Source organism: Sphingobium sp. FG125 (genome assembly GCF_057809795.1).
In genome coordinates, this window is the sequence record NZ_JBMDKQ010000011.1 from 1 (window position 1) to 57,671 (window position 57,671).

General features: G+C 63.0%; 44 protein-coding genes and 1 pseudogene (1 of these 45 running past the window's edge). 19 read left to right on the forward strand and 26 right to left on the reverse strand.

Going from position 1 to position 57,671, the window contains the following annotated elements; translation table 11 throughout:
- Positions 1–25: 25 nt before the first annotated feature.
- The 4 genes from ACODSR_RS12035 to ACODSR_RS12050 all read right to left on the reverse strand — a co-directional run bounded on the left by ACODSR_RS12035 (position 26) and on the right by ACODSR_RS12050 (position 3,773).
- Entirely contained in the window at positions 26–955 is a 930-nt protein-coding gene (locus ACODSR_RS12035; protein WP_489076756.1) for a hypothetical protein, read from the reverse strand.
- 139 nt (positions 956–1,094) lie between these two features.
- Positions 1,095–1,571 (reverse strand): hypothetical protein, encoded by a 477-nt coding sequence (locus ACODSR_RS12040; RefSeq protein WP_489076758.1) that lies wholly within the window; start codon positions 1,569–1,571, stop codon positions 1,095–1,097.
- Between the two features lie 406 nt (positions 1,572–1,977).
- On the reverse strand, positions 1,978–2,403 hold the full coding sequence (locus ACODSR_RS12045; RefSeq protein ID WP_489076760.1) for a cupin domain-containing protein: 426 nt from the start codon (positions 2,401–2,403) through the stop codon (positions 1,978–1,980).
- Positions 2,400–3,773, reverse strand: a complete 1,374-nt coding sequence (locus tag ACODSR_RS12050; RefSeq protein WP_489076992.1) for a pectate lyase family protein — start codon at positions 3,771–3,773, stop codon at positions 2,400–2,402. Before ACODSR_RS12050 ends, ACODSR_RS12045 begins: the two co-directional genes overlap by 4 nt.
- 525 nt (positions 3,774–4,298) lie before the next feature.
- Here ACODSR_RS12050 and ACODSR_RS12055 point away from each other — a divergent pair.
- Both ACODSR_RS12055 and ACODSR_RS12060 read left to right on the forward strand, forming a co-directional pair.
- Positions 4,299–7,124: a TonB-dependent receptor gene (locus ACODSR_RS12055; RefSeq protein WP_489076994.1), complete on the forward strand. Its 2,826-nt coding sequence runs from the start codon at positions 4,299–4,301 to the stop codon at positions 7,122–7,124.
- A 220-nt stretch (positions 7,125–7,344) separates the two neighbouring features.
- Positions 7,345–8,931 carry a family 43 glycosylhydrolase gene (locus ACODSR_RS12060; protein ID WP_489076762.1) on the forward strand — a complete coding sequence of 529 codons (1,587 nt, stop codon included), beginning with the start codon at positions 7,345–7,347 and terminating at the stop codon, positions 8,929–8,931.
- Here ACODSR_RS12060 and ACODSR_RS12065 read toward each other — a convergent pair.
- Positions 8,928–10,535 (reverse strand): AMP-binding protein, encoded by a 1,608-nt coding sequence (locus ACODSR_RS12065; protein ID WP_489076763.1) that lies wholly within the window; start codon positions 10,533–10,535, stop codon positions 8,928–8,930. The two genes, ACODSR_RS12060 and ACODSR_RS12065, sit on opposite strands and share 4 nt — an antisense overlap.
- 136 nt (positions 10,536–10,671) lie before the next feature.
- Between ACODSR_RS12065 and ACODSR_RS12070 the strand changes: the two genes are divergently transcribed.
- Both ACODSR_RS12070 and ACODSR_RS12075 read left to right on the forward strand, forming a co-directional pair.
- Positions 10,672–12,171 (forward strand): CoA-acylating methylmalonate-semialdehyde dehydrogenase, encoded by a 1,500-nt coding sequence (locus ACODSR_RS12070; RefSeq protein WP_489076765.1) that lies wholly within the window; start codon positions 10,672–10,674, stop codon positions 12,169–12,171.
- 303 nt (positions 12,172–12,474) lie between these two features.
- Complete coding sequence (locus ACODSR_RS12075) at positions 12,475–12,858, forward strand: c-type cytochrome (RefSeq protein WP_489076767.1); 384 nt, start codon at positions 12,475–12,477, stop codon at positions 12,856–12,858.
- Positions 12,859–12,957: 99 nt separating this feature from the next.
- Here the strand turns inward: ACODSR_RS12075 and ACODSR_RS12080 are convergent, their stop codons facing one another.
- Positions 12,958–14,325: an ATP-binding protein gene (locus ACODSR_RS12080; RefSeq protein ID WP_489076769.1), complete on the reverse strand. Its 1,368-nt coding sequence runs from the start codon at positions 14,323–14,325 to the stop codon at positions 12,958–12,960.
- Positions 14,322–15,054 (reverse strand): annotated as a pseudogene (locus ACODSR_RS12085) (response regulator transcription factor). Before ACODSR_RS12085 ends, ACODSR_RS12080 begins: the two are co-directional and overlap by 4 nt.
- Positions 15,055–15,396: 342 nt before the next feature.
- Between ACODSR_RS12085 and ACODSR_RS12090 the strand changes: the two are divergent.
- From ACODSR_RS12090 to ACODSR_RS12105, 4 genes are read left to right on the forward strand one after another with little or no spacing between them, the layout of a single operon-like run.
- Positions 15,397–16,524 (forward strand): efflux RND transporter periplasmic adaptor subunit, encoded by a 1,128-nt coding sequence (locus ACODSR_RS12090; protein ID WP_489076771.1) that lies wholly within the window; start codon positions 15,397–15,399, stop codon positions 16,522–16,524.
- 10 nt (positions 16,525–16,534) lie between these two features.
- On the forward strand, positions 16,535–19,684 hold the full coding sequence (locus ACODSR_RS12095; RefSeq protein ID WP_489076773.1) for an efflux RND transporter permease subunit: 3,150 nt from the start codon (positions 16,535–16,537) through the stop codon (positions 19,682–19,684).
- Entirely contained in the window at positions 19,681–21,036 is a 1,356-nt protein-coding gene (locus tag ACODSR_RS12100) for an efflux transporter outer membrane subunit (protein WP_489076775.1), read from the forward strand. The genes ACODSR_RS12095 and ACODSR_RS12100 overlap by 4 nt, the downstream gene beginning before the upstream one ends.
- A 12-nt stretch (positions 21,037–21,048) precedes the next feature.
- Complete coding sequence (locus tag ACODSR_RS12105; RefSeq protein WP_489076777.1) at positions 21,049–21,267, forward strand: hypothetical protein; 219 nt, start codon at positions 21,049–21,051, stop codon at positions 21,265–21,267.
- 68 nt (positions 21,268–21,335) lie between these two features.
- On the opposite strand, the gene ACODSR_RS12110 is transcribed toward ACODSR_RS12105, so the two are convergent.
- Positions 21,336–22,511, reverse strand: a complete 1,176-nt coding sequence (locus ACODSR_RS12110) for an FAS1-like dehydratase domain-containing protein (protein ID WP_489076779.1) — start codon at positions 22,509–22,511, stop codon at positions 21,336–21,338.
- Between the two features lie 411 nt (positions 22,512–22,922).
- On the opposite strand from ACODSR_RS12110, the gene ACODSR_RS12115 reads away from it, so the two are divergent.
- The 6 genes from ACODSR_RS12115 to ACODSR_RS12140 all read left to right on the forward strand — a co-directional run bounded on the left by ACODSR_RS12115 (position 22,923) and on the right by ACODSR_RS12140 (position 27,156).
- The gene (locus ACODSR_RS12115) at positions 22,923–23,576 is read left to right on the forward strand and encodes a TetR/AcrR family transcriptional regulator (RefSeq protein WP_489076781.1); all 654 of its coding nucleotides are present in this window, start codon (positions 22,923–22,925) and stop codon (positions 23,574–23,576) included.
- A 174-nt stretch (positions 23,577–23,750) separates the two neighbouring features.
- Entirely contained in the window at positions 23,751–24,926 is a 1,176-nt protein-coding gene (locus ACODSR_RS12120; protein WP_489076783.1) for an amine dehydrogenase large subunit, read from the forward strand.
- Positions 24,927–24,928: 2 nt separating this feature from the next.
- Positions 24,929–25,459, forward strand: coding sequence for a MauE/DoxX family redox-associated membrane protein (locus ACODSR_RS12125; protein WP_489076785.1), 531 nt, complete (start codon positions 24,929–24,931; stop codon positions 25,457–25,459).
- 6 nt (positions 25,460–25,465) lie between these two features.
- Positions 25,466–26,068 (forward strand): thioredoxin domain-containing protein, encoded by a 603-nt coding sequence (locus tag ACODSR_RS12130; protein WP_489076787.1) that lies wholly within the window; start codon positions 25,466–25,468, stop codon positions 26,066–26,068.
- A gap of 23 nt (positions 26,069–26,091) precedes the next feature.
- Complete coding sequence (locus ACODSR_RS12135; RefSeq protein WP_294135315.1) at positions 26,092–26,637, forward strand: methylamine dehydrogenase light chain; 546 nt, start codon at positions 26,092–26,094, stop codon at positions 26,635–26,637.
- A gap of 12 nt (positions 26,638–26,649) precedes the next feature.
- Positions 26,650–27,156, forward strand: a complete 507-nt coding sequence (locus ACODSR_RS12140) for a cytochrome C (protein ID WP_489076789.1) — start codon at positions 26,650–26,652, stop codon at positions 27,154–27,156.
- 78 nt (positions 27,157–27,234) lie between these two features.
- On the opposite strand, the gene ACODSR_RS12145 is transcribed toward ACODSR_RS12140, so the two are convergent.
- Positions 27,235–29,967, reverse strand: a complete 2,733-nt coding sequence (locus ACODSR_RS12145; protein WP_489076791.1) for a TonB-dependent receptor — start codon at positions 29,965–29,967, stop codon at positions 27,235–27,237.
- A gap of 369 nt (positions 29,968–30,336) precedes the next feature.
- On the opposite strand from ACODSR_RS12145, the gene ACODSR_RS12150 reads away from it, so the two are divergent.
- The gene (locus tag ACODSR_RS12150; protein ID WP_489076793.1) at positions 30,337–32,367 is read left to right on the forward strand and encodes a tetratricopeptide repeat-containing sulfotransferase family protein; all 2,031 of its coding nucleotides are present in this window, start codon (positions 30,337–30,339) and stop codon (positions 32,365–32,367) included.
- On the opposite strand, the gene ACODSR_RS12155 is transcribed toward ACODSR_RS12150, so the two are convergent.
- Positions 32,355–33,782 carry an APC family permease gene (locus ACODSR_RS12155; RefSeq protein ID WP_489076795.1) on the reverse strand — a complete coding sequence of 476 codons (1,428 nt, stop codon included), beginning with the start codon at positions 33,780–33,782 and terminating at the stop codon, positions 32,355–32,357. The genes ACODSR_RS12150 and ACODSR_RS12155 overlap by 13 nt on opposite strands.
- On the reverse strand, positions 33,779–34,822 hold the full coding sequence (gene speB, locus ACODSR_RS12160) for an agmatinase (protein ID WP_489076797.1): 1,044 nt from the start codon (positions 34,820–34,822) through the stop codon (positions 33,779–33,781). The genes ACODSR_RS12155 and speB overlap by 4 nt, the downstream gene beginning before the upstream one ends.
- Before the next feature lie 107 nt (positions 34,823–34,929).
- On the opposite strand from speB, the gene ACODSR_RS12165 reads away from it, so the two are divergent.
- Positions 34,930–35,937 (forward strand): Ldh family oxidoreductase, encoded by a 1,008-nt coding sequence (locus ACODSR_RS12165; RefSeq protein ID WP_489076799.1) that lies wholly within the window; start codon positions 34,930–34,932, stop codon positions 35,935–35,937.
- Here the strand turns inward: ACODSR_RS12165 and urtE are convergent.
- From urtE to urtA, 5 genes are all read right to left on the reverse strand, one after another.
- Complete coding sequence (gene urtE / locus ACODSR_RS12170; protein WP_489076801.1) at positions 35,934–36,662, reverse strand: urea ABC transporter ATP-binding subunit UrtE; 729 nt, start codon at positions 36,660–36,662, stop codon at positions 35,934–35,936. The genes ACODSR_RS12165 and urtE overlap by 4 nt on opposite strands.
- The gene (locus ACODSR_RS12175) at positions 36,659–37,417 is read right to left on the reverse strand and encodes an ABC transporter ATP-binding protein (protein WP_489076803.1); all 759 of its coding nucleotides are present in this window, start codon (positions 37,415–37,417) and stop codon (positions 36,659–36,661) included. Before ACODSR_RS12175 ends, urtE begins: the two co-directional genes overlap by 4 nt.
- Positions 37,414–38,442 (reverse strand): urea ABC transporter permease subunit UrtC, encoded by a 1,029-nt coding sequence (urtC, locus tag ACODSR_RS12180; RefSeq protein ID WP_489076805.1) that lies wholly within the window; start codon positions 38,440–38,442, stop codon positions 37,414–37,416. The genes ACODSR_RS12175 and urtC overlap by 4 nt, the downstream gene beginning before the upstream one ends.
- On the reverse strand, positions 38,435–39,322 hold the full coding sequence (gene urtB / locus ACODSR_RS12185; RefSeq protein WP_489076807.1) for an urea ABC transporter permease subunit UrtB: 888 nt from the start codon (positions 39,320–39,322) through the stop codon (positions 38,435–38,437). The genes urtC and urtB overlap by 8 nt, the downstream gene beginning before the upstream one ends.
- A 149-nt stretch (positions 39,323–39,471) precedes the next feature.
- On the reverse strand, positions 39,472–40,683 hold the full coding sequence (urtA, locus tag ACODSR_RS12190; protein WP_489076809.1) for an urea ABC transporter substrate-binding protein: 1,212 nt from the start codon (positions 40,681–40,683) through the stop codon (positions 39,472–39,474).
- Between the two features lie 139 nt (positions 40,684–40,822).
- Here urtA and ACODSR_RS12195 point away from each other — a divergent pair, with 139 nt between their 5' ends.
- Positions 40,823–41,680: a peptidylprolyl isomerase gene (locus ACODSR_RS12195; protein WP_489076811.1), complete on the forward strand. Its 858-nt coding sequence runs from the start codon at positions 40,823–40,825 to the stop codon at positions 41,678–41,680.
- Positions 41,664–42,665 carry a HupE/UreJ family protein gene (locus ACODSR_RS12200; protein WP_489076813.1) on the forward strand — a complete coding sequence of 334 codons (1,002 nt, stop codon included), beginning with the start codon at positions 41,664–41,666 and terminating at the stop codon, positions 42,663–42,665. Before ACODSR_RS12195 ends, ACODSR_RS12200 begins: the two co-directional genes overlap by 17 nt.
- Here ACODSR_RS12200 and qhpE read toward each other — a convergent pair.
- From qhpE to ACODSR_RS12245, 9 genes are all read right to left on the reverse strand, one after another.
- A complete protein-coding gene (gene qhpE / locus ACODSR_RS12205; protein WP_489076815.1) occupies positions 42,599–43,273 on the reverse strand; it encodes a subtilisin-like serine protease QhpE in 675 nt (224 codons plus the stop codon). The two genes, ACODSR_RS12200 and qhpE, sit on opposite strands and share 67 nt — an antisense overlap.
- A complete protein-coding gene (locus tag ACODSR_RS12210) occupies positions 43,266–44,879 on the reverse strand; it encodes an ABC transporter ATP-binding protein (RefSeq protein WP_489076996.1) in 1,614 nt (537 codons plus the stop codon). The genes qhpE and ACODSR_RS12210 overlap by 8 nt, the downstream gene beginning before the upstream one ends.
- A gap of 86 nt (positions 44,880–44,965) precedes the next feature.
- Complete coding sequence (locus tag ACODSR_RS12215) at positions 44,966–45,973, reverse strand: hypothetical protein (RefSeq protein ID WP_489076817.1); 1,008 nt, start codon at positions 45,971–45,973, stop codon at positions 44,966–44,968.
- Complete coding sequence (locus ACODSR_RS12220) at positions 45,970–47,058, reverse strand: YncE family protein (RefSeq protein ID WP_489076819.1); 1,089 nt, start codon at positions 47,056–47,058, stop codon at positions 45,970–45,972. The genes ACODSR_RS12215 and ACODSR_RS12220 overlap by 4 nt, the downstream gene beginning before the upstream one ends.
- An 8-nt stretch (positions 47,059–47,066) precedes the next feature.
- On the reverse strand, positions 47,067–47,426 hold the full coding sequence (qhpC, locus tag ACODSR_RS12225; protein ID WP_489076821.1) for a quinohemoprotein amine dehydrogenase subunit gamma: 360 nt from the start codon (positions 47,424–47,426) through the stop codon (positions 47,067–47,069).
- A complete protein-coding gene (peaB, locus tag ACODSR_RS12230) occupies positions 47,423–48,877 on the reverse strand; it encodes a quinohemoprotein amine dehydrogenase maturation protein (RefSeq protein WP_489076823.1) in 1,455 nt (484 codons plus the stop codon). Before peaB ends, qhpC begins: the two co-directional genes overlap by 4 nt.
- Positions 48,874–50,604 carry a quinohemoprotein amine dehydrogenase subunit alpha gene (gene peaA / locus ACODSR_RS12235; RefSeq protein ID WP_489076825.1) on the reverse strand — a complete coding sequence of 577 codons (1,731 nt, stop codon included), beginning with the start codon at positions 50,602–50,604 and terminating at the stop codon, positions 48,874–48,876. The genes peaB and peaA overlap by 4 nt, the downstream gene beginning before the upstream one ends.
- Before the next feature lie 123 nt (positions 50,605–50,727).
- Positions 50,728–52,113, reverse strand: a complete 1,386-nt coding sequence (locus ACODSR_RS12240; protein WP_489076827.1) for an agmatinase family protein — start codon at positions 52,111–52,113, stop codon at positions 50,728–50,730.
- Positions 52,113–53,582 carry an agmatinase family protein gene (locus ACODSR_RS12245; RefSeq protein ID WP_489076829.1) on the reverse strand — a complete coding sequence of 490 codons (1,470 nt, stop codon included), beginning with the start codon at positions 53,580–53,582 and terminating at the stop codon, positions 52,113–52,115. The genes ACODSR_RS12240 and ACODSR_RS12245 overlap by 1 nt, the downstream gene beginning before the upstream one ends.
- 323 nt (positions 53,583–53,905) lie before the next feature.
- Here ACODSR_RS12245 and ACODSR_RS12250 point away from each other — a divergent pair, with 323 nt between their 5' ends.
- A complete protein-coding gene (locus ACODSR_RS12250) occupies positions 53,906–56,281 on the forward strand; it encodes a TonB-dependent receptor (RefSeq protein WP_489076831.1) in 2,376 nt (791 codons plus the stop codon).
- A gap of 37 nt (positions 56,282–56,318) precedes the next feature.
- Here ACODSR_RS12250 and ACODSR_RS12255 read toward each other — a convergent pair whose 3' ends face one another.
- Positions 56,319–57,671, reverse strand: the 3' portion of a protein-coding gene (locus ACODSR_RS12255) for a tetratricopeptide repeat-containing sulfotransferase family protein (protein ID WP_489076833.1). It continues 213 nt past the right edge of the window; only the last 1,353 of its 1,566 coding nucleotides appear in the window; its start codon lies off the right edge, out of view; it ends in the stop codon at positions 56,319–56,321.

A 57,671-nucleotide genomic window follows, 5' to 3' on the forward strand; every position in this document is an offset into this window, starting at 1 on the left:
TCCTACCGGCCATCATAGTCGCCGCTCAACCGGCCATCGTAGTTGTCGCCGCGCAGGCACCGGCAAAATATTGCTGCTCGCGCAAAGCGGGATGAAGTCGCCAACTATCAGGCCGCGGCCCAAATCTTTCAGGCCAATGCCGGGAAGATTCCGCACGAATGAGAGCTTGCGCCGGGATAGCACCGTCCCGCAGCTTCATCGGCTTTCCGGCTAGCGTGCCATGCGTTGTGTTGAAGTAAAACGCATAGTCTGGCGTAGCTAAGCCGTATTGCATACTTGGTGAGTATTCTGGCCCGCTATGTGGTACGACGCGATGGAAAAAGAGGGTAGTTCCGTCATCTGCCAGGAAGCGCGGAACTTCCGAAAGCTGTTCCGCTACAGGAACGAGAATATCCGCAACGGCAAATCGCTCATCCTCGCCATTGCAGAAGATGCGACCCTCACGCGCCCCGGCTAGGCCGGGCTCAAAGCGCCATTTCGGTGGGGGCCTGTCCAGAGGGAACGGCGCATAGGGATGAACTTCCTCCGCAAGCCGGTCGCGATGGGTTCCGCCGTCATACCAACTCGACGTGAATCGGCCCTTGGTCCGCCACTCACCGTTGAGCCACCCACCCAAAATGAGAACGGCGTGCTGGTCGCACTTTTCTTCGATCAGCCAAACGAGAATGGCGTCCAGCAGAAACCATGTAATGCGCCGCCAAGCGCCATAGCTTTCTCTAACGCTTCGCGCTGTTCGATCATTCCAATCGACCAACGCCACCTTGCCGTAATAGTTTCCCTTGTCGAGAAGGCGGACTGAGAACCGAAGCCCTATTTCGGAATCCAGATACTCACAGTCGATATTGGCCGAACGTCTTTTGCGGATCAGGAGGCGTTGGCCGGTGGCAAGGCAATATAGCCCCCCGCAGGGTTCGCGGTCATAGGTCGAATACAGAGAAGCGGGGCGCGTCGTCATGGTTCGAGCTTAGCGCACAAATACTAATTCGGCCTTTCCTGTTCTATCCCGCCGACAAACACACGGCAGCGACATGGCGGCTACCGCCTGATTGTCGGTCAGGTGCCAGCTTGTTAAGGGAAATATCGGTTGACGATACTCATGCCGCATCTCCCCGCTGCGACGGATCACCCGCAAGGTCGTCGAGGTAGATCTTTTCTCCCGGATAGGATTGTAGAAGACGGCGGAGCGCTGCTACTTCATCGCCGTCAAAATTGTGGCGTGCCCATTCGCGCAGGGTCGGATTGATACGCGCGAACGCAGAGTTCTCATAATCGTAGAGATCGTTTTTGAGACGGAACCACCTCGTGAACGGACCGATCAGATTCGGGAGAATGCCTTCATGATTTTCATACTGTTCGTCGGTAAAAAGCGCTTCCTTCTGCGCAGCAGCCCAAATTTGCGGCTCCGCCTTAGCAAGCAGCGCACAGCGCAATACATCGCTCAACTTGGGTAACGGCAAGTCATGCGGAATGCTGCGACCCATGATGCTGCCATGGACTGCCTCATAGGCTCGCAGCAATTCTTGACGCTCACGCTCATACCAAAGCGTTTCCAAATTGAGCTTTTCCATCATGCCCCCTCTTGCTTTGCGATGCAGTCACGCTGAACGCCCCAAGTCCATGCATGCCCTGTCGCGTCATCATGCGCCTGTCCATCGCCATTTGTGGCGGGGCTGTGGTCCTTGGTGTTTTGACCGATGCGCCAGTTGAGCGGGCGATGGATGCGAGTTGTCTAGACACATGCCTGACGGCAATCACATAATTGCCGTGCACGATTGCAAGATCTGCTTGTGGCTTCGTTGATCCAGATTTCGATACCCGAAAAACACGGTCGGATTGGATGAATGCGCGACAACGGCTGATGCAGGGTTTCCCGTCACCTCGTTACGCCTCCAGTACAGCAAGGCATGTGGTGCGCGATGGGTCCCCACCTGCGCGGCAACATGCGGGTGTAGAGTGCTGGGACGGGCGATCCCCGCGCTACTTTGCCTTTTCACCAGCGCCTTGCTTCACCGGATAGCTGATGATCAGCGCCAGTGGTTGCTCACCGGTTTGGCGGATGCCGACCATAGCGCCGTCGTAGAGATAGGCGGCCATGCCGGGGGTGAGGCTTTGGGTTTTGCCGTCGGAGGTGACGTCGCCGGTGCCGGAGAGGACATAATAGACTTCGTCATGGGCGATGGGGTGGAGGCCGATGGCGGAACCGACATGGAGGATGCGTTTGCGGAATTCCATGGTGCGGGGCTGGGGGGCGGCGTCGCTGATGCGATAGGCGGTGCTGAGACCGATCTTGCCATGGGGGGTGGGTTCCTCGCGGCGGACGCTCTGTTCGTCGATCACGACCATCGGTGGCGCGGGGGATGCTGCGACCGGGGCGGTGGCGAGGAGGAGGGGGGCGAAGATCATTTCGTTTCTCCCATTTGTGCGCCCTGACGCATCATCTTGTCGCGGTCGGACAGATGTTCGGCGATCTCCGCCGTCTGACCGGGATAGCGGCCCGATTTCGGCTCCATCGTGTCGAGGTTCCAGTCGGCCGCGACGAAGGGCGCGCGGGTCTGCGCCATTTTGGGGTAGCCGCCAACCTGCCGTTCATCGTCGATGATTTCGCCGCGTCCTTCGGCCACGAAGAAGAGGACGCGCAGATCGTCGGCGTCGCGGTCCCATGGGCGCGCACCGGCATGGGCGAGGACATGGGTTTCCACGTCGCGGACGGGCAGGACTTGCGTGCCGGGCCACCAGATCGGCGGGACGGCGACCTGATTGATTTTGGCGCGGGTTTCGCCATAGCGACCGAACATCGGCAGGGCGACGCCGAAGCGATCGACCGCGATATTATCCTTGCCGTGATAGTCGAGATCGCCATCCCCGCCCAGCGTCAGGAAGGGCAGGCCGGGGGCGGTCGATACGCCGCCGCGCAACACGTTGCCGACCGCGGAGAGCTTGCCGGTCTGATAGGGATGATCGCCCCATTCGAGCGCCATGAGATTATAATGGACCGCGCGTTCGCCCGGATCATAGAGGATATTATTGACCATCTGGACCTGCGCCCCGCCCTTCAGCAGCGGGTTGCGTTCCTTGTTATGGGCATAGACGTTGCGATAGATCAGTATCTCGCTCGCATTGTCGTGGATCAGCGTCCCCTTGCTATGTTCGCCCTTGGGATGGCTGGCGTCGGCGAGCCCTTCGGCGGCGATATTGTAGGAGAAGGTGATGGCGTGGCTGGTGCCTTTGCGCCAGTCGTCCGGGGTCTTGCCGGTGAAGCGCGGGCCGGACGCGGACATATTCTCGTCAATCGCCCAGGTGAAGCTGCAATGGTCGATCACGACATTATGGGCCGCGACGGTGGAGAGGGAATCGGCCTCCCAGCCGCTCATCTTTGGCTGGCCATCGACCCCGGTGCGGACGCGGATATGGCGCATCACCACGTCATGGGTGGCGATGTCGATACCGGTCTTGATCAGGGTAATGCCGGGGGAGGGGGCGGTCTGGCCCGCGATGGTGACGAAGGGTTCGGTGATTTTCAGCGTCTGGCGGGCCATGTCGATGATGCCGCCAACCTCGAACACGATGATGCGCGGGCCTTTGGCCTCCAGCGCGGCCTTGAAACTGCCGGGACCATCGGGGGCGAGGGTGGTGACGCGCAGGATGCGACCGCCCCGCCCGCCGGGCGTGGTGGCGGCCCAGCCGACAGCGCCGGGGAAGGCGGATTGGGCAGCGGCGGCGCGTTGCGGCGCGGATTGGGCGGCTGCGGGCTGGACCATCAGGCATTGGGCCATCGCGACGCCAAGCAGCATCCATTGGGGGCAGGACCGGGGGATGGGCATGGTGACGGTGGCTCCTCTCTTTGGCCATGGGTGTGCCATTGTGCGGCATCGGCTGCAAGTGCGTTGTGACACCGGTGTCCAATAATCACGATATGGCGATGCCGGCGCGGGTCGAGCAAGGGGTTTTGTGTCGCAACCGAGCAGGCGAAGCGTTGCCAACTGTGGCATTCAGGCCATCTGCGAACAATAATCGTCACGCTATATTGACAGGCGGAAACGTGGCGCGCATTTATGGCTTCGGTTATGACACCGGTTTCCAGTGACGCCAGCGGACCAGCAACAGCTGGCGGCGGCACGGGCAGGAGAGGGCGCAAGCGAGACGAATCGCCCCTGATCCTGCCGATAGACCATGCCCCGTTCGCCGATTTGGCCGAGCGGGTATCGACAACAGGGAAGGAGCGGAACGTGCAGATTCGGAAGGGCAATCATCAGGGCGGTACGCAGCGCTGGCTGGCCGGGGCAAGCGTCGCGGCGATCATGCTGGCGATGCCGGTGGCGGTGCTGGCGCAGGATGCGCCGCAGGCTCCGGTACAAAGTGCAGAGGAAGGCGAGGCCGCCGACATCGTCGTCACCGGTTTCCGCCAATCGCTGGGCGCGGCGATCAATCTGAAACGCCAGTCGGTCGGGTCGGTCGATGCGATCGTGGCGGAAGATATTGCGAAATTTCCCGATCAGAATCTGGCGGAATCGTTGCAGCGTATTCCGGGCATTTCGATCCAGCGTGACGGCGGCGAAGGCCGGGCGATCACCGTCCGTGGCCTTGGCGCGCAATTTACCCGTGTTCGCGTGAACGGCATGGAAACCGTCGCGACATCGACCGACGGCGCCAGCGCCAACCGCGACCGCGCGTTCGATTTCAACGTGTTTGCGTCCGAACTGTTCAGTTCGCTGGTGGTCCACAAGACCGCTGAAGCCTCGCTCGACGAAGGATCGCTGGGCGCAGTGGTGGATTTGAACACCGGTAATCCGCTTGCGGGCAAGGACGGTTTCACCTTCGTCGGTTCGGCGACCGGTTCCTACAATGACCTCTCCAAGAAATGGGGGCCGCGCGCCGCCGGTTTGCTGTCGTGGAAATCGCCGGACGGGCAATGGGGCGTGGCGCTGTCTGCGGCTTACTCCAAGCTCGATACGCTCCAGATGGGCAATAATACGGTGCGCTGGTCGCAGGCACGGTTCGACAGTGTCGATGGGACGCCCTGTTTCTGGAATACTGCGCCCGCAACACCGCCGGCCACCGGCACGGTGTTCACGACAGCGCAGCCAAATAGCGGCGGCACTTATCGGGCAAGCGCGGGCTGCGACAAGGCGGCGCTGGCCTTTCACCCCCGCATCCCGCGTTATGGCGAAATCGCGCAGGAACGCGAGCGTCTGGGCATAACCGGATCGATCCAGTGGTCGCCTTCGGAAGCCACCAAAGTGTCGATCGACGGGCTATTCTCCCGCTTCCGCGAAACCCGTGAAGAGAAATGGGGCGAAGTGCTGCTGCGGTCGAACGAGCGGTCGATCGACGTCGTCAATCCGGTCTATGACAGCAACAACAACCTGATTTCCGCGACGCTGAACGATGCCTGGGTGCGGACCGAACATTATCTGCGCAAGTCGCAGACGAAATTCTACCAGTTGGGCGGCACCTGGGATCAGGATGTCGGCGACAATTTCCGCTTCACCCTGCTGGGCGGCTTTTCCAAGTCGGATGCGTCGATCCCGGTCGAGACCACTTTGGTGTTCGATGACCGCGATGCGCAGGGTTACAAGTATGACTACACCAACATGAAGCGTCCGGTGCTGACATTTGGCACCAGCGTGACCGATCCGGCCAATTTCCAGCTGGCCGAAATCCGCGATCGGCCATCGTCGACCGTCAACAAGTTCCGCACGATGCAGCTGCGCACCGAATGGGACGTGACGGAGGGCTTCACGGTCAAGGCGGGCGCGGTCTATCGCCGCTTCTCTTTCGATACGGCAGGCTTTAGCCGCGACACCGCGGTGTGCGGCAATGGCGGGGTAGACCGGGTGCTGGGCACGCTGGCCTGCTCGCCGACTTCGGCCTTTGGTCCGGGCGCGGTCTATGGCTTCCCGGTGACGGCAGCGCTGGCAGAGATGTTCACGCTGAAAGGCGCGGACGCACCGGCTGGGACGACGACGCAGTGGCTGATCCCCAATCTGGCGGCGGGGACGGACTTTACCAAATTGTATCAGCGTAACGCGGCTGTGGATGCCAGCAATACGCGCAGTGTGGTCGAAAAAACGAAAGGCGGCTATCTTCAGTTCGATGCCAAGGGCGATATTTTCGGGCTGGAATATGCGGCCAATGCAGGTATCCGCTATGTGAAGACCGACCAAAGTTCAGTCGGATTGCTCTCTGCAGCGGTACGAGAGATCGGGCGCTCTTACGAGGATTGGCTTCCGGCGGTGAATATTGCCCTGTTCCCGCATCGGGACATTGTCGTGCGTGCTTCCGTTGCGGACGTCATGACACGGCCATCGCTGGGTAATCTGACACCGGGAGGATCGGTGAGCGGATTTAACTATACGGTCAACTTCGGCAATCCTGACCTCAATCCATTTCGTGCAACATCCTATGATTTGGCGCTGGAATGGTATTTCGCGCCGCAGTCGATTGCATCAGTAGCGCTCTTCAAAAAGGACGTGCAAAGCTTCCCGATCAGCCAGACGTTTATTAACACTTATGCATCGACAGGATTGCCGCTGTCGATCATCCAACCCGGCTCACCAGCCGCCGGACAGCCCGAAAGGGATGCAGGGTGGGCGATCAGCACGATTATTAACGGCACCGGCGCAAGTTTGAAGGGCGTCGAATTGTCGGTGCAGGCACCCTTCACATTCCTGCCCGGTTTCCTGTCCCATTTTGGCGGGATCGTGAACGCCACTTTTGTCGATTCGAGCGCCGACTATACAGTATCGGGTCCGGCGGTGGTGCCGGGCGGCGGCGGCATCACGGCAGTCCGCAACGCGACCCTGTTTGGCCTGTCCAAGCGCGCTTTCAACGGCACGCTCTATTATGAGGACACAAAGTTCAGCGCCCGTGTGTCGGCCAGCTATCGCAGCGGTTATATCGACCAGAATAGCGCAACCGGCAACGTGTTCGAGGGCTATAACAGCACGATCAACGTCGATGCGTCGATGCGGTACAAGCTGACCGACTGGATCGAATTGTCGCTGGAAGGCATCAACCTGACCGACGAATATCGCGATCGCTACACCGATCAGGATGCCAATCGCAATTATGAGCAGCTGCATTATGGGCGCACGTTCCAGGTGGGCGCGCGGTTCAAGATGTAAGGCTCATGGCCGGGCTGCCTCTGCACGGGCGGCCCGGTTTTTCTGTCGTTCAAGGAACAGAGGTGTCGTTCCGTCGATAGGGTCGATCAGGTCGGTCATGCCCCCGGCATGACCTTCAACTGCCGGGGGCAGTTGAACCTGATCGAACCCCTCCGTCTGGCCTTCGGCCCGACACCTCCCCTGCAAGGGGAGGATCAGTTTGTATGATAAGGAGCGCCCCATGACGATCAGCCGACGCGATGCGATGACGGGCGGGTTGGCCGGGAGTGCGCTGGCGTTGATCGGCACGGACGCGGTTGCAGCCCCTACGGCAGCGACTGACTGGAAGCGTGGTTTCGACAATCAGCGTATCGCTGATCTGGGTGACGGGCGCTTCCTCAATCCGCTGATTGCGGGCGACCGGCCCGATCCGGCCATCCTGAAGGATGGGGCGGATTATTATATGACCTTTTCAACGTTCGACAGCTATCCGGGCGTCACCATCTGGCACAGCCGCGACCTTATCAACTGGCAGCCGCGCGGGGCGGCGCTGCACAAGAATATCGGGTCGGTATGGGCGGTCAGCCTGGAGAAGCATGAAGGCCGCTACTTCATCTATATTCCGGTCAAGGCCAGCCCGAACAGCATCTTCGTGATCCATGCCGACAGCATTGACGGGCCGTGGAGCGAGCCCATTGACCTGCAACTGCACGATCATATCGACCCGTGCCATGTAGTGGGGGAAGATGGCAGCCGCTGGCTGTTCCTGTCGGGCGGGGACCGCATCCGGCTGAGCGCGGACGGGCTGTCCACGGTCGGCGCGGTCGAGCATGTCTATGATCCCTGGCGCTATCCCGACACATGGGATGTCGAGGGCTTTTCGCCGGAAGGGCCGAAGATCCACCGCCATGGCGGCTGGTTCTATATGCTGACCGCCGTGGGCGGGACGGCGGGACCGCCGACCGGGCATATGGTGATCGCGGCACGATCCCGCTCTATCCATGGGCCGTGGGAGCAGCATCCGGGCAATCCGCTGGTGCGGACGGAAAGCCTGGCCGAACGCTGGTGGTCGCGCGGCCATGCCAGTCTGGTGGAGGCACCGGACGGAAGCTGGTGGGCGGTCTATCATGGCTTTGAGAACGGGCTGTGGACGCTGGGACGGCAGACATTGCTCGATCCGGTCGAGTGGACGGCGGATGGCTGGTTCCGCATGACCGGGGGCGATCTGTCGCAGCCGATCGCCAAGCCGCGCGGGGGCAATACGGTCCCCCATGGCATGGCGCTGTCGGATGATTTTGCGACGCTCAATCTGGGTGCGAAATGGAATTTCTTTCGGCCAGACCCGGACGAGGCCAGCCGGGCGCGGGTGGAAAAGGGCGCACTGGTCCTGAAGGGGCGCGGCACCGCGCCGGTCAATTCATCGCCGCTGCTGCTGATCGCGGGCGACCCGTCCTATGAATTTCAATGCGATATAGAGATTGCGCCGGGCGGGACGGCGGGGCTGCTGCTCTTTTACGATGACAAGCTCTATTGCGGGCTGGGCTTTGACGAGACGCGATTTGTCACCCACCAATATGGCATGGAGCGGGGCCGACCTGCCAACCCCTATGGTCGCACGCTGACGATGAAGGTGACCAACCGCCACCATATCATCGCCTATCATCTGAGCGGCGATGGCGGACGGACATGGAGCCGGTTCGACCGGGGGATGGAAGTGTCGGGCTATCACCATAATGTGCGCGGTGGATTTCTGATGCTGCGACCCGGCCTTTATGCGGCGGGTCCGGGCGAGGCGCGGTTCCGCAACTTCCGGTTTCGCGCGCTCTAGCTGGCCGTAAGCGTCGCGCGAATGGCGGCTTTCAGCACCTTGCCCGCATCATTTTTGGGCAGGGCATCCCAGAGCAGTATGTTTTCGGGATATTTGAAACGGGCCACGCCGTGGCGGCCCAGAAAATCGGCGATGGCGGAGACGTCCGGGGCTGCCGCGCCGCGCGGCACGATGATGGCGACGGCGCGCTCGCCGGTGCGCGGGTCGGGGATGCCGACGATGGCGATTTCGGCGATATCGGGGTGGCCGACCAGCAAATCCTCAATCTCCTTGGGTGCGATATTTTCGCCGTTGCGGATGATGAGATCCTTGATCCGGCCAGTGACCACCAGATGGTCGCCATCGACCCAGGCGCCCTGATCGCCGCTACGGTAATAGCCATCGGCGTCGAAGCTGCTCTCCTCATCCTCCGGGTGGAGATAGCCGACCATCATCTGCGGTCCGCGCGCGCGAATTTCTCCGTCCGGGGCGATGCGGATGGTGGCGATGCCGGGGCGGCCATCGGTATCGGCGGCATGATCGCGGTCGGCGGCGTCGATGACGCCGACAGTGGTGACCGGCAATTCGGTCGACCCATAGACGCGGCTGACGATCGCCCTGTCGAAATAGGCGGCAGCATCGCGGATCAGGCTGGGGGGGACCGATGCGCCGCCGCAGATGAACAATTTAAGGTCAGGCAGGCGGGTGCCGGCGGCGCGGGCGGCGGCCAGCAGATGCTGGAGGAATGGGGTAGCACCCGCCATATGAGTGCAGCGCTGATCGACCATGATCGCGACGGCATCATCGGGATTCCAATATTCCATCAGGATTGCGGTTGCGCCCAGCAGCAGCGGGGTTTCAAAGGCGTAGATCGAGCCGCCGATGTGGCTGACCGGCGAGGGGACGAGGAAGCGGTCGCCCGGCTCGACCAGCCAGTGACGGCCAATCTGGCGGATCAGCGCATTGATGCTGTTATGGCTGTGGAGGACGCCCTTGGGCCGTCCGGTGGTGCCGCTGGTGTACATGACCATGCGGACATCGTCGGGATCGACGGTGGGGAGCGGGGCGTCGCCGGTGTCTGCCAGCAGGTCGGCAAAGGCCATGTGCGGTCCTGCCTCACCGCGCAGGACGATGACGGCGGGCGGGGTTGCCAGCACCGGGGTGACGCGGGCGAGCATCGCGGCATAATCATGGCCGCGAAAACTGGCGGGGATGAAGATCATCGCGCTGTTGAGATCGGCGAGGATGAAGCGCAGGTCATGGTCGCGCAATGAGGGCAGGATGGGGTTGGCGACCATGCCCGCCAGCGTCGCGCCCATATAGATGATTGCGGCTTCGTGCCAGTTGGGCAGCATGAAGGAGATGGCGCTGCCCGGTGCGAAGCGGGCCAGCATGGCCTGGGCAAGGCGGGTGGCCTGCGCGCGCAGGGCGGCGGCGGTCAGGCTCGTGTCGCCGTCAATCAGCAGGACGCGGTCGGGTGTGTCGCGCGCGGCGCGGATCAGGGCATCGGCGGCGGTCTCCGCCTGCCACCAGCCGTCCTTATAGGCTTGCGCTGCGAACGCATCATCACGGCGGACGGACCAGCCGGTGGGCGTCGTGCGCCGGGGTGAAGCGATTTCGGACATGGCGCAGAAATGCGGGAGTCGGACAAGCCGGGCAAGCCGGGCGGCAATCCAGCGTCCCGGCGATCAAAACAGCAGCGATATTTCGATGCGTCCGATCCTCCTTTATGGGCAGCCGATCAGTTCATGCGAGGGCATCATGCGCATCATCGACAATTTTATTGGCGGCCAACATCAGGCGTCGACCTCGACCCGACTGGGCGACGTGTTCGATCCGGCGAAGGGCAAGGTGCAGGCGCAGGTTCGCCTGTCCGACCCGACCGAATTGGACGCCGCCGTCGCCAATGCGCAGGCGGCGCAGCCAGCCTGGGCGGCGATGAACCCGCAGCGCCGGGCGCGGGTGATGTTCAATTTGAAGGCGCTCATTGAAAAGCATATGGACGAGCTGGCCGCAATGCTGTCGGCCGAACATGGCAAGGTCCATTCGGATTCCAAGGGCGATATCCAGCGCGGGCTTGACGTGGTGGAATTTGCCTGTGGCATCCCGCATCTGCTGAAGGGTGAATATACCGAAGGTGCGGGGCCGGGGATCGACGTCTATTCGATGCGTCAGCCGATCGGCATCGCGGCAGGGATCACCCCGTTCAACTTCCCGGCGATGATCCCGATGTGGATGTTCGCGCCCGCGATCGCGTGCGGCAATGCGTTCATCCTGAAGCCATCCGAGCGGAACCCTTCGGTGCCGGTGCGGCTGGCGGAGCTGGCAATGGAGGCGGGGCTGCCTGCGGGCATTTTGAACGTCGTCCATGGCGACAAGCAGGTGGTGGACGCGATCCTCGACAATCCCGCGATCCGGGCGGTGAGCTTTGTCGGTTCGTCCGACATCGCCCAATATGTCTATGGCCGCGGCGCGTCGAACGGCAAGCGGATGCAGTGCATGGGCGGGGCGAAAAATCATGGCATCGTCATGCCCGATGCCGACCTGGACCAGGCGGTCGCGGACATTCTTGGCGCGGCCTATGGGTCGGCGGGCGAGCGCTGCATGGCCTTGCCGGTGGTAGTGCCGGTAGGCGAAGCGACCGCGGTGGCGCTGCGGGCCAAGCTGGAAACGGGCATTGCGGGGCTGCGCGTCGGTGTGCCGAGCGATCCCGATGCCCATTATGGTCCGGTGGTCAGTTCGGCCCATAAGGCACGGATTAAAAACTATATTCAGATGGCGGTTGATGAAGGCTCCGAACTGGTCATCGACGGGCGCGGCTTTGCGTTGCAGGGCTATGAGGAGGGTTTCTTCCTGGCACCGACCTTGCTCGACCATGTGAAGCCGGACATGAAGAGCTATAATGAGGAGATTTTCGGGCCGGTCTTGCAGATGGTGCGGGCGGAGACGTTCGAGGAGGCGCTGAGCTATCCGACCAAGCATCAATATGGCAATGGCGTGGCGATCTTCACCCGGAACGGCGATTATGCGCGCAAATTCTGCGCCAATGTCGAGGTCGGCATGGTCGGCATCAACGTGCCGATCCCGGTGCCGGTCAGCTATCACAGCTTTGGCGGCTGGAAGCGGTCGGGCTTTGGCGACATGAACCAATATGGCATGGACGGCGTGCGTTTCTATACGCGGGTCAAGACGATCACCCAGCGCTGGCCCAGCGGCGGCGCGGTGATGGACCAGAGTTTCGTTATCCCGACGATGAGCTGAACATATGTGAGCGATTTGATATGGGGGTATATTTAACATAATCCTTGTTATCGAACTTTCCGATCGTGATTTTCAGCAGGAGGGCTGTGCGGGCGACCGTGTGGCCCTCCTTTTTGGTTGGGCTATCGATGCTCGAATGCAAAGGCCGGTTGCCCTCTCGTGACTGCATGATACATCCATGCCGCTGGCAGTCGGCTTTGCTGCGGTGGCGAAGATGCTTCAATCACCGTTCACATTCGGACTGCCAGAGAGAATTGCACATTGATAGAGAATCAGCGGCAGAGTGAAGGGATGAGTTGAAGCATGACAATCGCGCGGAGCCTGACTGGACTGACAATCGCTGTGGTCGCCATGGCCGCTACGCCTGTGCTGGCGCAGGCTGGCGATGCCGCCAAGGGCAAGATTGTCTTTGCGCGCTGCGCGCTGTGCCATGATGTCAAGGCTGGACCCAAGAAGATGGGGCCCAACCTGGCGGGCCTGTTCGGCCGCACGTCGGGTACGGTGGCGGGTTTTACTTATTCGCCCGCGATGCAGAAGGCGAAGATCCGCTGGGATGCCAAGACGCTCGACGCGTTTTTGACGAAGCCAAGCGGCGTTGTTCCGGGTAACCGCATGGCCTTTGCCGGTGTGCCGCAGGCGGCGGATCGTGCCAATTTGATCGCCTATCTCAAGGCCGAAGCGAAATAGGCTAGCTGGTTAAACCTGCGTGCCGACAATGCGTTTCCCCCCGGCCCCGTTCGTTGAAGGTAGAGCCATCGCCCGCGAGGGGGATCGGGTGCCGTACAGCTAGCCCTTCATATCGATGGTGGCGATCAGGCCGCCATCATCGGCATTGCGCAACCGGACAGATGCCTCGAAGCTCATGGCAAGCGACCGGGCTATGGTCAGGCCGATGCCGGTGCCGGTGCGTCCGCCCGGCTGACCGGTCGCACCGCGCGTGAAGGGTTCGAACATCTGGTCGAGCCGGTCGGCGGGGATGCCCGGTCCACGGTCGCGGATATGGATCAGCACCCGCCCCCCTGCCCGCGCGCAGCTGATGTCGGCGCTGCCGCCATAACGTACCGCATTGTCCACCAGATTGGCGATGCAGCGGGTCAGCGCATTGGGCTTGACCCGAACGGTGCCGCCGCAGCCGGTCAGGAAGCGGACTGGCGCACCCAATTCCTCTGCATCCTCGGCCATGCTGGCGAGCAGCGAGTCGATGTCGAGGACCGACCACTCCTCCCGCGCTTCGGTGCTGCTGGCCAGGTCCAGCCCTTCACGCACCAGCCGCTGCATGGCTTCATGATCGGCCAGCAGGCGCGCGCGCAGTTCCTCATTTTCCACCAGTTCCAGCCGCAGCCGCAACCGGGTGAGCGGTGTCTGTATGTCATGGCTGATCGCGGCGAGCAGCTGGGTCCGTTCGGCAAAGCCCGCGCGGGCGCGCCGCTGCATCAGGTTGAAGGTGGAGAGCGCGGCGCGCACTTCCTCCGGCCCGCGTTCGGGAATTTCCTCCGGGTCGAGCGAGACCGAAAAGGCCTCCGCCGCCTGCTCCAGCCGCCGCAATGGCTTGGACACGAAGCGGGCGACAAATATCGCAAGCCCAGCCGAGGCGGCGACGATCACCAGCAAATAAAGCGGATTGAAGATGGTGCTGGGCGGTTTGGCGAGACGCGGGAAAGTGAGCGCCATTTCGCGTCGCTGCCCCTCATGATCGGTAAAGCGCACGATCCAGCAGTCGGGGCGCGGCGCGTCGATCAGGCCTGCTGCCCGTTCCCATCGACCCGTGTAGGTGGCAAAGCACAGGCCCGTCGGCACCTGGCCGGCTTCGGGCTGGGACCGGGGACCAAAGCGTTCCGCCAGTGTCGATTCGACGTCCCGGTTCGTTTCGGCCAGTGCAATGCCGGGCGGCACGGGCGCTGCCCCCATGAAGCTGTGGTCGGCCATCATCGCCTCGATCCGTGCCGGATCGCGCCGCAGACGGTCGGCTATATCGACGGCGCTGGCCACGACACGCTGCCGCCGCACCCGTTCAAAATCATGACGGCGGGTCTGTTCGGCGACCAATAGCGCGATGATCGCGGCGATCGTCATGCCCAGAGTCAGGATGACGAAAATCTGCCCCGCCATGGAGCGGAAGAAAGTGCGGACCCGGCCGCCCAGCCGCCTGATCATGAATAGTCCACCGCGCTGGCCAGCACATAGCCTTCGCCCCGCACGGTCAGGATCAGTTCGCTGCCGCCCGGCACGTCGGCCAGCTTCTGGCGCAAGCGGCTGATCTGAAGGTCGATCGAGCGGTCGAACGCGGCGGTGGCGCGCCGTTCGGGCAGCAAGGCCGCGCCCCAGCACAATATTGGGTTGCTCGATAAAGTGGCATAGCAGCCGATATTCGGCCGAGGACAGCATGACCAGCCGCTCGTCTGGCGCGATCAGCCGGCGCTGCACCAGGTCGAGCCGCCACGGGCCGAAATGGGCGTAGCGCATCGCGTTCGCCCTGCCCTGCGTTCCGGTGTCGCCCCGGCCCCGGCGCAGCAGGTTGCGGATGCGCACCAGCAATTCGCGCGGCTCGAACGGCTTGGTCAGATAATCGTCGGCACCCAGTTCCAGCCCCAGCACCCGATCGATCGCGCTGCCCCGCGCGGTCACCATGATGATCTGCACGTCCGATCCTTCGCCCCGCAATTCGCGGCACAGCGACAGGCCGTCGCCATCGGGCAGGTTGAGATCGAGGACGATGAGGTCGACCGGATGATCGCGCAGCCTTTGCCGCAATTCGCCAAGGTTCGCCGCCGCCAGCAGCCGGTAATTTTCCTGGGCCAGCTGGCCGACGATCAGTTCCCGGATGTCCGCATCGTCATCGACGACCAGCACGGTAGCAGCACGGGCGGGAGCGGTATCAGGCATCCCCCTTCCCTAGCGCGTCGCGTGGCGAAAGTCTGCCCGGCGGCCAGCGATGATACAGGCTGATACAAAGCGATACGCTATGCCGCACAGTGCCACAGATGGAAGCCAAATTCCGCTATGCGGTCGTTGCCAAAATAGCCAAGAGGCTGAGGTCGGCTGCCCCCCTCGCCGACACCATGCGGAGTCCTTGCGATGCCTGTCCGTCCACCGGGACGGACAATCGCCGCGATCGATCCGGCCGTCAGCGTGCGTCCCCCTCCCCCTCGTGCGCCCCGGCAGGTCGAACCCCGCGCGAAAGCGCATCGCAAGGCTCCGCCTGGTCAACAAGGAACCTGCCCGACGATGTTAGCGCCTTTCTCTGCCCGTTCCCTGCCCCTGCTGGCACTTTGCCTGGCCGTCGCGGCGTGTGGCGACAAGCCCCCTCCGCAGAAGGGTCCGGTCGAGGTGGGCGTGGTGACGCTGACCGCGCGCAATGTCACGGTGGCGAGCGAATTGCCGGGCCGCACCGTATCCACCATGATGTCGCAGGTCCGGCCGCAAGTGGCGGGCGTCATCCAGAAGCGGCTGTTCACCGAAGGATCGCTGGTGAGCGCGGGCCAGCCGCTTTATGAGATCGACCAGCGGCTCTATCGGGCGTCGCGCGACGAGGCGATGGCGGCGCTGGCCAGCGCGCAGGCGACCGCCGCGGCGGCGCAGGCGAAAGCGCGGCGCTATGCCACCTTGTCGGACAATGAAGCGGTCAGCGCCCAGGATCGCGATGATGTGACCGCGACCGCGCGGCAGGCCGCCGCTGCTGTCCAGCAGGCGCGCGCATCCCTTGCGACGAGCAACGTCAATCTGCAATTCACGCTGGTTCGTGCGCCGATCAGTGGCCGGATAGGCCGGACGCTGTTCACGCAGGGCGCGCTGGTCACCGCCAGTCAGGCCGATCCGCTGACCACCATCCAGCAGCTTGACCCCATTTATGTCGATATCACCCAGTCGAGCGCGCAGCTGTTGCAGCTGCGCCGGTCGCTGGCGGCGGGCAAGACGCTGCCGGCCAGCGCGACGATCCGGCTGAAGCTGGACGATGGCAGCGATTATCCGCAGGCGGGGCAAATCGAATTTGCCGAGCCGATCGTGGACGTCAACAGCGGCACGGTGACGCTGCGCGCCCGCTTCCCCAATCCCGACGGATTGCTGCTGCCCGGCATGTTCGTGCGCGTCGTCGCGCCGCAAGCGGTGGTGCCGGGCGCGATCCTGGCCCCGCAGCAGGGCATCAGCCGCGATCCCAAGGGCAATGCGACCGCGCTGGTGGTGACGAAGGATAATAAGGTTGAGCGGCGGATCGTGACAGCCGGTCAGGCGATCGGCGACGCATGGCTGATCACCGACGGGCTGAAGGCGGGCGACCGCCTGATCGTGGAGGGCACCGACAAGGTGAAGCCCGCCGACAAGGTGAAGCCCGTGACCATCGCGACGAAGAAGTAGGGACCGGATCTTGCTCAGTCGCTTTTTCATCGAACGGCCGATTTTCGCCTGGGTCATCGCCATTGGCGTGATGATTGCGGGCATGGGGTCCATGCTGTCGCTGCCGATCGCCCAATATCCCGACATTGCGCCGCCTGCGGTGGGTATCAACGCAACCTATCCGGGCGCGTCGGCGGAGACGGTTGAAACCAGCGTCACCCAGGTCATCGAACAGCAGCTGACCGGCGTAGATGGCCTCATGTATTTCTCGTCCTCTTCCTCGGCGACGGGGCGATCGTCGATCACCGTGACGTTCGAGAAGGGAACCGATCCCGACACCGCGCAGGTGCAGGTACAGAATAAGGTGCAGCAGGCTTTGAGCCGCCTGCCCAATGCAGTGCAGCAGCAGGGGCTGACCGTCACCAAGTCGCAAACCGACTTTTTGATGCTGGTCGGTATTTATGACGAGAGCAACCGCGCGTCGCAGTCCGACATTTCCGACTATCTGGTCAATAATTACCAGGATTCGATTGCGCGGATCAGCGGCATCGGCGCGGCGCAGATTTTCGGGTCGCAATATGCGATGCGCATCTGGCTGGACCCCTACAAGCTGGCCGCCGTCAAGCTGATGCCGTCCGACGTGCAGAGCGCGATCGCGGCGCAGAATGTCGAAGTATCTGCGGGACAGATCGGGGCCGACCCGGCGCCTGCCGGGCAGCAACTCAATGCGACGGTCACGGCGCGTGCGCGGCTTCAGACGCCGGAGCAATTCCGCGCTATCATCGTCAAGACCCAGAGAGACGGGTCGATCGTCCATCTGTCCGATGTGGCGCGGGTGGAGCTGGGCAATGAAAGCTATACCACTGCCGCCCGGCTGAACGGCCATCCCGCGTCCGGCATGGCGTTGCAGCTGGCACCGGGGGCCGATGCGCTCAAGACCGCCGAACTGGTCAAGGCGCGGGTGGCGGAGCTGTCCACCAACCTGCCCGACGGTTACAGAATCGTGTTTCCGCGCGACACCACGCCGTTCATCAAATTGTCGGTCGAGGAGGTCATCAAGACGCTGATCGAGGCGGTGCTGCTGGTCGTCGTCGTGATGTTCCTGTTCCTGCAAAGCTGGCGCGCGACGCTGATCCCGGCGATCGCGGTGCCGGTGGTGCTGCTCGGCACATTCGGTGTGCTGGCGCTGTTTGGCTATTCGATCAATACGCTGACCCTGTTCGGGATGGTGCTGTCGATCGGCCTGTTGGTGGACGATGCCATCGTTGTGGTCGAGAATGTCGAGCGCATCATGGAGGAGGAAGGGCTTTCGGCGCGCGAGGCGACGATCAAGTCGATGGAGGAAATTGGCAGCGCGCTGGTCGGCATCGCGCTGGTCCTGTCCGCCGTGCTGCTGCCCATGGCCTTTTTTGGCGGGTCGACCGGGGTGATCTACCGCCAATTTTCGATCACGATCGTGTCGTCGATGCTGCTGTCGGTGCTGGTAGCGCTGATCCTGTCGCCTGCTTTGTGCGCCACGATCCTGAAACCCATTGCGGAGGAACGGCGGACCCAGGGCTGGTCGGGGAAATTCAACCGCTGGTTTGAACGGCTGACCAATGGCTATGTCCGCCGCACGACGCAGATGCTGGGCAAGCGGACTTTGTTCTGGGGTGGCTATGGCGTCATCATCGCCCTTCTGCTGCTGCTGTTCGTGCGGCTGCCGTCCAGTTTCCTGCCTGTCGAGGATCAGGGGCAGGTGATGGTGCAGCTGACCCTGCCCGCCGGTGCGAAATCAAGCCGGACCGCCGATGCGGTCGAGCAGATGCAAAATTATTTCCTGAGTGACGAGAAGGACAATATCGCCTTCGCGTTCGTGATGACGGGTTTCAGCTTTGCGGGGCAAGGCGAAAATACCGCGCAGGGCTTCATCAATCTGGCACCCTGGGGTGATCGACCGGGGGCGGTGAACAGCGCCAACGCGATCGTCGGGCGCGCCAACAAGCAGCTGGCCGCCATCCGCGACGCGCGGGTGCTGGCGATGACGCCGCCCGCCATTCGTGGCCTCGGCCAGTCGAACGGCTTTACCTTTGAACTGCTCAACACTGGCGGGCTGTCGCGGGCGCGCTTTCTGGAGCTGCGCAACCAGTTGCTTGCTGCCGCGCAGAAGGACCCGATGCTAACCGGGGTGCGCGCCGCGACGCTGGAGGATACGCCCCAGCTAAAGGTCGATGTCGATTCCGAAAAGCTGGCCGTGTTGGGGCTGACCCAGGGCGATGTCGACAATGTGCTGACCTCTGCCTGGGGCAGCCGCTACGTCAATGATTTCGTTGATCGCGGGCGGGTGAAGCGCGTCTATATGCAGGCCGACGCGCCCTATCGCGCGCTGCCCACCGATCTCGACAAATGGATGGTGCGGTCCAGCGCGACCGGCGAGATGGTTCCCTTCTCCGCCTTTGCCACGACGCATTGGACGATGGGACCGACGACGGTTGCGCGCTTCAATGGCCAGTCGGCCTATGAGATACAGGGGCAGGCTGGCCCCGGCGCGAGTTCGGGTGAGGCTATGGACCGGATCGTGGCGTTGCAAAAGCAGCTGCCGACCGGGACCAGCTATGCCTGGAGCGGCCTGTCCTATCAGGAGCAATTGTCGGGCGGGCAGGCGCCGTTGCTTTATGCCCTCTCGGTGCTGGTCGTGTTCCTGTGCCTGGCGGCGCTCTATGAAAGCTGGTCGATCCCGTTCGCGGTGCTGCTGGTGATCCCGCTGGGGCTGGTCGGCGCGGTGATTGCTGTGTGGGCGCGGGGGCTGGAAAATAATATCTATTTTCAGGTTGGGCTGCTCACCACCATGGGGCTGGCGGCGAAGAATGCGATCCTGATCGTAGAATTTGCCGAACTGGCGCACCGGCAGGGCAAGGATGCACTGTCGTCGGCGCTGGAGGCGGCGCGGCTGCGGTTCCGGCCGATTTTGATGACCAGCCTGGCCTTCATCGCGGGCGTCATTCCGCTTGCCATCGCTACGGGCGCGGGCGCGCAAAGCCGCATCGCGATCGGCACGGCGGTGGTGGGCGGCATGGTGACGGCGACGGTGCTGGCGATCTTCTACGTGCCGCTCTTCTTCGTCACCATCGCCCGGCTGTTTGGCAATGACCGGCCTGTGCGCCCGGAACCGACACCGCCGGGCGCAGGAGTGCCCGCATGAGCCGCGCCGTCCTTCCGCTGATCCCCGCGCTGATGCTGGCGGGGTGCAATATGGCCCCGGCCTATGTCCGCCCCGCCCCGCCAGTGCCCGCGGCGTTGCCGACGGGCGAGGCCTATGCGCCGACGCAACCCGGCGTGCAGCCGGGGCTGGCCTGGACGCAGTTGGTGAGCGATCCCGCGCTGCGCACAGTCATTGAGCGGGCGCTGGCCAATAATCGTGACCTGCGCGCGGCGCTGGCCAATATCCTGTCGGCGCGCGCGCAATATCGGGTGCAGCGCGCGGCGCAACTGCCGACGCTGAGCGGGGACGCAGGCGCGAATGTGACGCGGCAGAATGACAGCTATAGCGCGGATATCGGCATCAGCGCGTTCGAGATCGACCTGTTCGGCCGGGTCCGCAACCTCAGTGAGGCCGCGCTGGAGAGCTATCTGGCGACGCAGGAGGGCGCGCGGGCGACGCGCATCACCCTGATCGCCGAAACCGCCACCGCCTACGCCACGCTGGCGGCGGATCAGGAATTGCTCGCCGTGTCGCGGCAGACGCTGGCGAGTGCGCAGCGCAGCCTGACGCTGACCCAATCGCTCAAGGGCGCGGGGCTGAGCGGCGGACTGGACGTCTATCAGGCGCAAACCATAGTGGAACAGGCCGCGTCCGACGTCGCCGCCAATGTGACGCAGGTGGCGCAGGATCGCAATGCGCTGAACCTGCTGGTCGGCGCGCCGATCGAGGATGCACTACTCCCCGCCTCGCTCGACAGCCTGATCGCCGGGGTTGTCAGAGTGCCTGCCGGTCTGTCATCCGACATGCTGCTCCAGCGTCCCGACGTGTTGCAGGCCGAACATCAGCTCAAGGCCGCCAATGCCGATATCGGCGCGGCGCGCGCGGCGATGTTCCCGAAGATCAGCCTGACATCGGCGATCGGCGTCGCGAGTTCCGCCCTGTCATCGCTCTTTACCGGTGACGCCTTCACCTGGTCGGCCAGCCCGTCCGCCAGCCTGCCGATCTTCGGCGGCCCGGCGCGCGGCAATCTGGACTATAGCAAGGCGCAACGCGACCTGGCGCTGGCGCAATATGAAAAGGCGATCCAGACCGCCTTTCGCGAAGTCGCCGACGCGCTGGCGCGGGACGGCACGATCGACGCGCAGCAGGCGGCGCAACGGCGGCTCGTCACCGCCAGCCAGCGCGCCTATGACCTGTCGGAACAGCGCTACCGGTCGGGGATCGACACGTTCCTGAACACGCTGGTCAACCAAAGATCGCTTTATTCTGCGCGCCGGTCGGCCATCGCGACCGACCTTGCCCTCGTCAGTAACAGGCTGCTGCTCTACAGGGTGATCGCCGCCGACCAGTAGAGTCGCATGGTGATGCCCCGGTCATCCCCGCAATGCACGCAGATAATCAGCCGACCGCCCGATCGCTTCCAGGCGCGGTATCGTGAAGGGCGGTTCCTGCACGGCATATCGGGCTGGTACAATCATCAAAGTGCAGTCGGCCAGGTCAGCGAACAGGAAAGGGAGGCCTATTGCCGCAAGGTGATCAGCGCGATCGTGACGATCATCGACGCGCAACGGGCGACAGGATAGGCCGGATTCGGACAGTCCGATACGATCGGCGGGGCGGGCAAGCCTGTCGCCAGCCCCGCCGTCGCAGGTCATTTGCGCGGCAGCAGAACCTCCGCCTTGGCCGTTGCCAGCACGGTGCCGGACTGATTGGCCATCCGCACGTCCACCTGCACGACTTCGCGGCCTTCATCATCGACGAATTTGTCGACGATCGTGCCGGTCATGATCGTGATGTCGCCAGTGAAGGCGGGACCGCGATAGGAGGCGACCGAATGGGTCACCATGCCCCATTCGCCAGCCCAGCCCGACAGATAATCGACCACCCACGCGCCCATCGACGCGCCATAGCCATAGGCGCGCGGCATCCCGATGAAGCGTGCCCAGCGGGGGAAGAGATGCCCGCGCGACGGGCCAAAATAGGCGCCGTCGGTCAGCTCTGGATTGATCCGCTCCATCACCGGATCATTTTCATGGCCCGCCATTTCATCGACAAAGCCCAACGCCGCCAGATCCAGATCGGTGCGGCGATGCGTGCCGCCCCAGATGGTGAACAGATAGGCGCGCCATTCGGTGGTGAAGCTGGCAATGCTGTGCGGGCCGAACACGCGGTCGGGCAGGACGTCGCCCACCGCGACATCCTCCAGATAGCGTTTGCCATGGCCCAGATCGTGCAACATCTGGACCCAGCGGAACTTGCGTTCCTGGATCTCGACCAGTTCCTGGTCGGTCCAGACCGGATCGTCGGTATTTTCGACAACTTCGGCTGAAGTTTTTTCCCGGCCCGCTTCCGCCGAATAGCGGATCGCGGTGGACCGCTGCTTGGCGATCAGTTCGCCATTCTGGTTGTAATAATTATTGTCGCCGCGCTGGAAGCAGGTGGGACCAGCAAATTTCGTATCCTTGACGACATAGTCGAACGGCACCCGCTCATTATGAACCATATCCCCGCCCTGGATGCGCGGGCCATAAAACCACCATTCGTCACCGCCGAACAACAGATGCGAATTGGGGATGCTGCCGACGCAGGCCGGACCCGCGCCATGACCATCGTCCATCGTCACGGCAAAGCTCTGCGGCGCGACCAACTTGCCCCAGCGGCTTTCCTCTGCATAGTCGGCATCATAATGAAGCAGATTGGGATAATGCATCGCCTGCGCCCAGCGGCGAATGTCATTATTGTGGATCGGTTCGCGCATCCGGGCAGGCTGCATCGGCTTGCCGAGATATTGGTCGATGTCCGAACAGTCGAAAATGGTCTCGCTCACAGGTCAGATGCCTCTCTTACGCAATCATGGCGGTCGCCTGCGCCCTCCGTCATCGGGCGCATGGCATGGATGCGCATAACAGTCGGGCGCGGCGCATCTGCCAAGAGCGGCGCATCGGGCAGCACTTGCGCCTGGCGTCGGGCAAGGCGATTTTTCGGCGGATTTGCGCGGCTTTTCGGGCTTTATCGTCGTGCCGATCTTTGCATCTGGATGGTATCGCGATGGCAAATGCAGCAATCCAACGCCGAGCTTGCCCACCAGCACGATCTTCTTGGCTGATGGGACGAATCGCAAAGACGCTGTGCTGTCATTCGGGCATTTCCGCCACCACGCCTCTTTGCCCCGAAATGGCGGCAAAGGGTGGCGGCACGTCCAATTGGATGGTAGGAGCAGGGCAAGGCAGATAGTGACATGATATTCTCACCCTCCCGTCCCGGCATCTATGCACGCGGGACCGAAACGGTCGATCAGATTCTCAAGGCCGCGCTGGCGGTGTTGATCGACGAGGGGTCCGATGCCTTCACCCTGCGTCGCATCGCCGCGCGCTGCGACATGAAGGTCGGCAATGTCAGCTATCATTTCCCGCGCAAGGAAATGCTGATCCAGGTGATGCTGGACGAACTGGTCGATTCCTATGGCGCGATGATGGACCAGACGGTGCGCAAGCCCGGCCTGACTGCCGAAGAGCGGTTGAGGCGCGTCATCATCCTGTGCCTGGACGACATACAGACCAAGCGCACCACCCATTTGTTCACCGAATTATGGGCGCTGGCCAATCATAGCGATTTCGTCGCCGATCGGGTCCGCGTCTTTTACGAGCGGGTGCATGGTGCCATCGGCGAATATGTCGCTGAGCTAAATCCGGCGCTGACCGCCGACGAAGTGCATAGCGTCGCCCTGTTCATCAGCGCGTCGATGGAAGGATCGACCCCATTTCTGGGCCATGGCAAGCCTTGGGCGCACAAGATGCCGGCTTTCACCGCGATTGCCGCTACGTCATTGGTTCAGCTTGCCAAAACGGTGACATCGCGCGACCTTGCAGGATTGATGGTGCAGGCCGCCTGAGGCCTGTCGGTAATCCGGTTTTGTGCCGCATTGCTGCAATGCAAAATATATTTACGTCCTGCCCGCCAAAGCGCTTGACCAATATCGGACAGCTGTCCAATCTTTGCGCAGACGCTGATATGTGGCCCGTTGAGTCCATCTGTCCGTCCGCACGATCAAGGGGGATCACGCCAGATGCCGAGGACCGCCGCCAGGGGATTGTTCGCCGCCGCCGCATGGGGCTGGGCGCTGCTTGCCAGCCCGGCCCAGGCCGCGCCCGCCGATACCGGCGCGGTGCTGGAAATGGAGACGTCCGACGTCCTGACCATCACCCCGCCCAAACCGACCTGGTTCTTTGTCGATGGCGGCTGGGACATGCCCGGCACCAGCATCTTCGACGGTGAAACCGGCAAGATGAAGGGCATGGTCGAAACCCGCCGACTGGCTGACTTTGCGATCGATCCTGCGGGCAAATATTATTATGTCGCCGAAACCATCTGGTCGAAGGGCGATCGCGGCACGCGACAGGACATGGTGTCGGTCTATGACAGCCAGACATTGAACCTGATCACCGAAGTCCCCCTGCCCGGCCGCATCTTGATCGGGTCGCGCAAAAATAACTTCATCGTCAGCGACGATGGCAAGACCGCCTATGTCTATGATTTCAGTCCCGTATCCGGGGTGAATATCGTCGATCTGGTCAAGCGCAAGTTCGTGACCGCAGTGGAACTGCCCGGCTGCGCCAGCCTGATGCCCAATCCGGGTGTGGGCTTTTCCGCGCTCTGCTCGGACGGCTCGCTCGCTACGGTAGCGATCAAGGGGACCAAGGCGGACATCAGCCATAGCGCGCCCTTCTTTTCAGCGACCGATGATCCGATCTTCGACAATTTCACCTATGACAAGCGCAAGAAGGAAACGACCTTCCTGACCTATACCGGCCAGATTTATCAGGCCAAGCTGGGTGCGACGCCGACCATTTCCGCGCCTTTCTCGATCCAGGCGGCGGCGGGCATTCGTCCGGGCGAAACCAAGCCGCTGGAGCTGAACTGGTATCCGGGTGGTCGCCAGCCGATGGCGCTTCACCGTCCGTCCGGCCATCTGTTCGTCTTGATGCATATGGGCGAATATTGGTCGCACAAGGCGTCCGGCACCGAAGTGTGGGAAGTCGACCTGGCCACGCAAAAAGTCGTCAAGCGCCGCGCGCTCAAGGAACCGATGAACAATATCGAAGTGTCGCAAACCGACAAGCCGCTATTGTTCATGAACGGCGAAGAGGGCAGCGCCATCGTCATCGACGTCGCGACTGGCGAGGAAAAGCACAAGATCGAGAAAGCCGGGGGCAGCACCATCACGGTTGCGGACCCGTCCTGACCATGGCGCTGGGGCTGGCGATCATGGGATTGGCCGCATCGGTGGGCGTTGGCCTGATCCTGCTGATCGCGGGTTTGGAAAAGCTGCGGCATCGCATATTACTGCCCGGCGTGATTGCCAATTATCGGCTGCTCCCCGCAGGGTTGGTCGGGCCTGCCGCGAAAATCCTGCCGATCGCTGAAATAGGGATCGGCGGCGCGCTGATCGCGGGTATCGCGCCCCTGCCGGTGATGATGGCCATCCTGCTCCTGACGCTGTTCGGGGTGGCGATGGCGATCAATATCCGGCGCGGTCGCACCCAGATTGATTGCGGTTGTGGCCGGTCGCAACTGCGCCATCCGATCGGCTGGCCGCTGGTTGCCCGCAACATTGTGCTGGCGCTGCTGCTGGTGCCGCGCCTGTGGCCCGGACCGTCGCTTGGCGCGTTGGATATAGGCACGGCCATGGTCGGCGGTGTTGCGCTCTATCTGGCCCATCTGCTCAGCAATTCCATCGGCGCGCTGATCGCGTCGCCCGCCGCCTACCGGAGATAAGCATTCATGATGACATCGCTCATTCTCTCGCAAATCCTGTCATGGATCGTGATCCTGGGCCTTGGCGTGGCGCTGCTGGCGGTCGCGCGGCAGGTCGGTGTGCTGCACATTCGCGTTGCGCCTGCCGGTGCGCTGACCACCAGCGGTGGCCCGGCGGTCGGCGACGCCACGGTCAAGGTCGATGCGCGCCTGCTGGACGGCGCACCGGTGACGATTGGCGGCCATGCGCATGACGTGCCGCTGCGCCTGCTGATGTTCGTGTCGGCGCAATGCCCGCTGTGCAAGTCGATCATCCCGATGGCCAAATCCTTCGCCCGCGACGAGCGGGTTGCGCTCAGCTTCGTCGGTGATGATGACGCCGCCGCCCAGCGCGCGATGATCGCGCAGCACGGGCTGGAGGCCTATGCCTTCGTCAATGGTCCCGAAGTCGGCCAGGCCTTTGGCGTTGCCAAGCTGCCCTATGCCGTGTTGCTGGACGCGGAAGGGACGATCCTGTCCAAGGGGCTGGTGAACAGCCGCGAACATCTCGAAAGCCTGGTCGTGGCCCATGAAATGGGGATCAAAACCGTGCAGGATTATATCGGATCGTTAAAGGCGCAGGCAGCCTGAACGGCATATAGGGGGTCAGTGACATGAAGAAATTTGACGCCGACGCCATGGGGGAACGCCTGTTGCGCAAGCTGGCGGGCGGCACATCGCGCCGTTCCATGCTCTCGCGGTTGGGGGCGGCGCTGGTGGCGGCGCCCGCCTTCCCGCTCTTGCCGGTCAGCCGCGCGGAAGCGGCCAAGCCCGACCGGTCGCCGGAGGGCAAGACGGGTTTCGCGCGCAACGCCCAGACCAAGGATGACACCAAATGCGATTATTGGCGCTACTGCGCCATTGACGGCGCGCTTTGCACCTGCTGCGGCGGCGGCATCCATAGTTGCCCGCCGGGCGCGGAGCCATCGCCTGTTTCCTGGGTCGGCACCTGCATCAACCCGGACGACGGCAAGGCCTATCTGATCGCCTATCGCGACTGTTGCGGCAAACCCGCCTGCGGCCAGTGCGGTTGCGACAATACCGACCGGGAAACCCAGCTTTACATGCCCCAACTCAATAATGACGTGATCTGGTGTTTCGGCACGACCAGCATGGAATATCATTGTTCGACCGCGGTGCTGGTGGGGTCCGCCAGCTAGGACTTTATCGCGATGCGCAGGCTCGTTCTCGGCTCCCTGCTCCTGATCGGCGCGGTCGGCATTGGCCGCGCCGCGCTGCCGCCATTGGGCGTGTTGCCCGCTGCGATCACCGACCCGGATTTGGCGCGATCCGACTATGCCGAACATTGCGGCGGCTGCCATGGCATACAGGGCAGCGCTGCGCCTGCGCAATTGCCAGAACTGCGCGGGCGGGTCGGCTGGTTTATGTGTACGCCGCAATCGCGCGCCTATCTCATCCGGCTGCCCAATATCGCGCATAGCCGGATCACCGACAATCAACAGCTCGCCGATCTGGTCAATTATATGGTCTTTGGCCTGGGCGGGGCGAGTGTTCCCAAGGGTTCAAAGCCCTTCACGGCCGATGAGGTCGCGCATGAGCGGAAATTCGCCCTGACATCGACTTCGCTCAAAGCCGAACGCGCCCGCTATGTCGATGTCGCGATCCGTCAATGCGGCGCGCCGGTGACCATGCGACTGCTCTATCCGGGGCAGAAATAGCCCGTTTTTGAACCAGATTGGCAAATAAAACGGCCGCCGGATCAGTGATCCGGCGGCCGTTTTGCGTAGCCCCCGCCTTTAGAATTTCTGGCCGAAGCGGATGCCGAAAAATTGCGGCTTGATAATGAAGGTGCGCGACGAGCCGGAACAAAAGTCGATCGAACAGAAGGTATTTTTGGTCAGTTGCCCGCGCTTGTCAAAAGCGTTCTGGATGAACAGCGTGAGGCTCCAACTGTCCTTCTTGACGCCCCCGGAAAAGTCGAAGCTGACAAAGCCCTTCGTGTTGCCGAGCAGCGCATTATTATCGACGTTCAGATCCTGGGTCGCCCCGGTCTGGTAGAGTGCTGCGCCCTGCACATAGGCGCTATAGTCGCCCAGATAGGTGTCGTAGCGGATTGAGGTCGTGCCCTTGAATTTGGGCTGGCGCGGCAGGCGGGTGCCGTTTGCGGCAGCGACCTGCGGTGTTGGCGGACTGGATTCCGGCACATCCTCACCCAGCGTACAGCTGGACAGTTGGGAAATGGACGAGGTGTCGCGGTCCAACGCGAAGTTGCAGAAATTGCCCTTCAACTTGCCGTCATTATACGCACCGGAGGTGGAGATCGTCACCTTGCCCAGCTTCAGGTCGGCATCATATTCGATACCCTTGACCACCGCCTTGCCCGCATTGCCGGTCATGCCCGCACCCTGCGCGCCCGACACGACGACACCATATTGGATATTATTCCATTTCTCATAATAGACCGCCGCATTGAAGCGGAAAATGTTGTTCCACGTCGTCTTGACACCCAACTCGAAATTGGTGAGCGTTTCGGACTTGAACGGGGCGACATCGACCGGGCCGAAGTTACGGATGCGCAGCGGACGGTTGAACCCGCCGGGACGAAAGCCGGTGGAATAGTTGAAATAGACCATTTTGTCCGGCTGGAATTGCCAGTCGAGCGCCACCTTATGCGTCTCGCCCTTTTCCTTGTATCGCCCGGTCTGGTCGGGCGCGCGGAAATTGGTGTTGAGGCATTGCAGGCGCTCGGCCGGAAGTGGCGTGGGGCAGCCCATTTCCCCGGTCGGGACAAAAACCGACGTGATAGTATTGGCCGCAGATCCCGCGACACCGGCAAAGCCCTTGACCGCAAAATCCGTCCAGAAATAGCGGATACCACCAGTCAGCTTCAATGTCGGCGTGATGTTATAATGGCCTTCGGCGAAGATCGCCTTGTCATGATAAAGCTGGTTCTGTTCGTTAATGTAGAAGCCGTCGCTCTTTACCGCCTGCGTGCCCAGCAGCATCGTGCCGAGAGGATTGCCGTTGGGGTTGATGACATTGCTGGTGTCGAAGAAGGGGTTGCCATCTTCATCATAGTCGATCCCGTACATACCCGGCACACCGATCAGTCCGCCCGGCACATCGCCGCCGCCCGTCTGGGTATAGCCGGTAATCGTGTCCAGCCCGCGAATGGCATAATAGGTGTTCGTCTTGTTTTTCTGCCGCTGGTAAAAGCCGCCGATCGTGACGTCGAACGGCCAGTCCTTGGGCGTCGACAGGCGCAATTCCTGCGTAAATTTGTTCCGGTGCGTATCGGCATGATAATATTGCGTCGGGTCGATCAGCGAACATTGCTGCGCAGCGCCTGACCCGGTGCAATTGTCGAAAAATTGCAGATAGCTTTCATAGCCCGGCCCAAAGCCGTCATATGTGACCGTGTAATAAGTATAATCGTTGAGCGTGCGGGTCCGCCGTTTGAAGAAACCGGTGGCGGAAACCAGATCCCAGTCGCCGATATGGCCATGGATGCTGAGCGCCGCCTGATACCAGCGATCGTCATTTTTGGTCTGGTCATAATCATGCACTTCCAGATCGCCGACGCGGTGATCGAAACCGAAATAGCCGTTGGCGACCTGTTTTTGCGCGGTGATTTCCGGCGCGACCGACCAGCCATCGACCGGTTCCCACAGCAATTGCACGCGACCGCCAAATTCCTTGATGCTGTTATAATCATCCTTGGCAATATCGGAATTGTCGAGGTTGAAGAAGGTCGCCGGATTATTGTCGCCCAGCGTATAGACGGCCGGCGCGCCATTGTTGAGCAGACCATTATTGGGCTTGTTATCGATATAGCCGCCATCGCGCCGGTAATAGCCCATGGCACGCACCGCCAATGTGTCGCTCAGCGGGACGTTGATGTAGGATTCCAGCTGACCACCAAAGTCGCCCTTGCCATATTTATTGGCCTCGACATCGTAACCGAACTCAAACTTGTCCATATTGGGCTTGTTGGTAATGATGCGGATGGTGCCTGCCAGCGATCCCGCGCCATAGAGCGTCCCCTGCGGCCCGGCCAGCGCCTCGACCCGCTCCAGATCATAAGCATGGATATCAGGCACTGCGGTGCCGGTGATGGGAATGTCGTTGAGATAATAGCCGACCGAGGCATAGGCACCGCCCGCTGGCACGATGCCGCGGAAAAAGGCGGTGTTGCGGCCTGGTCCGATCCCCTCGAACGATACAGACGGCAGCAGGGCGGCGAAATCGCTCAAACCCTTGACCTGTCGCTCCGCCAGCGTTTCGGCACCCAGCGCCTGCATGGAAATCGGCACTTTCTGGATGCTTTGCGCGCTGCGCGTTGCGGTGACGACGATTTCGGTGAGGCCGCCACCGGCTTCATCGGCGGGCAGCGCCATTGCCGGATCGGCGGCGGGGTCCGCAATGGCATCGGCGGCGCGCGCCATGCCTGCGGCACCCAGCCCGGCCAATATGGTTGTCACCCCCAATATCTTCACAAATTGTGTGCGGCGGCGAGACTGAATCTTCATGGTGTTGGACTCCCCCTTGAAAAGATGCCCTCCACTCTCCCAAATCGCGGTTCGCCCGCGTGATTATGACGCATTGCAGCACATTGTCAGACGACGCGCGGCATCCCGCATTTCGCAAGGGCAAAATCGCCCCACGACCGGAAACAGCTTACGCCTCCAGACCAGCCGCACCCAGGCGCGGCATCAATATTTACCAATATTCCCCTTGGACTTTCGCCATTTCGTACGTTTGTCCAGATTTGATAATGCTGTAACGATTACAGGAGTCAACAGCCTAATTTTGCTGCTCAGACACATTGGCTGATCGGGTTGTTGCGCAACTGCAATATCCTGTTCATTGTGCAGACGAGAAAGGAAGCAAAACCCGCCATGGAAGCTGCCTCGCGCCCTGCCGTCCCCCCTTCCCTTGCGCTCAGGGAGGCGCTTGGCCATGCTGCCACCCTGCTGGATGCGCAGCCGGCGGAGGCGCTGGCGCGGGCGGAAGCGATACTGGAAAAGGCCCCCGGACTGCCACCCGCAGAACTGCTGGCGGCACAGGCGCTGCGTCGGCTGGGTCAGGCCGAAACCGCCCTGTCACGCCTTGCCGCGCTTGCCCGTCGCCAGCCGAACGTGCCTGCCTTGCTCTGGGAATTAGCGCAGGCTGCAAGCGAAACGGGCGACAGCGTGCGGGCCATCGCGGCGTTGGAAAGTCTGACCCGCCAGCAACCCGGCGTGGCAAGCGGCTGGTTTTTGCTGGCTAGCGAATTGCGGAAGGTCGGTCGCACCGACCATGCGTGGCGCGCCGATCTGTCGGGCATCCATGCCTCCTCGCGCGACCGCGACCTGCTTGAAGCGGCGATGGCGATGAATGAGGGTCGTCTGGAGGATGCAGCGACGATCCTTGATACGCGACTCGCCCGGCTGCCCGACGATCCGGCCGCCACCCGGTTGCTGGGCGAAACATATTGGCGGCGCGGGGATATGAGTGCGGCGCTGACGCTGGTCGAACGCGCGGTCGCCACAGCACCCGGATTCGATCTGGCGCGCGATTTTCTGATCCGCCTGCTGCTCCAGAATAACCGCCTGACAGACGCACTCGCCCATGCCGAGATATTGACGCAGTCCCCGCTCGATAATCCGGGCTATGCGTTGCTGCGGGCGTCGGTGCTGGTGCGGCTGGGCGATCAGGCGCAGGCAGCGGCCATTTACGAAGGATTGCTGGCGCAAAAGCCGGAGCAGCCGCAGCTGTGGCAGAATCTGGGCCATGCACTCAAGACGCTGGGGCGGCAGGCCGACGCTATCCACGCCTATCGTCAGGCCGTACATTATCAACCGACCATGGGCGAAGCCTGGTGGAGCCTCGCCAACCTCAAGACGGTCAAGCTCGACGCGCAGGATATTGCCGCGATGGAGCAGGCGCTCACGACGCTTGCACCGGATGCTGCGACGAAAGGCGAGGATATTTTCCACCTCCATTTCTCGCTGGGCAAGGCGCTGGAGGATGCGCGCGATTATGCCGCATCCTTTGGCCATTATGACCGCGGCAACCGCCTGCGCCGCACTTTGCTATCCTATGACGCCGATGAATTTGCCACAGAAGTGCAGGCAGCCGCAGACTGCTTCACCAGCGCCTTTATCGCACATAGCGGCGAGGGTGGCTGCCCTGCGCCCGACCCGATCTTCATCGTCGGGCTGCCCCGGTCAGGCTCCACATTGGTCGAACAGATCCTCTCCAGCCATAGCCAGGTGGAAGGGACGATGGAATTGCCGGAGATGATGATCATCGCCAGCCGCCTGCAATCGCGCGTCGACGAAGGTGAATTTCCCGATTTCGCCACGATGATCGCGTCACTCACCCCCGCCGACCGGCAACGACTGGGCGAGGAATATGTCGATCGCACCCGCGTCCACAGGCAGAGCGACCGGCCCCGTTTCATCGACAAGATGCCCAATAATTGGCAGCATGTCGGCCTGATCCGGCTGATCCTGCCCAACGCGAAGATCATCGACGCGCGCCGTCATCCGATAGGCTGCTGCTTTTCAGGCTGGAAACAGCATTTTGCGCGTGGTCAGGCCTTCACTTACGACCTGAACGAAATCGGCCGCTATTATAGCGATTATGTTGCGTTGATGGCGGCGTTCGACGCGGCAGCGCCCGGTCATATCCACTGCGTCCATTATGAACATATGGTCGCCGACACGCCGGGCGAAGTCGCGCGGCTGCTGGATTATCTCGGCCTGCCATTTGAGGAAGCCTGCCTTGCCTTCTGGCGGACGGAGCGGGCGGTGCGCACCGCCAGTTCAGAACAGGTGCGCCAGCCGATCTTCACCGATGGCGTCGATCATTGGCGGCATTTTGCGCCCTGGCTCGGCCCGCTGGAACAGGCATTGGGACCGGTGATCGCGGCCTATCCGACCTGAAATTGTGCCGGTGGCTGGCTCCAGAGCCGTTGCCCCACCACCAAAGCGATGCCCAGCGCCAGCCAGCCCAGCATCAGCCAGAGTTCCAGCGGTACGCCAGCGGCCAAGCCAAAGGGCGCGACGACAGCCGCACTCGCTACAATCGTTGCGCCGATCGTGACCGGCGCGAGCAGCGCCTGCCCGCCTGGCAGAATGAAGGCGGGAGGCACCTCTCCCCTATCGACAGCGCGCAACCGCATCAGCGCAAACAGCGCGACCGCCGCGATCGCCGTCGTGCAGATCGTCCCCATCGCAATGATCGGGCTGATCGCGCCGCGCCCGGCCAGCACGCCAAGGCAGGTCCATCCGCCCACCAGCAACGCCGCGCGCCGGGGGGCGCCGCTCTTTGCATCGACATGGGCAAGGCCCGCAGGCAGGAAACCGGCCCGTGCCTGCGCCAAGATGACCCGCGTCGCCGACAAATGCATCGCGTTCCAGGTTTTGAGCAGCGACGCCATCGCGACCAGCAAAATGCCCTTGGTCGCGATGCCACCGGCCAGCGCATGGTCGAACGCCGCCGCGACCGGCAGCGCGCCCGACGTCAGCTCACGCCAGGGGATGAGCGAGGCGGACGCGATGATGATGAGGCTGTAGAAGATCGCAGCGACCACCACCGCCAGCATCATCGCCTTGGCCACCGTGTGGAAACTGGTGCCAGGCGCGCGTTCCTCGACGGCGGACGCTGCCGTCTGGAATCCCGACAGCCACATGCCCGCAACGCCCAGCATCACGAACATGCCGCCTGCAAAACTGCCGCCATGGGCAGGCTCGAACAGGGGTTGCCAGTTGGCGGGATCGCCCTGAACGAAGCCGATCACGACCAGCAGCGCCGATGCGCCCAGAAAGGCGAAGGTCACCAGCTTCTGAAAGCCCACCGCGACCTTGGCCCCCGCCGCATTGAGCAGTGTCATCACCACCGCGCCCATCAGCCCGATACCCAGGTCCAGCGCCGTGATCGACTTGCCCAGAAAGCTGTAGAGCGGCGGCCACCCGGCCATCGCCGACACCAGATTTTCAAGGAACCAGGACAATGCCAGCCCTTCAAAGGCGCAGATGCCCACGAAATAGAGGGTCAGGAACCAGCCGGTGACAAAGCCCGGCCACGGACCGAATGCCTTTTCGACAAAAACGAATTCCGCCCCGGCGCGCGGCACCCGCGCGACCAGCTCGGCATAGGCGGCGGCGACCGGCACCATCAGCAGCGTCATGCCCAGAAAGGCCAGCACCGCACCGCCCGGCCCGGCAGGCGTCACCCACTCGCCCATCAGCACCATCCACGCCGACCCGACAATGGTGCCGAAGGCAAGCGCGAAAAAGCCCGGACCGGTAACGCCGCGCCGCAGCGCCGGTTCGGGTGGCACGCCGGTGTCGCTCATCGGCGCAGATGCACCAAACAGAGCAATTGGAACAGCATTTGCGCGGCGGCCTGCGCCGTCACCGTGCCGGGATCATATTCGGGCGCGACTTCCACCACGTCGCCGCCGATAATGTCGATACCGGCCAGCCCGCGCAGCAGTTGCAATGCCTCCCGCGTGGACAGCCCGCCTACTTCGGGGGTGCCGGTGCCGGGCGCATAGACAGGATCCAGTCCATCGACATCGAAGGTGACATAGGTGGGGCCATCGCCCACCACCTCCAGCGCCTTGGCGACGACTGCGTCCATTCCCATGGTTGCGACATCTTCGGCATGGATGACCGTCATGCCGCTGGCATAGGAAAATTCCCACAGATATTCCGCGCCGCCCCTGATGCCGATCTGGATGGATCGTTTGGGGTCCAATACGCCGGCCAGCACCGCTTCGCGGAAGGGCGCGCCATGATGGAATTTGGAGCCTTCATAGATGCCGCCCGTGTCGCAATGGGCGTCGAAATGGACCATGCCCATCGGCCCGCGCGTCGCCGCCAGCCCCTTCATGATCGACCCGGTGATGCTGTGGTCGCCGCCGACCGACAGCGGGATCGCTTTGGTCGCGCCGATCATCGCATAGCAGGCCTCGATATCGGCATGGCACAGCGCCAGATCATAGCGGCTCTGCATCGCCACATCGCCGACATCGGCGACCGTCAGATGGTTCATCGGCGCGACCCGCAGCGCATGTTCATAGGGACCGATCCGGTCGATCGCGCGGACGGCCCGCGGGCCATAGCGGGCACCGGGTCGATTGGTGACGCCCAGGTCCATCGGCACGCCGATCAGCGCCACGTCCAATGTATCAAGCGTCTCCGCTGTCAGCCCGCCCGCGATATAGGGCGCATCCAGCAGCGTCGAAGGCTCGGCAAAGGGCCAGCGCCTTTTGTCCCCGCTCTTGAACTGAAGCCCCGCCACCTCACGAAAATGCGGGTCGTGAATGTCGGCCCCGCCGCCACCGGCATAAAGGCGGCGCAACGCGTCAAGGTCGATCGGTTCGTCGGGCATGGCATCCAGTCTGGACGGCGGCGAATGGGCGGCAATGGGGCAAAGAACGTATGGCTTCGCACGCACGAAGCGTTGCGCCCCGATGCAAAGCAGGAAAGGGTAGTGCCATGACCCATATAGATTTCGACGCGCTGGTCGCGCTGCTCCGCCGCATTTTTCTGGCCAACGGCACGTCCGAAACGGTTGCCGACATATTGGCCCGTAACTGTGCCAGCGCCGAACGTGACGGCGCGATGAGCCATGGCCTGTTCCGCATGGCGGGCTATGTCTCCACACTGCGCAGCGGCTGGGTCGATGGGCGGGCGCAACCCCTGTTGGAGGATGGTGGCGCGTCTTTCCTGCGGGTCGATGCCGCCAACGGTTTTGCTCAGCCTGCCCTGGCCATCGCCGCGCCAATGGCGATCGCCAAGGCGCGCGCGACCGGTGCCTGCGTCGTCGCCATCAGGCGATCGCATCATTTCGCCGCGCTCTGGCCCGATGTCGAGCCATTCGCGCTACAGGGGCTGGTCGCCATCGCCATGGTCAACAGCATGGCGGTAGTCGCGCCGCCGGGCGCACGGCACCCGGTCTATGGCACCAACCCGCTGGCCTTCGCCGCGCCGCGTGCCGATGGGCGCATTGTCGTGTTCGACCAGGCAGTCAGCGTGCTGGCTCATGGCGACGTGCAGATCGCCGCGCGCGACGGCCATGTCTTGCCTCCCGATGCTGGCGTCGATGCGATGGGGCAGCCCACGCGCGATCCGCAAGCTGTGCTGGATGGCGGCGCACTGCTCCCCTTTGGCGGGCATAAAGGCGCGGCCCTTGCGCTGATGATCGAAATCATGGCCGCGGCGCTGACCGGCGGGTTGTTTTCGTCGGAGGTGGATTGGTCCGCCCATCCCGGCGCGCAGACGCCTTGCACCGGCGAATGCCTGATCCTGATCGATCCCAGCCGGGGCGGATCGGCTGCGGGTTTTGGGGATCGGGTGGAGCAAATGGTCACGGCACTCCACGATGCCGGGCAGGCGCGTATGCCCGGCGACCGCCGCTTCGCCGCGCGCGAAAAGGCTCTGCGCGATGGCATCCCGGTCAGCGCAGATAGGCGGCGCCAATTGGAGGCGCTGATAGCACCCTAAATCTGCACGAGATGCGCGACGTCCTTCGCGCTTTCATCGGCAATAGCGCCCTGCCGGATGATCCGCCCATTCTGCATCGCGCAATAGCGGTCGGCGAAGCGCCAGACGAAATCGAGATATTGTTCGACCACCAGCACCGTCATGCCCAGCTGGTCGCGGACATGGACCAGGGCCGCCTCGATCTGCTGCACGACATTGGGCTGGATGCCCTCGGTCGGCTCGTCCAGCAGCAGCAGGCTGGGTTCGCCCGCCAGCGCCCGGCCGATCGCCAGTTGCTGCTGCTCGCCACCCGAAAGGAACCCCGCCGCACGGGCGCGAATGTCATAGAGTTTGGGGAACAGGTCGAAAATATGCGGCGGCACTTTTGCGTTACCCCTGCCCCGCCCGGCCTTACTCCGACCAGCCAGCGCCGACAGGCCGGTTTCCAGATTTTCCATGACGGTCAGTTGCGGAAAAACATGCCGCCCCTGCGGCACGAAGCCGATCCCTGCGCGCGACCTTTTGTGGGCTGGCAGCCCGGTAATATCCTGCCCGTCGAAACGGATCGTCCCGCCCGTCACTGGCCGCGTCCCCATGATGGTGTGCAGCAACGTCGTTTTGCCCACGCCGTTACGACCGATCAGCGCCATTACCTGGCCCCGCGCCAGCGTCAGCTCCACGTCCCACAAGACCTGGCTCTGGCCATAGGCGCACGACAGGCCGTCCATTTCCAGCAGCGCGCTCATGCGGTGTGGCCCAGATAGACGGCGGCGACTTCCGGGTCGGCGCGCACTTCGGCGACGCTGCCCTGTTTCAGGAATTTGCCCTGATGCATCACCGTGACCGGCGCGGCCAATTGTTCGACAAAACTCATATCATGGTCGATCACCAGCACGGTGCGTGTGTCGCCCAGCCCCAATATCAGCTGCGCCGTGCGGCTGGTTTCCGCTGGTCCCATCCCTGCGGTCGGCTCGTCCAGCAGCAGCAGTTCCGCACCTGTCGCCATCACCATCGCGATTTCCAGCCATTGCTTTTCGCCATGCGCCAGCGTCCCTGCCTCCACCATGGCGCGCTGGGTCAGGCCGACGCTTTCCAGCGCTTCGTCCACAGCCAGTCGCTCGTCCGCCGGGATGCCGGTGCCAAGGCTTTTCCACCAGCGCCGGTCGCGGCGGGCGGCCAGCGCCAGATTGTCGCGCACGCTCAAAGTCGGCAGCACGCCGGGTGCCTGAAATTTGCGGCATATGCCCCGCGCCACGATGGCCTGTTCGGGCAGGCGGTGGATTTCCTCGCCTCTGAAAATCACCCGGCCAGTGCTGGGCCGCACCCGGCCGATGATCGTGTCGCACAGGGTCGATTTGCCCGCGCCGTTGGGACCGATGACGACGCGGGTTTCACCACGGTTGAGTGTCATCGAAAAGCCGTCCAGCGCCTTGAACCCGCTATAGTCGATGGTCACGCCATCGACGCTCAGGATCAGGTCGGATATGGCCGACCCGCTCATGCCGCCTTGCCCCTGACGATGCCAGCCAGCCCGCGCGGCAGTAGCGTGACGACGAAGATGAACAGCGCGCCCATCAGATAAAGCCACAATTCGGGGAAAGCGCTCGACACCGCATCGCGTGCCAGATTGACGAGCAAGGCACCGACGATCGCGCCCGCCAGACTGTAGCGCCCGCCAATCGCGACCCACACGACCATTTCGATCGAGGGGACGACGCCGATCAGCGCGGGTGAGACCACCCCTGCGTGCAGCGTGAACAGCGCGCCGCCGATTCCGGCCAGCATGGCAGCGATGGCGAAGGCCGCGACCTTGAACGGCGTGGGGTTATAGCCCAGAAACCGCACGCGATTTTCGCCATCGCGCGCCGCGCGCAGCAATATGCCAAAACGCGAGGCTAGCAACCAACGCAGCCCAATATACCCCCCGCACAATATGGCCAGCGTGATCCAGTAGAGCGTCGACCCGGTGCCAGGGCTGGCCAGCCCCACGCCAAAGATGGAGTAGAAATCGGTGAGGCCGTTAAAGCCCCCGGTCACGTCCTGCCGCGAGATGATCAGCGTCGCGAAGGCAAGGCTCAATGCCTGCGTGATCAGCGCGAAATAGGTGCCGCCAACGCGCCGGTGGAACACGGCCCAAGCGAACAGAGCGCCCGCCAGTGTGGGCAAAAGGATGATCGCCGCCAGCGTGAAAGCCGGACTCGCAAAGGGTGTCCACCAGAAGGGCAGGCTCTCGCGCCCGCTCCACACCATGAAATCTGGCAGGTCTCCCGCAGGTAGATCGGCCAGCTTCATATGCAGCGCGATGGCATAGCCGCCGAGGCCAAAAAACACCCCCTGCCCCAGGCTTAAAATGCCGCCATGGCCCCAGATAAGGACAAGGCCGAGGGCAAGGATGCTCATCGCCATGAAGCGGGCGAGCAGGTTGAGGTCATAGCTGGACAGCGCGAAGGGCGCGGCGACGCCTAGCGCCAGCAACAGCCACGGCAATACCGGTTTGAGCAGCGAAAGGCGGGAGAGATCAGGCATCAAGCTGGCGGGTCTTTACGGCGACGACGCCTTGCGGGCGCACCTGGATGAAGAGAATGACGAACACCAGCAGCAGCATCTGGGCCACGCTGACATCGACGAAAATTTGCGCCAGTGCGGCGAACAGCCCCAATATGATCGCCGATGCGGTTGTGCCGACGATACTGCCAAGCCCGCCCATCACCACGACCAGGAAGGCAGGGATGATATAGCTTTGCCCGACATTGGGCGTCACCGGACCCAGCAGCGCCAGCATGACGCCCGCCAGCCCCGCGACCCCGGAGCCAAGGCAGAAGATGGTGAAATCGACCCGCTTGACGTCGATGCCGCTGGCCGACGCCATCATCCGGTCCTGATTGACGGCCCGCACCAGCAGGCCGATCCGCGTCTTGAGCAGCAGCAATGCCAGCCCACCCAGCACCAGTGCCGCGATCGCGATGATGAACAGCCGCGCCGACGGCAGCGTGACGCCGAACGCCATAAAGCTGCCCGTCAGCCATTCGGGCGCACGCACCTCCACCCCGATCGCGCCAAACAGGTCGCGCGCGCCCTGTTGGAGGATCAGGCTCACCCCCCATGTCGCCAGCAGCGTGTCGAGCGGGCGCGCGGACAGATGGCGGATCAGGGTCGACTGGATGAACCCGCCCATCGCCGCTGCGCCGATGAACGCGACCGGGATGGCGAGCAAAATCCCCAGCGCGCCCGGCACCACCAGCAGCGTCATCCAGGCGAGATAGCCGCCCAGCATCAACATTTCGCCATGCGCCATGTTGATGACGCGCATCAGCCCGAAGGAGAGGGCTAGGCCAAGCGCGGCCAACAGATAGAGCGAGGCGAGCGAGGCGCCGTTGAACAGCTGGTTGAGGAAAAGGGCGTCCATAAACTACCTGTTCCCCTCCCTTTCAAGGGAGGGGCTAGGGGTGGGTGGCGAGCGGAGTGAGCCTGTAGCCGTCGAAACAGCACAGCCGACTTCGTCGGCACCCACCCCCGGCCCCTCCCTGTCAGGGAGGGGAGAAGAATAGCGCCCGCTCAAAGCTTGCAAGTCTTGCCGGGGAAGGCCAGCGCGTCATAGGGTTCCGGCACGATGTCCTTGCCGCTGTCGGCGATGATCTCGAACTGGCCGTCGGCCTTGAGCTTGCCGATATAGGCTTTCTGCACCAGGCTTTGGTTGGCCGCAAAGCTGACCGTCCCCATCGGCGTTACAAATCCGCCGAGCGAAGCCGCCGCCTTGCGGACTGCGTCGGGATCAAAGCTCTCGGCCTTCTCGACCGCCGCCTTCCACGCATAGACGTCGAGATAGCCATGGACCATCGGGTCGGTGATCGCCGCGTCCTTGCCGAACTTGGCCTTGTAGGCGGCTATGAATTTGGCGTTGGCGTCGCCGGTCAGGCTCTGAAAATAATTCCAGGCGGCATAGCTGCCCTCGACCAGACCCGCGCCCATGGCCTGCGCTTCCTGTTCGCCGATGGAAAAGGACATGACCGGCATCGTCTTGGGGCTGATTCCGGCGGCCTGCATCTGCTTGAAGAAAGCGACATTGCTGTCGCCATTCAGCGTGTTGATGATAATCGCAGGCTTGGCCTGCGCAATCTTGGCAATGACGCCCGAAAAATCGGTGCCGCCCAACGGCACATAGGCTTCGCCCAGCACCTGCATCCCGCCCTTTTCGATATGCTTTTTCAGGATCAGGTTGGCGGTGCGGGGATAGACATAGTCGGACCCGACCAGAAAGAAGCTCTTATAGCCCTGTTTCACCGCCCATTCGAGCGCGGGCAGCGCCTGCTGATTGGGCTGCGCGCCTGAATACATGATGTTGGGCGAACATTCATTGCCCTCAAACTGCACCGGATACCAGAGCAGGTTCTTCGTCCGCTCGAACACCGGCAGCATCGCCTTGCGACTGGCGGATGTCCAGCCGCCGAATACGGTGGCGACCTTGTCGCTCTCGATCAGCTTGGACGCTTTTTGCGCGAAGGTGGACGGATCGGACGCGCCATCCTCGACCAGCGCGTTGATCTGCTTGCCCAGCACGCCGCCGGTCGCGTTAATCTCCTCGATCGCCAGCATCTCGGCGTTTTTCACCGTGATCTCGCTGATCGCCATCGTGCCGGTCAGCGATTGCAGCACGCCCACCGCCACACTGTCGCCCGCAGGCGCGCTCGCCTTGTCCCCGCCGGAACAGGAAGCCAGCGCCAGCGCGCAGGCAGAGGTGGCAAGCATGAGCAGCCTGGATCGGATCATGATGTGTAGGTCTCCCCCTGGCAGGCCGGTTGTGGCGCTGCAGCAATCTGGACCGCTCAAGGCTATGGAAAGCCGCCTATCCCCCGTATGCGTCATTTGACGTAGGCACCCGCGCGCAGGCTCACCCTAATATTGCGCCATGGCAGACGGGGCGGGACAGATGGCGAGGGACGCGATGGTGGCGAAATCTTCAGCCTCGCCACCCCATATCCTTGCCATGGCGCGCAAGGCCATCCGCGATCCGCTGGTGGCTTTCATGGCTGCCGGGGTGGCGCTGTTCGGCGGCTATTCCATCATCGAACGGGCGCAAAAGCCGCCGGTCGTTTTCACCCCGCAAGTCGAACAGGCGATGGTCGGGGAATATGAAACACTTGTAGGACGCCCTGCCACTGCCGCAGACAAGGCGCGGATCAAGCGCGATTATCTGGCCGAGGAGCTGCTGTTTCGCGAGGCAATCGACCGCAACATGCATTTGACCGACGGGGAAACCCGCAAGCGGCTGGTGGACAAGGTCCGCTACCTGATCGCAGGCGCACCGCCCGAACCGACGCAGGAGCAGCTGGTCAATCATTATGCCGACAATCTGGCGCAATATCGCGCAGAACCGCGCACCAGCTTTACCCAGATCTACTTGGCACAGAAACCCGCCGACGCCGCGTTGTTACTGGCGCAGCTCAACGTCGGTGAAACCATCCCCGGCGACGATTTCTGGCTGGGGCGCAGCTTCCCGCGCTATGGCGATTCGATGGTGCGCGGCATTTTCGGCCAGCCCTTCGTCGCCACGCTGAAAGCCGCGCCGGAAGGCCGCTGGTTCGGCCCGGTCCGATCTCCCCGCGGCTGGCATTTCGTGCGCAAGAGCGAGAGCATCGCCAGCGCCATGATCCCCTTCCCCGCCATCCGCGATCAGGTGCGGCAGGATTATATGATCGCCCACAGCAATGCCGCCATCGACAAGGCGCTGTCGGGTCTGAAGGAGAAATATGATGTGGAAGAATAGTCTGGCCGCGCTCCTGCTCATGTTCGCCGCGCTGCTGCCGGGCACGGCGGCGATGGCCGACATCTTCCTGTCCGCCGATTTCGCCCTGACGCGGGGTGAGGACGCCAATACATATGAATTCACTGCCGCCGTGCCGGAAACGGTCGGTCAGCCGGCCCCTGTCGTCTGGCCGGACGGGTGTAGCCAAACCGCGATGACGCGCCAATCCAGCGGCGGGCGGGCGCAATATGCCTTTGAATTTGCGTGTGAACGTCCCTTTGCTGCCGGGGACATGATCCAAACGCCGTGGCGCGCCGATGGCGGTCGCTTCGTCACCAATGTCATGGGCAGCCAGGTTGACCGCAGCCTGACCGGGGATGTAAACGGTATTGCAATACCCGTCGGTGAAACCGTAACGGTCCAGCGGCCCCTGACCCAGATCGCGCCCGAATTCCTGGCGCAGGGGGTCTGGCATATCTGGCTGGGCTGGGACCATCTCGCCTTCGTCCTGTGCCTCGCCCTGCTGGCGCGGGGTCGGGAATTGTTGTGGCTTGTCAGTGCTTTCACCGCCGGTCACTCTGTCTCGCTCGCTGTCGCTTTTTTTGAACTGGTCCGCGTTCCCGTCCCCCCGGTCGAGGCTGCCATCGCCCTGTCCATCGCCTTCATGGCCCGCGAGGCGCTGCTGGTCGGCAAGGGTGAACAGGGGTTTGCCTTCCGCCGTCAACTCAGCGTCGTCTCGCTGTTCGGCCTGCTCCATGGTCTGGGTTTTGCCACCGCGCTGGGCGAATTGGGGGTTCAGACGGGCGAGAAGCTGCCTGCGCTGATCTTCTTCAACATCGGCGTCGAAGCGGGGCAATTGCTGTTCGTCGGCGCGATCATCGCGGCACTGGCGGGCCTGCGCGCTATCTCGCTGGCCAAGCCGGTGCGGGTCGCTGCGCTCTATGCGGTCGGCGCGATCGGCTGCTTCTGGATGGTCGAGCGGGTAGCGGGGTTCGGCATCGCCTGACGCTCCCGCGCGATGATCCCGCTGACATTGGCGACCGCGAAGCTGACCCCGTAAAGATTGCGTCGCTGTTCGACACCGGGGATTGGGCGGGGATGGCCAGAGGCATGGATGATCCCGCCCCGCACCACATAGGTTTCACGGGGACAGTCCCAATCGAGGCTGACGCCCACTACGCCATCCAGACTGCCCGGAAAGCAAAGCTGCCCGTCGACATCGCGCGCCGCGACGATCAGCACGCCCGCCGCCTCGGCCCGTGCCACTGCCGCCGTAAAGGCTTCGCCATGCGCCGGATTGACGGTGCCAAGGCTGAGGTTGATCATATCGACCCGCGCCGCCACCGCCCGGTCGATCGCGCTGACCAAGGCCCGCGCGCTGGCCCGCAGTGCTTCATGAAAGACCCGGATCGGCAGGCACCGCGCATCGGGTGCCTGCTCCATGATTGCGGCGGTCACCGCCGTGCCATGGCCCAAACTGTCCAGCGTATCGCCCTTACTCAGCCCGCCATCGCGCGCCACGGCAAAGCCCGGCAACAGTCGCGCTGCGTCGATATGCGGATGGTCGGGATGCACCCCGCTGTCGATGATGGCGATGCGCACTGGATCAGGCATGAGCCATTTCGCCGCGCCGTGCCACTTGCGCGCGTCCATCGGCCAGCGTCACGATCATGTCGGCCATCTGCGCCATGGCGGGCTTGTGGGTGATGATGATGATCGTCGCGTCGGGCAGCGCGCCACGCAGCCGCCCGGCGATAAGCTGCTCTGTCTCTCCGTCGAGCGCCGATGTCGGCTCGTCCAATATCAATATGCTGGGCGACCGCAGCAGCGCCCGCGCCAGCACGATCCGCTGCCGTTCGCCTGCTGACAGCGCCATGCCGCGCTCCCCGGCCCGCGTCTCATAGCCCAAAGGCAGACGCGCGATAAAGTCGTCCAGCCCCGCCGCATGGGCGGCCGCCGCAATCTGCGCCTGCTCCACATCAGGCAGGGCAAAGCCGATATTGGCCGCGATCGTATCGTTGAACAGATAGGGCGACTGGTCGACCAGGATGATCTCCCGCCGCACATCGTCAAGGCGGTAGTCGCGCAGGTCCCGGCCATTGACCAGCACCCGCCCCGCATCAGGATCGAGATAGCGGACCATCAGGTCGGCCATGGTCGATTTGCCGACGCCGCTCGGCCCCAAAATCGCGCACAGGCTGCCCGCCGGGATCGTCAGGTCAATATCGCGCAGCACGGCGTCGCGATCATAGCGCATCGCCACCTGATCGAACCGCATCACCCCCGCCCGTTCCAGCGGCACGGCATCGGCGCGTTCGATCACTTCGGCCCTAGTATCGAACAGTTCGAATATCCGGCCCAACGATACCCGCGCCGACGCCAAGCCCGACGTCAGCCCCATCAGCGTCTGGATCGGCGAGAGCAGCCGCATATGATAGGTCATGAACGCGACCAGCGTGCCTATGCTCATGCCATCATCGATGATGCGCCAGCCGCCATAGAGGATCACCGCCGACGTCGCCGCCGTCATCAGCGTGCCGGGCAGCGCCCCGGTCATATAGGAGGCGACCTGCATCCGCAGCATCGCGCCGACAAAGGCATCATTCTTGTGCCGGAAGCGCCCGACCTCATGCTCGCCCGCGCGGAGCGAGGCGACGACCCGCATCCCCATCACCGTATCGACCAGCAGGCTGCCCAGATCCGCGCCCTTTTCCCGCATGTCGCGGGTCAGCGCCGTCAGCCGCCGCTGATAATAGGCAAAGGTCGCAAGGCTCGCGGGAACCAGCACAATACTGACCAGAAACAATTTCCAGTCGAGCCACAGCATCATCGCCACACAGCCGACGAAGAACAGCAGATTGCTGACCACCGACAGCAGAGTGTCGGACGCGATCCGTTGCACGTCGCTGACGTCGCTGTTCATCCGCGACACGAGATCGCCCAGCCGGAAGCTGCCATAGAAACGCGGCGAGAGCGTCTGGAGATGGCGCAGCAGGGCCGCGCGAATATCGTAGAGCATCGCCGCCGAGAGGGCGACATAGCGATAGCTGGCCAGGATGTTGACCGCGAAGCCGGCGATGGTCACGCCGATCATGATCGCCGCGATCCGCACCAGCGCGCCCATGTCCCGCCGCAACAGCGCCTCGTCGATCATCAGTTTCGACAGATAGGGTTGAGCGAGGCCTAGCGCAGTCGAGATCAGGCTGATCGCCAGCACCATGATGAGCGCGCCGCGATAGGGCTTAAGGAAGGGTGTAAGCCGCTTATAGGCGCTCCAGTCGGCGACTGGCGCAGGCGTGGCACCATTCACGCCGCCTGCCGCCGGGGCAACAACCGCACCCCGTCCAGCACGAAAGCTGGCTCCGGCATCTTCGCCAGTAGGCCGGTACACCAAAGATGCCCGTCCATCAGTGCGTCATGCTGCGCCCGCCACCAGTCCCCGTTCCCGCCGCTGGCGTAAAATTGTGCGCAGAGCAGCAGATGCCGCCGCATCGCGGCGATCAGCATCGACTGATAGTGGTTCAGCAGCGCCGCCGCATCACCGCCCTCCGCAATCCCGATCAGCACGGCGGAGGCCAGTATCGCCTCCCGCACCGACTGCGCCGTGCCGTCACCGCAGATTGGATCGAAGCCCAGCGCCGCCGTGCCGCAGGCCAGCCAGTCCTCGCCGCACAGGGGCAGATGCAGGCGCGGCGCGGCGAGGAAAGGCATCGATACCGCCCCCACGGCATCGACCACCGGCGCAATCAACCCGCTCTGCGCCAACAGATCGTCCAGCGATCCCCCCACGCCCAGCAACCAGCCTTCCCCCGCCCCGGCAGGCACCAGAAACAGCCAGCCGTTCGGCACCGCCTCGACCCGGCCCTCTTGGCTGCACGCCGGATCGCGAAGCCGCACCTTGGTCGCCACGGCATGGCGATCACCAAAAATGCGCATCTCGCCCAGCGGCATTGGCGGCGCGGCGTGGATGGTGAAATCGACCGGATCGTCCCCTGCGACAGGCCCGTCCCCCGCCAACGCCGCCTGTACCGCATCCTCTGAGACCAGCGCCGCGCCATGCGGCACCACCACCGGCGCGCCACCCCAGGCGACCACACGGCGCTTGATCCGGGAACTGTCGGCAAACAGGCCGGGGCGTGCGAACACGTCCCGCAGAAGCGCCAGGGCCGGATCGCTAAGCAATATCGTCGGCACCGGCGCGCGATGCGCGGCTTCGCTTGCGATCCGAAGGCCCGCCTCCTGCAACAAATGTGCGCATGTCGTCGCGGCAATCCCGCTGCCCCTTATGCCGACGATCATGCGCGCTTCTGTCATTCCACCGCAACCATGCCCGCGCCGGTGGTGTCATAGCCCAGGTCCAGCGTCACCTCATGCTTCAAGGTCTTGGCGTCATAGACTTCCAGATCATAGCTTGCGCCATAGATGTAGAGCTTTGCGCCATCGGTCGACATGCCCAGACGGAAGCGCGACCGGCAGGGGAATTCCGCTTTGTCGACCACGGCGTTGCTCGCCATGTCCATATGCCAGAATTCGCAGCGTTTATTGCCATATTTGCCGTTGGTAACGACGGTATAGGCCTGCTTGCCGTCGGGCGTGACCTGCAACCCGGCCATGGCGTCGGGCGCGGGGCCGATCGGTGTGAAATCAAACTGCCGGGTGGACAGGTCGAAACGCGCCATGCCGAACATCTTGTTATGGACATAGGCGTCGGCGGCATTGAACAGCGACACATATTGGCCCGGCGTGCGGATCGCGTCCAACGTCCCGCCAAAGCCGACATTTTCCATGCCGGTGCCTTCGGGCTTGGCCAGGTCGATCCGGTCGGTGACCTTCAATGTCGCGACGTCGATGATCGCGACCTTCTCGCCAAAGGCGTAGAGCGTTTTTCCGTCGGGCGACACTTTATAGCCCGCGCGCCAGCCGCCGGAACGCTCATCCTCCTTCTCGATCTCGGCGGTGCGGACGACCTTATGCAGCTTCAGGTCGATGACGCCATACATCGGCTTGCTGACGGTATAGCGGTCGATCCCCTTCTCGAACTTCGAGATGACGGTGTAGAAATAGCGCCCGGTCGGATCAGGCACCCCGCCCCAGAAACGATAGCGGGTCGTGCCATCGTTCAGGCTGAACTTGTTGATCACCTTGCGCGTCGCGGTGTCGATCACCTCGATCCCGCTGGTGGTGATCGTCGTCACATAGATGCGCTTGCCATCATCGGACAATTGCATCGATGTCGGCAGGCCGGTGTCCAGCTTGATCGTGCCGGTAACCGCGCCCTTGCTCTCCTCGAACACCAGCAGGCGGTCGGGATAGGAGCCCATGAACAGCGTCGCGGCGCTTGCCGGGAGTGCGCTCAGCATCGCCAGGCCAGTGCCCAGCATCAGACGATATTTCGGCATGGCGGCCCTCATGGGAAAACGAGATCGAGACTGCGCCAGTCCTTGGTCGCGGTGGCGCAGTTGCTGGCCCAGTCGGGCGAGTAGTTGACATGATCAGGCACCTGCACCGGCCAGAAGCAGGTGACGTAGCAGTCGTAAATGTCGCGCTCGACCGGCTGGCACAGCCCCGCCGTCCCGCCGCTGGCATCGACTTCCCAGCCGGGGGAGAAGGACAGCGAGCAGCCCATCGGCACATGCGGGCGCGGCGCCTGCTGAAGGGCGACGACATCCTCCTCCATGTCCGCATCGGGCGAGGCGGCAGCCTCCATCTGGGTCACGGCCTCGTCGATCCGCTGCGCCTTTTTATTGATGGCACGAAGATGCTTCATGACAGCCCCTTTCTTTGCGCGAAGCGTTCGAGAAAACCGGGATTACGCACCGACAGCACCCCGTAGATTCGCAGGCAGGTGTCGGTCCACTGGCGTATCCAGTCGCAATAATGGAGGTTTGCGTGGCCGGTGTCGCCATAGCGGACGAACGCCTCATGATGGCACCCGCCCGCACAGAGCGGCCGCGCCCAGCAGCTCTGGCAATCATATTTCGCCTCGACATGCCCCTTGGCCAGGAACTCGCCCTGCTTGGCACGGTCGATGCCGCTGGAAACATGCCCCATCGTATGCGTGTCCGCGTCGGTGAAGCGATGACAGGGCGACAGGTCGCCCGACGGGCTGACCCCCATCAGGCCAAGGCCGGCGCCACAGGGATGCGATTTATTGACGCCCGAAATCAGCTCGCTGATCGTTTCGCTGACATTGGTGAAACCGTGCGATTCCCCCCGCAGCGCATAGTCCAGCCACTCGTCCGCAAGGCTGTTGAACTGCGCCAGTACGCTGTCCATGCCATTGCCATCGAGCGAATAGGCGCGCTCCTCGCCCGTCGTCACCGGCGCAAAGCCGACTTCGTGAAAGCCCAGATCATCCTTCAAATGGCGGAAGATGCGCACCACATCGGTCACGCCTTCGGTCAGCGTCACCCGCGCGGTGATCGCCCGCGTCTTGTGATGGGCGATCAGGGTGCGCAGGCGCGGCTCGATCACCGCATAGCTGCCCTTGCCATTTTTATAGACGCGATGCTTGTCCTGCAATTCCGGCGGGCCGTCCATGCTGACGGTCACGCCAACCCGGTTGTCCGACAGAAAGGTGACGATCTCCGGCGTCAGCAGCGTGGCGTTGGTGGTCAGGCTGTAGGTAATCGCCTTACCCGCCGCAGCCGTTGCATGATTGGCGTAGGCGACCACATCGCGCAGCAGCTTGAAATTCATCAGCGTTTCGCCGCCAAAGAAGGTGATATGCACCGACTTGCGGCCAACCGCCTCGGCGATCAGCAGATCGACCGACGCCATCGCGGTGTCGAGCGTCATATATTTGGGTTTGCCCGCCGGCGTCGCGATCTTGTCCGCGCCAAATTCGTAGCAATAGGTGCAGGCCAGATTGCACTGGTTGGTGACGTTCAGCACCAGCGCCTGCAACGGAAAGTCGGCGGGCGGCGCCTGCGGCACCTGCGCCACCGGCATGGCATGGCCCAGGTGGATGAGCCGTGCCTGCCGCAATTCGCGCACCAGTCCATCGGCTTCTTCCGCCGCGCGTCCTTCGGCGACCAGTTCGCGCACCAGCGCCGCATGGGTCAGTTCCTGCCCGTCGAGCCGGTCCAGAACCGCGCGGACATCGGTGTCGATCTCGAAGATCGCGCCTGCGCTCACAAGATAGACAAAGTCGCTGCCTCCGGCGTCAAAGCCGTGATATTCCGCCCGGCGATAGGTGGGTGCCTGCATCACGGTCATTGCGACACCTCCGGTTGATCCCATTTCTGATAGGCAGGCACAGTGACGACCATGTAGGAACGGGCGGTCAGCGGCTTGCCATACTTGTCCTTTTCGGCCTTGGCCGTGGCGACGACCCAGACATCACCATAATTGTTGCGGCCAAAGCGGCGGGCAGGGTTCGGCCCTTCACTGTTTGGCGTGAAGAGCGCAGCCGGGCTGAGCGCGCCGACATATTTGGCGTCATCATCATAATAGACCGCCAGATATTCCTGCGTTGACCAGGTGACATCGACCGGCCCGACCGCAATGTCATCCGCCGTACCCTGCTTGCCGTCGATGCCATTTTCGAACCCGGTCGCATCAAACTGCGCATAGCCTTTGGGAAATTTGATCCCGCCCAGCCGCGACACGGCGGTTTCAGGCGTCACCTTGATATAGTCGATCTTGCTGTAAACCGGGAAGGCCTGCTCCAGCACCGCGCCGCCGATCGCCACGTTGCGCTGTCCCGATGCGGCCCCGGCGGCGACATCGGCGGTCACCAACAGTTCCTGCGGGCTGGCCGATACGATCTTCGTCGCGGTCACGCCGACGCCCAGATCAATGTCGGCGGGGGTGAGCGATGCGGGCAGATTATGCCCCATGATACGGAATTGCGCGCCCTTGGTCCCGGCCTTGACCGGACCGGGGATGACGGCCAGCACGGCGGGCGCTGCCGTCGCGCGGATCAGCTTTACGTCCAGCCCAAATTCCTGATAATCCCCCCAATACCAGCGCCCTACGGCGCTCTGCTGGTCGGGCGCGAACCACATCGTCTCCCGCGCCGCACTCGCCAGATCGTCGGGCTTGCCAGCCGCCACGGCCCCCTTGGACGATCCGCGCCAGCTATAGCCGGCATAGACGATGCCCGCGCCGCTGCGGCTGACCGTGCCGCCATTGGTCAACGACCGCAGCGTGCTGCTGGTCACAAATTCGTCCGCCGATTTGCCCGTCTTGACGCTGAAATTGCCCACGAACCGTCCCTGCCCCGGCGCGGAAGCCACGACCAGCCATTCGCCTGCCAGACGCGGCACGCTCTGGCGCGATCGCCAGGCGGCCCATTCGGGCGTGTGCAGCGGCGCGGCCTTGGCCATGTAGGTCAGCGCATATTCGCCGCGCAGCATCTTGTCCTTGGGGTCGCGGCCCGCTGGCTGTTCGCTATCTTCGGCAGGACGGCGATATTGCGCGTCCGCCTGCGAATACATGGCCACATGCAGATCCTGTAACGCCTTCCATTCCAGCTTCGACCGGCGCCAGGACATTGGCTGGGCGAAACTGTGGCAGGCGGCGCACGCGCCGCGCATGGTTTCGTTGGGGATATTGGTTTCGTCGATTATGCGCTTTTCCGCCAGATACATGACCGGCAGCGCCTCTTGCGGGGCCAGGCCATGCGATGAGGACAGTGATTTGACGATCGCCCGCGATTCATCGGGGGTGATCGCCAGGCCGTTCAGGCGCACCATCCGCTTGATCGCCTGCGACCAGCCTTCAGGCGTGGTGCGGACCCAGCTGATCCGCGACAGATTCCCCTTGGCATCGGGCGTATGGCAGGTGCCGCATTTTTCCTTGACCAGCGCGTCGGCGACCGGGATGCCCGGATCGCTTTCCTTCATCGTCGCGCCGTCCGGCCCGCCATCGGCCTGCGCGAACAGGATCGAAGTGGAAAACAGCGCCAGCAACCCGAATTTCGAGAGTGTTACCCGCTTCACCCTGTTTCCCCCTCAAGCACCGTCCGGTGCGCGAAACCCAAGCCTAGGCAGGCGCTCCATCTGCGCCATTGCCCAAATGACGTATGGCCCCGCGACAATCCGCCATGAGAAACTGGACAGACATCAAGATTTTTTGCGGGCGGACTTGCCAGCCCCGCTTTGCTGGACCGAAATAGGCGTCGCAGCGCCCTTCTTGCGCAGCGCAATACCGCTGAGGCAGGCGTGCAATATATAGTTGGCGCTCATCCGGCTGACATAGGTGGGGTCCAGGATCGGTGCGGCATCGAGCAGGTCGAAGCCGACCACCTTGGTCTGCGCGCAGAGTTGCCGCACCATCGGGATCGCCTCCCGCATGGTGATGCCGCCGGGCACCGGACGGCCCGACGCAGGCGCATCGCCCGGATCGAGGACGCTCATGTCGAACGAGATAAAGACATTGTCCGGTCCCTGTTTCAGGCCCGCCAATATGTCTTTGGCCACCGCCTGCCAGCCGCGTTCCTGTATCGCGGCGGTGGACAGGATGCGTGCGCCGCTGGCGGTCAGCCGCTTCTGCGTCGCGGGATCAGCGTCGCGTCCATGCAGACCCACCAGCGTGACATCGCTGCCACGCAGCAGATTTTGCTGCATCAGCCGGGTCAGCGTTTGCGTGTCGGAGATCAGATGGTCGCCGTTCAGTTCCGCCCCGGCATGGGCATCGAACTGGACCAGCGCGACCTTACCTGCGCCATAAGTGTCGACCATCGCCGCGACATCGGCAAACATAACCGCATGATCGCCCCCGACGATGAACGGCACCACGCCGACGCTCGCCATCTCGGCGATCATCATACGGACATGGGGCAGCCCGCGTTCGGGGGCCATCGGGTCGATCGCCAGATCGCCATAGTCGGCAATCGACAGCAGCAGGCCCGGATCGACCCCGCCATCGGCATCCGCCCCGACCAGCCCGTCCATCCCGCGCAACGCCATCGGCGCGTGCTTGGAGTCGCGCCAGCCCGACGAGAAATCGAGGGGCACGCCGACAAAGGCGACCTCCACTTTACCCGCGACCAGATCCTCCTTGCGCAGCGCAACCGGCGCGTCGGCGAAGGTCGGCACCGCGCCGCGCTGAAACAGATAGCGTTTCAGGCTGAACGGGCCGTCGTCGCGCTGGCGCTTGTCGAACAGCTTGGGACGCAACGTCGTGCTGGCGTTCCAGCCGCGTGCCTGCGGGTTGAGCGCAATCTCCGACGGATCGCGCCCGGCCTTATATTTGCTGTCCTCCACCACCGCCATCAACGCGCTGGCATAGGCGTCGACATCGGCTGCGGAACGCCCCGCCAGCGCCACCTGCAATTTCTCGTCCGTCAGGCCGAAACGCGCCAGCACCGCCGGATCGGACAGAAACGCCTTCTTCTCCGGCGACAGGCTGGCCAGCGGATCGCCGCCCTGCGCCATGGCGGGAACGGACAGGGTTGCAAGGGCCAAGGCAAGAGCGGCGCCACGCGCCAGCAAAGCGATGCGCGCCATCAGTTCTTCTTCCCATAATAGGCGTCCAGCCCATGATCGACCGACACCGGGTTGAGATAGCCGGGTTTCAGCCCTTTCTTGCGCATGGCGATACCAGCAAGACAGGCGTTGAGCAGGAAATTGCTGTTGAGCGCGGTCTTGTAACTGGTGTCGAGATAGGGCGCGACTTCGACGATATCGATGCCAGCAATGTCATTTTCCGCGCACAGGTTGCGCATGATCGGCTGCGCCTCCCGCATGGTCAGGCCGCCGGGGACCGGGGTGCCGGTGCCGGGCATGAAGGCGGGGTCCAGCACATCGACATCGAAGCTGATCCAGAGCTTCTTGGTGCTGGCGCGCGCTTCTTTCAGCGCACGGGCCATCACCTTGTCCCAGCCCCATTTCTCCACCTCGACCATCGTGTGATATTTCATGCCCTTGTTGCGCATCCAGCCAAAGGTTTCGAGATCGGGGCCACGCGCGCGCAGGCCCACCTGAATATAGTCGCTGCCCCGGACATGGCCTTCGTTGATGACGCGATAGACTGGCTGGCCATGGTCGAGCAGATGCACACGCCCCCGGCCAATGTCATAATGGCTGTCGAAATGGATGACCCCGACATTGCCCTTGCCATGGACATCGGCGGCGGCGGCGACATTGGGATATTCCAGACTGTGGTCGCCGCCGATAACGATCGGAATCGCACCGGTGCGGGCGATTTCCGCCACCATCGCGCGGACATGATCGACGCTGCGTTCGGTCGAATTCTGGTCGATGGCGATGTCGCCATAATCGACGACTTTCAGCGCCGCATTGGGGTTGATCATCGAATACATATCATTGCCGCCAGCCCCGCCGGTCATCCGCATCGCGCGCGGCCCGTCGATCGCGTTGCGCCAGCCTGACCCCATGTCGAGCGGCGCGCCGACGATGGCGACATCGACCTTGCCCGCTTTCAGATCCTCCGGCGTCATCGCCAGCGGCGCACCCGCGAAGGTCGCAAAGCCCCTGCCATAGCCGCCGATATAGCGGGTCAATTCCATCGGCCCGGCCTCGCGCCGCGGGTCCATCGTCGCGGGGCGCTTCGCCTTCCAGGCGTTGAACCAGGGCGATGATGTGTCGAGCGGGATCGCCGCGACATCGCGCCCAGCCTTGAATTCCACCTGCGCGTGCAGTGCCTGCATGGCGTCGATATAGGCGCTGATCTCTTCTGATTTGCTGGTGCGGATACGATCGAACAGCGCGTCCTTCTCAACATAGCGCCCGGTGACGCCGCTCTTGAGAAAGTCGATCTTCGCCTTGTCGATGCTGGCCAGCTTCGCCTCGACATCCTTGGGCAATTCCAGCGGCTTGGGCTTGCCCATATCATCTTCGGCCGGCATTTGCGGCGCTGGCGTGGCCGCATTGGGCAAGTCGCCTGCCAGCACGGCCCCGATCGCCGCGATCCCGGCCATGCTCCATCCTGTAACGGCGGTCAAAGAAGGCATCATCGTCTCCGGCCCGCGTGGCGCGGGCAAAGGCTGTGGGCAGGAAAAGGGCACAGCTGCCCCAACCCCGACAAGCTATGCGGCCAGCCCGCCGCTCCCCATGGGGCATTTGACGTAGGATGACGCGCCACAGGAACAGACGAACAGGCTACGTCAAATGCCCCATGTCTGACTGCCTGCGCAGTCCATAGCCTTCCCACCATTGCAGAAAAGCACGAGGCGGCATCGCGGTCGCCCGCAGCGTCATGGCCTCGCAAAAGGGGCGGCCAGACGCACACCGGGAGGCGTTGATGTCAGGGAGCTATTGGACAAAAAAGGGGAATAGCATGTCATATCGCAAGACGCTGAGGCTGGGACTGCTGTCCGCCACGATGATGACCAGTGCGGCCCTTGCCGCACCCGCGCTGGCGCAGGACACGCCTGCCGCCGCCGAGGCCGACAGCGACGTCATCGTCGTCACCGGCACACGCCGCAGCACGACGCTGATGGAAACGCCGATCAATATTGCCGCCGTCGGGGCCGAGCAGCTGGCAAATGAGCGGATCGACGATATCCGTGATATCGCCGCCTTCACGCCGGGCATTACCATCACCGATACCGGTCCCTATGGCGCGGGCAACATCGTGATGCGCGGTCTGTCGGCCAGCGATACCAGCTCAACCGGTGGCAACAGCGACACGGCGATCGGCATCTATCTGGGTGATGTTCCGCTCTACACCGATTACAAGCTGATCGACCTGGAGCGCGTGGAAACCCTGTTGGGGCCACAAGGCACGCTTTACGGTCTCGGCACGCTGGCGGGCGCGATCCGTTACATGCCCAACCGGCCCGATCCGACCAAGTTCAGTGGCGAAGCCTATGGCCGTCTTTACGATGTCGCGCACAGCAAGGGGCTGGGCTATGTGGCCTATGGCGTTCTGAACGTGCCGATTGTCGCGGACTCGATCGCCTTCCGTACCGTTACCGGCTATTATTATGATCCCGGCTTCATCGATTATCCCTTCTTGCTGAAACAGCCTGGCGTATCGCTGCCGCAGCCGGGTCCGGTGTCCAATCCGATGGGCAGCGACGCCGACAAGAGCGCCAATTTCGCGGGCAAGAAGGATCTGAACTTCGAAAAGACCTTCACCAGCCGCAACCAGCTGGGCTATGTCGGCACGGATTTCGAGGCCTATTTCACCTACGCCTTTCAGCAGACCAAGACCAACGGGCGTCAGGCGACGGGCGGCAATGTCGTGGGCGAAGGCAAATATGAAGGCCCATGGCGTTCGGAGGAGCCGTCCAAGCGCACATCGCACCTGATCTCCATCGAAATGCAGGGCAATGTTGCCGACGTTGCGCAGGTCGTGTTCGTCTCTGCCTATACCAACAAGAAGCGGCGCAGCTCGATCGACGTCACCGATCTGCTGATCGACCTTGATTATGATTATGAACTGTTCCCGTCCTTCTCCGGCTACACCAGGTCGCGCGGAACCGACGAGCAATATAATCAGGAAGTCCGCTTGGTTTCCACCCATGGCGGTCCATTCAGTTGGGTAGTGGGCGGCTTCTGGAACCGGCAGAGTACCGATTCCGATTATCGCGAAATCGTACCGGGCTATCCGGCCTATGCCGGTATCGACCGACCCGACGAAGTCGAATATGCGTCTTATGTGAACACCAAACTCGACGAAAAAGCGATCTTTGGCGAAGGCAGTTTCAAGATCACCCCGGAATGGCAGGTGACAGCGGGCATCCGCTACTTCAAATATAAGGCCGATGTCATTGGCGGCACGGCGCTGCCGCTGTTCCAGACTTTCCCAGCCATCAATTTCCGCTCACGCGCTGGCACGACCGGTCAGGATGGCACTGTCTGGAAATTCAACACATCCTACAACATTACGCCGGACCTGATGGTCTGGGGGACTTACTCGAAGGGCTATCGTATCGGCGGCGTAAACCGCGTTGCCCCCTGCGTGCTGCCGCTCCCGCCTGGCCAAAATCTCTGTGCGCTGGAAAACGAGCTATTCTATGGCCCGGACAAGGTGAAAAACGCCGAAATTGGCGTGAGGGCGCAACTGTTCGATCGCAAATTGTCGATGAGCCTTTCAGCGTTCAAGATCAAATGGAACGGCATCCAATTGGACGGCCAGACCGTCAACGGCGCGATCGGCATCATCACCAACGGCGGCGCGGCGGAATCCAAGGGGATCGATTTCTCCTTCGATGCCCGACCGATTGAGGGGCTGAGCATCCGCGGCAATTACAGCTATCTGGACGCCAAGCTGACCGAAGATGTGCCTGCACTCCTTTCGGTCCAGGGCGGTGATCTGGTCGATGTGTTTGCGGGTGATCGACTGCCCGGTTCGACCAAGAATAGTGGCGCCATCGGCGCGACCTATGAAATGCCGATGGGCGACAATGCGCTGGTTCTGGGGTGGACGACCACCTATTCGGGCGGCATCTACAGCCGTCCGGGTCTGCGCGGCGGCGGTGAGCGTATCCCCTCCTACACGATGAGCCGGGCGAACATCACGTACAAGACCGACGCATATGAAATCGGCCTGTTCGCCAATAATATCTTCGACAAATATGCCATCACCGGGATCGGCAACGACCTGACCCGTTATGGCTTCGTCAATGATGGGGTTATCTATCGCGGCTATGCGCAATCTGTCGCGCAACCCCGCGTGGTCGGCATCGAAAGCCGGGTCAGGTTCTGATCCATATTGGGGGCGGCCTTCCATTGGCGGGTCGTCCCTATTTCGCCTCTATCCCCTGCCCCGCCAGCCAGTCCCGCACCGGGGCCAGCGCCCCCTCATGCGCTTTCCAGCGGGCTACGGCATCGGCGTTGATCGGCCTGCGGACCTGCGCGGCGCTCGGCGTTGCGACAGCCGCTTCATTTTCGTGGAAGGACAGGCAGGCGGCATCCCATGGCAGCCCGCAATGGGCAAGCAGGTGCCGCGTCTGCCCTTCCTGATCGGCGACCAGCGCTTCATAGGATAGTTGCAATACCCGGCCGGGAAACAGCCGTTCCCATAGCGCCATAAGCCGGTCAAAGCGCGTATAGTAACGGGCTATGTCCATCAGGTCATAGCTATAGGCATAATAAGCCGACTGGCTGGCGAAGAGATTTTTATAATTGCTCCATAGCGTGTCCATCGGGTGGCGGCGGAGGCAGACGATCCGTGCCTGGGGCAAGGCGTGCAATATATGGCCGATATAGAGGAAGTTGGCGGGCAGCTTGTCGATGAAGTGGGGCTTGCCCGGCGGGCGATGATGGCTGGCGCGGGCCATATAGGCCTGGCCGATCGCCGCCGGATCGACCGCCGCGCTGGCCGCGATCGTTTCCGGGTCGATCACCAGCCGTGACCTTGTGCCCGCCAGTTGCTTCACCGCCAGCGGCATCGCCTGCAATTCGCCCGCTGACCCGACGTCTGGGTGGGAGGACAATATTCGGTCCACCAATGTCGTGCCGGTCCGCGGCATCCCGACGATGAAGAGCGGCACGTCCTCCACCAGCCCCGCACCCCATCCGCGCGGTGGCCCATCGCCAAATAGCCGGTCGATCGCGTCGAAGATCGCCGCGTCCTGCGCAAAATCATAGCCGATGGCGCGTTTATGCGCGGCATTGGCCTGGCTCAGATGGGCAAAGGCGGCGGGCGCATCGCCCAGATCCTCCGCCTCCTTGGCCAGCGCATAGCGGATGCGCAGCGCATCGTCTGGGCGGGTCGCGGCGCTCAACGCCGCCTCCAGCCGGGGGACATGGTTGGCCTGCTCCGTCTGGCGCGAGAGGATGGCGAGCGCATAATGGGCGCGGGCATGACCGGGATTGGCGGACAGGATCGCCTCATACTGGTTCCGCGCCGCCTCCACACGCCCGGTAAAACCGCAGGCAGCGGCGAGATTGTAACGATAGTCCAGATTGTCCGGTTCGCCCGCGACCGCGGCCTCAAACGGCAGCACCGATGCCTCATGGTCGCCCAGCCGCGCCAGCACGCAGCCGATCGTGTCGGACGTCAGCGCATCCGCCCCGCCCAGGGCCAGCGCCTGCCGCGCCGCCTGCCCCGCTTCGCCATCGCGGCGCAGCAGGATCAGCAGCCTTGCATATTG

Excerpts from the sequence above, each read along its gene's own strand:
- ACODSR_RS12035 (WP_489076756.1), bottom strand. The coding sequence starts at position 955 with ATGACGACGCGCCCCGCTTCTCTGTATTCGACCTATGACCGCGAACCC.
- ACODSR_RS12040 (WP_489076758.1), bottom strand. The coding sequence starts at position 1,571 with ATGATGGAAAAGCTCAATTTGGAAACGCTTTGGTATGAGCGTGAGCGT.
- ACODSR_RS12045 (WP_489076760.1), bottom strand. The coding sequence starts at position 2,403 with ATGATCTTCGCCCCCCTCCTCCTCGCCACCGCCCCGGTCGCAGCATCC.
- ACODSR_RS12050 (WP_489076992.1), bottom strand. The coding sequence starts at position 3,773 with ATGGCCCAATGCCTGATGGTCCAGCCCGCAGCCGCCCAATCCGCGCCG.
- ACODSR_RS12055 (WP_489076994.1), top strand. The coding sequence starts at position 4,299 with ATGCTGGCGATGCCGGTGGCGGTGCTGGCGCAGGATGCGCCGCAGGCT.
- ACODSR_RS12060 (WP_489076762.1), top strand. The coding sequence starts at position 7,345 with ATGACGATCAGCCGACGCGATGCGATGACGGGCGGGTTGGCCGGGAGT.
- ACODSR_RS12065 (WP_489076763.1), bottom strand. The coding sequence starts at position 10,535 with ATGTCCGAAATCGCTTCACCCCGGCGCACGACGCCCACCGGCTGGTCC.
- ACODSR_RS12070 (WP_489076765.1), top strand. The coding sequence starts at position 10,672 with ATGCGCATCATCGACAATTTTATTGGCGGCCAACATCAGGCGTCGACC.
- ACODSR_RS12075 (WP_489076767.1), top strand. The coding sequence starts at position 12,475 with ATGACAATCGCGCGGAGCCTGACTGGACTGACAATCGCTGTGGTCGCC.
- ACODSR_RS12080 (WP_489076769.1), bottom strand. The coding sequence starts at position 14,325 with ATGATCAGGCGGCTGGGCGGCCGGGTCCGCACTTTCTTCCGCTCCATG.
- ACODSR_RS12090 (WP_489076771.1), top strand. The coding sequence starts at position 15,397 with ATGTTAGCGCCTTTCTCTGCCCGTTCCCTGCCCCTGCTGGCACTTTGC.
- ACODSR_RS12100 (WP_489076775.1), top strand. The coding sequence starts at position 19,681 with ATGAGCCGCGCCGTCCTTCCGCTGATCCCCGCGCTGATGCTGGCGGGG.
- ACODSR_RS12105 (WP_489076777.1), top strand. The coding sequence starts at position 21,049 with ATGCCCCGGTCATCCCCGCAATGCACGCAGATAATCAGCCGACCGCCC.
- ACODSR_RS12115 (WP_489076781.1), top strand. The coding sequence starts at position 22,923 with ATGATATTCTCACCCTCCCGTCCCGGCATCTATGCACGCGGGACCGAA.
- ACODSR_RS12120 (WP_489076783.1), top strand. The coding sequence starts at position 23,751 with ATGCCGAGGACCGCCGCCAGGGGATTGTTCGCCGCCGCCGCATGGGGC.
- ACODSR_RS12125 (WP_489076785.1), top strand. The coding sequence starts at position 24,929 with ATGGCGCTGGGGCTGGCGATCATGGGATTGGCCGCATCGGTGGGCGTT.
- ACODSR_RS12130 (WP_489076787.1), top strand. The coding sequence starts at position 25,466 with ATGATGACATCGCTCATTCTCTCGCAAATCCTGTCATGGATCGTGATC.
- ACODSR_RS12135 (WP_294135315.1), top strand. The coding sequence starts at position 26,092 with ATGAAGAAATTTGACGCCGACGCCATGGGGGAACGCCTGTTGCGCAAG.
- ACODSR_RS12140 (WP_489076789.1), top strand. The coding sequence starts at position 26,650 with ATGCGCAGGCTCGTTCTCGGCTCCCTGCTCCTGATCGGCGCGGTCGGC.
- ACODSR_RS12145 (WP_489076791.1), bottom strand. The coding sequence starts at position 29,967 with ATGAAGATTCAGTCTCGCCGCCGCACACAATTTGTGAAGATATTGGGG.
- ACODSR_RS12150 (WP_489076793.1), top strand. The coding sequence starts at position 30,337 with ATGGAAGCTGCCTCGCGCCCTGCCGTCCCCCCTTCCCTTGCGCTCAGG.
- ACODSR_RS12155 (WP_489076795.1), bottom strand. The coding sequence starts at position 33,782 with ATGAGCGACACCGGCGTGCCACCCGAACCGGCGCTGCGGCGCGGCGTT.
- speB (WP_489076797.1), bottom strand. The coding sequence starts at position 34,822 with ATGCCCGACGAACCGATCGACCTTGACGCGTTGCGCCGCCTTTATGCC.
- ACODSR_RS12165 (WP_489076799.1), top strand. The coding sequence starts at position 34,930 with ATGACCCATATAGATTTCGACGCGCTGGTCGCGCTGCTCCGCCGCATT.
- urtE (WP_489076801.1), bottom strand. The coding sequence starts at position 36,662 with ATGAGCGCGCTGCTGGAAATGGACGGCCTGTCGTGCGCCTATGGCCAG.
- ACODSR_RS12175 (WP_489076803.1), bottom strand. The coding sequence starts at position 37,417 with ATGAGCGGGTCGGCCATATCCGACCTGATCCTGAGCGTCGATGGCGTG.
- urtC (WP_489076805.1), bottom strand. The coding sequence starts at position 38,442 with ATGCCTGATCTCTCCCGCCTTTCGCTGCTCAAACCGGTATTGCCGTGG.
- urtB (WP_489076807.1), bottom strand. The coding sequence starts at position 39,322 with ATGGACGCCCTTTTCCTCAACCAGCTGTTCAACGGCGCCTCGCTCGCC.
- urtA (WP_489076809.1), bottom strand. The coding sequence starts at position 40,683 with ATGATCCGATCCAGGCTGCTCATGCTTGCCACCTCTGCCTGCGCGCTG.
- ACODSR_RS12195 (WP_489076811.1), top strand. The coding sequence starts at position 40,823 with ATGGCAGACGGGGCGGGACAGATGGCGAGGGACGCGATGGTGGCGAAA.
- ACODSR_RS12200 (WP_489076813.1), top strand. The coding sequence starts at position 41,664 with ATGATGTGGAAGAATAGTCTGGCCGCGCTCCTGCTCATGTTCGCCGCG.
- qhpE (WP_489076815.1), bottom strand. The coding sequence starts at position 43,273 with ATGCCTGATCCAGTGCGCATCGCCATCATCGACAGCGGGGTGCATCCC.
- ACODSR_RS12210 (WP_489076996.1), bottom strand. The coding sequence starts at position 44,879 with ATGGTGCTGGCGATCAGCCTGATCTCGACTGCGCTAGGCCTCGCTCAA.
- ACODSR_RS12215 (WP_489076817.1), bottom strand. The coding sequence starts at position 45,973 with ATGACAGAAGCGCGCATGATCGTCGGCATAAGGGGCAGCGGGATTGCC.
- ACODSR_RS12220 (WP_489076819.1), bottom strand. The coding sequence starts at position 47,058 with ATGCCGAAATATCGTCTGATGCTGGGCACTGGCCTGGCGATGCTGAGC.
- qhpC (WP_489076821.1), bottom strand. The coding sequence starts at position 47,426 with ATGAAGCATCTTCGTGCCATCAATAAAAAGGCGCAGCGGATCGACGAG.
- peaB (WP_489076823.1), bottom strand. The coding sequence starts at position 48,877 with ATGACCGTGATGCAGGCACCCACCTATCGCCGGGCGGAATATCACGGC.
- ACODSR_RS12240 (WP_489076827.1), bottom strand. The coding sequence starts at position 52,113 with ATGGCGCGCATCGCTTTGCTGGCGCGTGGCGCCGCTCTTGCCTTGGCC.
- ACODSR_RS12245 (WP_489076829.1), bottom strand. The coding sequence starts at position 53,582 with ATGATGCCTTCTTTGACCGCCGTTACAGGATGGAGCATGGCCGGGATC.
- ACODSR_RS12250 (WP_489076831.1), top strand. The coding sequence starts at position 53,906 with ATGTCATATCGCAAGACGCTGAGGCTGGGACTGCTGTCCGCCACGATG.